Origin of the sequence: Kribbella koreensis (genome assembly GCF_039525325.1) — a bacterium.
GTDB lineage: Bacteria > Actinomycetota > Actinomycetes > Propionibacteriales > Kribbellaceae > Kribbella > Kribbella koreensis.
In genome coordinates this window covers 205,787-262,032 of sequence record NZ_BAAAHK010000009.1, presented here as the reverse complement: position 1 = coordinate 262,032, position 56,246 = coordinate 205,787, and the positions used below count along the sequence as shown (strand labels likewise).

Below are 56,246 nucleotides of genomic sequence, written 5' to 3'. Positions count from 1 at the left end.
AGGTCGGTCAGCCGGCGGTCCAGCGGGAACTGGTCCATCTTGAAGTCGCCGGTGTGCAGGACGATGCCGGCCTTGGTCCGGATCGCCACCGCCAGGCCGTCCGGGATCGAGTGGTTGACGGCGAAGAACTCGGTCTCGAAGGTGCCGACCTTGCGCCGGTCGCCCTCCTTGACCTCGATCGTCTTCGGGGTGATCCGGTGTTCCTTGAGCTTGGAGGTGATGAACGCCAGGGTCAGCTTGGAGCCGATCACCGGGATGTCGGCGCGCTCCTTGAGCAGGTACGGGACGCCGCCGATGTGGTCTTCGTGGCCGTGCGTGAGGACGATCGCGTCGATCTTGTCCAGCCGGTCCCGGATGTAGCCGAAGTCGGGCAGGATCACGTCGACGCCCGGCTGGTGCTCCTCGGGGAACAGCACGCCGCAGTCCACGATCAGCAACCGGCCGCGGTACTCGAACACGGTCATGTTGCGGCCGATCTCGCCGAGACCGCCCAGAGCGACCACGCGGAGCGCGGTGTCGGGGAGGCGGGGCGGCTGGCCGAGGTCGGGATGCGGATGACTCATAGTGCGGACCGTATCCCGACCGGGCGGTTGTCAATGGCATCGACCGGGTGTGAGCAGAAACTCAGCTCGGTGATACGGCAGCTTTTCATCCGTCGACTCCGACCAGATCGACGCCCGCGGACTCCTGCGCGACCTCCTCGACCGAGCGGTTCGGAAGCGGCGGCGGAGTGCCGCCCCAGGCGGGGCAGATGGCCTTGTGGTCGCACCAGTCGCACAGCGGACCCGGGCTCGGCCGCCAGTCGCCGGACTCCAGCGCCCGGGTGATCGCGGTCCAGAGCGCGCCGACCTTGCGTTCACAAGCGCGCAAGTCGGCCTCGTCGGGAACGTACCGGACGATCTCGCCGTTGCCGAGGTAGACCAGCTGCAGCATCGCCGGTACGACGCCGCGCAGCCGCCACAGCACCAGCGCGTAGAACTTCATCTGGAAGAGCGCCTTGGCCTCGAAGAACTCCGACGGCGACCGGCCGGTCTTGTAGTCGACCACCCGGATCTCGCCGGTCGGCGCGACGTCGAGGCGGTCGACGTATCCGCGCAGGGTCAGGCCCGACTCCAGCTCGGTCTCGACGTACAACTCGCGCTCGGCCGGCTCCAGCAGATTCGGGTCTTCGAGCTTGAAGTACTTGCCGAGCAGCCCGTGCGCCTCGGCCAGCCACTTGGCGAGCTCCTCGCCGTCGGCGTCCTCGGCGAACAGCTCCGCGACCTCCGGCTCGGCCTCGAGCAGCTTCTGCCATTGCGGCTCGAGCATCTCGGCGGCGTGCTCCAGCGTCCGCTGGCCGCTCGGCAGGTCGAAGAGCCGCTCCAGGACAGCGTGCACGACGGTGCCCCGGACCGCGGCCGGCGAAGGCTTCTCCGGCAGCCGGTCGATCACCCGGAACCGGTACTTGAGCGGGCAGCTCATGAAGTCCGCCGCCCGGGACGGAGACAGCGCTCCGTTCGGGTGGCCGTGCTTGTCGACTGCTGGTGCGACGCTCATGCCGCCAAGGCTAGGCGAGACCACGGACAGTCGGGGCCGTCGCCGCACTGGTTGTGGACAACGGGCTCCCAGCGAACTCCCAGCAGACTTTCGGCGAACCATCGGTCGGGGTCGGCACGCTGGAGGCACCAAGCAAGGGAGACCGACATGCACGACCACGACAGAGGCCTCGAATTCGACCTCGGCATGCTCCGCCGACGCAACGTCCTCAGGCTGTTCGCCGGAGCCGGCCTGGCGGTGGTCGCCGGCTGTGCGGCGGACACGAGCACGTCCGGCGGCTCGTCGCCGAGCGCGGCCGGTACGACGAGCAGCACGCCGTCGGGGACCGGTGTCGACGAGATCCCGGAGGAGACGGCGGGGCCGTTCCCGGGGGACGGGTCCAATGGGCCGAACGTGCTGACCGAGTCGGGCATCGTGCGCAGTGACCTCACCAAGAGCTTCGGCAGTGCGACCGGGGTGGCTGAGGGCGTCCCGCTGACGGTGCAACTCGTAGTACTGGATGCGGCGAAGGACACGCCTCTGGCCGGTGCTGCGGTCTACCTGTGGCATTGCGACGCCCAGGGCCGCTACTCGCTCTACGACGGCGAGATCACCAACGAGAACTACTGCCGCGGAGTACAGGCTGCGAATGCGGCCGGCGAGGTCACCTTCACCACGATCTTCCCAGCGGCGTACCAGGGGAGATGGCCGCACATCCACTTCGAGGTCTACTCGTCGTTGTCCGAGGCGACGGCCGCGGGGAAGATCAGCGCGACCTCACAGCTCGCGCTGCCCGAGGACGCCTGCAAAACGGTCTACGCGACCACCGGCTACGACGGCAGCGCCCAGAACCTCGCGAACACGTCGCTGCGGACCGACAACGTGTTCCGCGACGACGCGGCCGTGCACCAGCTGGCGACGATCAGCGGGGACGTGAAGAGCGGATTCACGGCTCGGCTTGCCGTGGGGGTGTAAGGCTTGTTAACAGGGGACCAGTAGCGTTGCACCGATGTCCGATTCGCGTGATCCCCAGAGTCCCGCCCAGCCTGCCGGCCCAACCCCCGGTACCTGGGTGATCGGTCGTGTCCGCGGGATCAAGCTGACCATGCGGTTCACCTGGCTGCCGGTGGCGATGCTGCTGGCGCTCGGTTTCGCCAGCGTGATCGGGCAGCAGTTCCCCGAGCTGGGCAGCTGGCGGTACGTCGCGTCGTTCGCCTTCGTGGTCGCGTTCACCGCCTCGATCCTGATCCACGAGCTGGCGCACGCGCTGGTCGCGCTGCGGTTCGGCATCTCGGTGACCGAGATCAACCTCGGCTTCTTCGCGGCCGGCACGCACATCGAGGGGGAGCGGAAGAGCCCCTTCGAGGAGTTCGCCGTCTCCGTGGTCGGCCCGCTGGCGTCGCTGCTGGTCGGCGGCCTCGCCTACCTCGGCTCGCGGGCTGTGGACGAGGGCGTCGGGTATGTCGCCTTGTTCGAGCTCGCCATCGCCAACCTGATCGTCGGCGTCACCAACCTGCTGCCCGGGCTGCCGCTCGACGGCGGCTGGGTGCTGCGCGCCTTCGTGTGGAAACTGACCGGCAACATGCACAAGGGCACGATCGCTGCCGCCTGGGCCGGTCGCCTGATCGCGATCGCGGTCCTGGCGGCGCCGGTGATCCTGGAGCGGGTTTTCGACCGGCAGCCCACGCTTGTCGACTTCATCATCGCGCTGGCGGTCGGGTTCTTCCTCTGGATGGGCTCCACCGCGTCCCTGATGCAGGCCCGGCTCCGCAGCAAGCTGCCCTCCCTGCAGGTCCGCACGCTGGCCCGCCGAGCGATCGCAGTACACGCCGGTACGCCGATCTCCGAGGCCGTACGACTCGCAGCAGGTGCTCAAGCCGGCGCGGTCGTGGTCATCGACGGCGACGACAAGCCGCACGCGCTCGTCTCGGAATCCGCCGTCAACTCGGTCGCTCAGAACCAGCGCCCGTGGACCACGGTCGGCGAGGTCGCCACCCGGATCGGCGCCGGCCACATCATCGGCGTCAACGACACCGGCGAGGAGATCCTCGCGACGCTCCGCGAGAACCCCGCCTCGGAGTACCTGGTCCTCGACGCCAACGGCGCCGTCTACGGCGTCCTGGCCACCACCGACGTCGAACAGGCCTTCCGCAACCGCTGACCGGGGTTTTGCGTGGTGAGGGTGCTGTGGATTCGGGGTTGGCGCTGGCAGGTTTTCGGGTCGCTGACGCCAAACTTGGCGCCGGCGGTACAAAACCCGTCAGCGAACGCCGGTTCTTCGGCGGCTGGCGTTCTGCAGGTTGCGAGCGGCCGAACAACCCGCCAGCCGACCCCGAAATCACCGTACTGAACCGGTTCGGGGAGGGAAATCGCCCGCCCCACCCCTGCACTCCATCCGAACATCACCCCGGGCCACGACCGGCCCTGACCAAAGGACCCTCTGGCTCAGACCCCGCAGCGGAGACCGCGAACCACAGCCCCTCACCGCACCAACCCCGCAACCACAGTCCCTCGCCGCAGCAACCGCAATCCAGACCCACCTTCCGGTTCAGCCCCCGTCCGGCCTCCTTTGCTCAATGCTGTGCGATTTCGAGGGTCGGGGTTGCGCCGGGGATGGGCATGGTCAGTGCCTCGGTTTCGATGGTGGCTCTGGTTGCCGCGGTCGGCCTGCCGAGGTGTTTGAGGTGGAGTCGGCCGCCGCGACGGCCCCACATGCCGACTAGTTGCCCGTCTACCAGGAGACCGTTCGGGTGGAAGGTGTCGTACAGCGGTAGGTGCTTGCTGCCACCTGGCCCGACGAAGAGGCCGTGGCGGTCCTGCCCGAGCAGGCGAAGGTCGGGGGTAGGCAGGAAGCGGGCACCGGTCGGCTCCGGAGGGTTGCGGACGGCCTGCTCGGCCTCCGGCAGGATCCACGCGCGGTGACCGTCCAGGGCGACCTCCAGTAGCTCCAATTGGCCCCAGACCTCGCGGGCGTCCTTGGGTGAGAGACCGGACCACCAAGCGAAGGCAGCTGGGGTCGTCGGGCCGAACGCCTCGACGTGGAGGCGACAGAGTGCGCGGTGGGCGGCCATGAAATCGATCTCGGGGCGAGGGACCTCACGGAAGTACAGGGCACTGGTTGTCCAGCGCAACGCTATGCGGCCGGTCGCGCAGGCGCCTCTGAGGTCCGGAGCCCCGCTACGGCCCTCTGTACCGGCCAGATCCCGGCAGATGGTGTCTGCGGCCGTCTCCCAATACTTGAGCGCCTCCGGATCAAGCGGGAGGCGACCGACGGTGAAAACGCCGAAGTCCGCGCGCGGCAGGACGTACACAGCCGCTCTGGGGCTGTAGGTCTGGGTCAGGTCGGGGTGCTCCCACGCAGACGGCTCGCAGGCCTCTACCCGGGCGTGGAGCGCGACCAGGGCGTCACGAGGGGCGGTGTCCTGGAGGCCGTAGCGGGCGGCTTCGGCGTACGAGCCGGCCGGTAGGCGGGTGCTGAGGTGGTTGACGGAGAGGTGGTGGGCTACTGCTTGCTGACGGGTCAGCTGGAGGGGCATCGGCGGCATTCTCGGCTTGTCGGGGTGGCGAAGTAGGGTGAGCGCCTTATGTCTGATCTTCGTGATTTTCCTGATGCTTCCTTCTCCGGGGTGCACCACGGGCCGCTGCAGGCCGGTGAGTGGATCACCCTGTCCGACTCCAAAGGGCGCCGGCACTCGGTGTTCCTCGAGCGCGGGAAGATCTTCCACACCACCAAGGGCGGGATCGAGCACGACGAGCTGATCGACGGCCCCGACGCGGTGACGATCCGGTCCAAGGGCGGGGTCGAGTACCTCGCGCTGCGGCCGTTGATGGCGGACTACTCGGTGTCGATGCCGCGTGGTGCCGCGGTGATCTACCCCAAGGACACGGCCCAGATCGTGACCATGGCCGACATCTTCCCGGGCGCGAAGGTGGTCGAGGCCGGCGCCGGGTCGGGCGCGCTGACCACGGCGCTGTTGCGGGCGGTCGGCATCCATGGCCAGGTGATCTCGTTCGAGCGCCGCGAGGACTTCGCCGAGGTGGCCCGCAAGAACGTCACCGGCTTCTTCGGCGCCGAGCACCCGGCTTGGACGCTGCACGTCGGCGACCTGGTGGAGTCGCTGGAGGAAGAGGACGTCGATCGGATCGTGCTCGACATGCTGGCCCCCTGGGAGTGCATCGACGCCGCTGCGGGTGCCCTGGTGCCGGGTGGGGTGTTCTGCGCGTACGTGGCCACCACGACCCAGCTGAGCCGGGTTGTGGAGACGCTGCGGGCCCATGGCGAGTTCACCGAGCCGCGGGCCTGGGAGTCGCTCGTGCGCGACTGGCACGTCGAAGGGCTGGCGGTCCGTCCTGGCCACCGAATGCAAGGCCACACGGCCTTCCTGGTCACGGCTCGACGGATGGCGCACGGCGTCCAGGCGCCGCGGAAGAAGCGCCGGCCGGCCCCGGGCGCGTACGGCGACGACTATTCCGGGCCGCGCAAGTCCGATACACCCACCGACACGCCGGGCACAACCGATTCATCCGCAACCGACACGTGATGGGATTCAGCTTGCTCGGCGTGCTTTTCTGGGTAAGGTCCATAGGGTCGAGCCCCACATGGTGAGGTGATGATCGTGGCTGGAGACGAGAGTCCTACCGCGGCAGAGCTGCGTAACCAGGTCCGTTACCTGGAGGCCGAGGTCGCAGCGTTGCGGCGGAGGTTGTTGGAGCACCCGGCGGACAGCCGGTCGCTCGAGAGCAGACTGTCCGAAACCCAGGCGTCCTTGTCGAGTGTGACCGCCCAGAACGAGCGGTTGGCGGAAACACTGCGCGAGGCCCGAGAGAAGATCATCGCCCTGAAGGAGGAGGTCGACCGGCTGGCGCAACCGCCGTCCGGTTTCGGTACCTTCCTGGGCCGCAACGACGACGACACGCTGGACGTGTTCACCGGGGGCCGCAAGCTCCGCGTCGCCGCGAGCCCATCAGTCGACCTGGACGGGCTCCGGCTCGGCCAGGAACTGATGCTGAACGAGGCGCTGAACGTGGTCGAGGCCTGCGACTTCGAGGTCGTCGGCGACGTGGTGATGCTGAAGGAGCTGCTGGCCGACGGCGAGCGGGCACTGGTGATCGCGCAGGCCGACGAGGAACGCGTCGTCCGGCTCGCCTCGCCGCTGCTCGACATCGCGCTGCGGACCGGCGACTCGCTGCTGCTGGAGCCCCGCTCCGGCTATGTCTACGAGAAGATCCCGAAGTCCGAGGTCGAGGAGCTGGTGCTCGAAGAGGTCCCGGACATCGACTACACCCAGATCGGTGGTCTGGCCGGCCAGATCGAGGCGATCCGGGACGCGGTCGAGCTGCCGTACCTGCACAAGGACCTGTTCCTTGAGCACGAGCTCAAGCCACCGAAGGGTGTGCTGCTCTACGGCCCGCCCGGCTGCGGCAAGACGCTGATCGCGAAGGCGGTGGCGAACTCGCTGGCCAAGAAGGTCGCCGAGCGGACCGGGGTGGCGGAGCAGAGGTCGTTCTTCCTCAACATCAAGGGCCCCGAGCTGCTGAACAAATACGTCGGCGAGACCGAGCGGCACATCCGCCTGGTCTTCCAGCGGGCCCGGGAGAAGGCCTCCGAGGGCATGCCGGTGATCGTGTTCTTCGACGAGATGGACTCGCTGTTCCGCACCCGCGGCTCCGGCGTCTCCTCCGATGTCGAGAACACCATCGTCCCGCAGTTGCTGAGCGAGATCGACGGTGTCGAGGGCCTCGAGAACGTCCTGGTGATCGGTGCCTCGAACCGTGAGGACATGATCGACCCGGCGATCCTGCGGCCGGGCCGGCTGGACGTGAAGATCAAGATCGAGCGGCCGGACGCCGAGGCGGCGCGCGACATCTTCTCGAAGTACCTGACGACGACCCTGCCGCTGCACGCCGAGGACCTGAGTGAATTCGGTGGCGACCGGGCCTCGTGCGTGAACGGGATGATCCAGCGCACGGTCGAGCGGATGTACACCGAGGCCGACGAGAACCGCTTCCTCGAGGTCACCTACGCCAACGGTGACAAGGAGGTCCTGTACTTCAAGGACTTCAACTCGGGCGCGATGATCCAGAACATCGTCGACCGGGCCAAGAAGATGGCGATCAAGGCCTTCCTGGACGACAAGCAGAAGGGCCTGCGGGTGCAGCACCTGCTGCAGGCGTGCGTCGACGAGTTCAAGGAGAACGAGGACCTGCCGAACACGACCAACCCGGACGACTGGGCCCGGATCTCCGGCAAGAAGGGCGAGCGGATCGTCTACATCCGGACGCTCATCTCCGGCAAGCAGGGCACCGAGCCGGGCCGGTCGATCGACACAGCCACCAACACGGGTCAGTACCTGTAACCAGCTCCAACCGCAGCCGCCCCGGTCCGCGATGTCGGACCGGGGCGGCTGTTGCGTTGGCCGCCCGGTCGTGCTTTCTTAGGCTCCAAGGGGAAGGGCCTGGGGGAGGGCTACAGGGGGTGGGCGAGCATGCCCAGGTTCAGCATGTCCGGGATCGTTCAGCAGGTGGCGCGGGCCGACTGGCTCAGGCCGTTCCTGACCGGGTTCTTCATCGACGGCGTCGAGGTCACGCAGGTGATCCAGTACCGGCACGCCGCCGAGCACCTGACCGACTCGGACGATCATGGGCCGGACAACTCGATTCAGCTGGTCGCCGACAAGACGGCGTACGTGCGGGTGTTCGTGCACGGCGTGTTCAACGATGTGCCCAATGTGCGGGCGAGCGTGACGGTGCAGAAGATGCGGTACGGGGTCTGGGTGGATGCCGGGTCGCTGGTCCAGCAGATGCCGGGGTCTGTGACAGCGCTTGCCGATCCGGACTACGCGACCGAACGCGGGTCGCTGGCGAACAGTCTCAACTTCGTCATCCCGGCTGCTCAGATGCGTGGGACGTTCCGGCTGAAGGTGTCCGCGGTCAGCGGCCGCCAGGTGGCGGAGTACATGCAGGTGGTGAACGCGAGCCTGCTCCAGACGCTCAGGGTGCGGATGATTCCGGTCCACTATTCGGGCGACGACATCGCGGGCAACCACGTCGACCTGCCGGCGCCGTCGCTGGCCGACCTGCAGTCGACGGTACGGCGGACGCTGGACTGGTACCCGGTCTCCAAGACGCCCGAGCTCTCGGTCGCCGGCCAGATGAACTGGTTCGTGCCGCTGACCGGCGGTATCGTCAAAGGCAAGTGCCCGGACGTCTGGAACAGCTTGCTGGCCTGGCTCTACCTGGTGAAGATGGCCGACGGCAACAAGCCCGGCTGGCTGTACTACGGGATGCTGCCGAGCACGATCCCGCGCGACGGTACCGGCGGTTGCGGCGGCGGTGGAGCCGGACTCGGCGCCGGGCCGGTCGGGTCCCAGGAAGCGATGGGCCACGAATTCGGCCACGTGCTCGACTTCAGGCATGCACCGTGCGGACTCACCAACGATCCCAAGGTCGACCTGAACTATCCGGCGTACGAGCCGTACGACTCGGAGACCAGCAAGATGGCGTCCATCGGCGAGTACGGCTTCGACCTGGCCGGGCCGACCATCATCTCGCCGGCGGTCGGGCGCGACTTCATGTCGTACTGCAATCCGCGGTGGCCGTCGCTCTATCAGTACCAACGGATGGTGCAGCATCCGGCGCTGAACCCGACCTGGATCCCAGGGCCGGGTGACATGCGGCCGCCGAATGTGGAGCTGGATCTGGACGGGCCGATTCCGCATTACATCCCGGATCCGCCGCCACCGTGGGTGGTCGATCTGCAGAGTCCGGTGCTGACGTTGATGGTGTTCGGGCGGCTGGTCGACGGCCAGATCGAGGTCGAGCACGTGCTGACGCTGGAGACGACTGTCGCGGCGTTGGGGAGCAGTCTTCCGGGGACGCGGCTCGATCTGATTGACGACGTGGGGCGGATCGTCGCTACGGCGCCGGTGCAGGTGGTCGAGACTGCCGCGTGTGGGGATGGGCAGGGCGGCTGCGGCGGATGCAGTGGAGGTTGCGGTGATCCAGCGAGTTCCGGGGTGATCTGTGCGGTGATACCGGAGCCGCCGCGAGGCTCTACGTTGCGGATCGTGCGGGACGAGGAGGAGACGTGGATCCGGGAGCCTGCTGGTGCTCCGCCGCGAGTAGAGGGCCTGCAGGGCGCCGTGGAGGGCGACTGGGTGCGTCTGACCTGGCAGGAGGAGGTGTACGCCGAGAAGGTGCTCCGGCTGCTGCGCTGGTCGGCCGACGAGGGGGAGACCTGGCAGGTACTCGCCGGTGCGCTCGATGCCGGCGAGGCGACCGTACCGGTGGCGCCATTGCAGGCTGGGTCGGCGCTGGTGCAGGTGATTATCTCGGACGGCTTCGACACGGCAGTGAGCGAGTGGACGCGGCTCGACGTACCCAGCCGACCACCGGAGGCCTCCATCCTCGCACCGGCGTCGGGGGCGACCGTGCGGGCCGGTTCGTTGGTACGGCTGTGGGCACTCGCCACGGACTGCTTCGGCCGGCCGCTGGCGGATGAGCAACTGCACTGGGAGTTGGACGGGCAGCGCGTTGGTACCGGCTCTGAGGTCTTCGCGGACCTGATGGACTTCGAGGGCGACCACCGGGCGGTGCTGGTCGCCGACGACGGCAACGGCCGGGTGGAGGTCGTGTCGGACTTCTGGGCCTCCGGTGACGGGCGGGTGCCGCATCGCCGCCGGTGATCGTCAGAGGGGCGGGTAGGGGGTTTCCCCGATAGGCAGCGACCTGATCGCGTCGTACCTTGACGGGTATGGCGACGGACGAGATTCGCAAGGACCTGCGGGCCGCGGTGGCGGCACGGCAGGAGCTGGGGCCGGAGTACGAGCTCGAGGTGATAGAGGGGTTCCTCTCGAAGCTCGATGCGCACACCGCCCAGCATCTCGCCACGCCGCCGGTGCAGGCACCGAAGCCGAGCCGCGAGGGCGACCCCGGTGGGCTCGCCCTCGCGATCGTCTCGGTCACTGCCGGCATCCCGATCACCGCCATCGCCGCGGCCCAGGAAGGCGCCTTCGCCATCGTCATCTGCTGGGGCGGCCTGGTGGGCATCAACCTCGCTCGCTCGATCTCCCGCTTCATCGGCCGCCAGCACTAGTACCGCAACGGCACCGGGTTTCCGCTGGAGTCGAAGGCCCGGAACTCCTCGCGCTGCTGGGCGCGGGGTGTTGCGCCGGTGTCCACGACGCTCTGGGTGAACCCGAACCCGTCGGCGACCGCGCCTTCGGTCCACGGACCCGCACCGCCGGTCCAGACGAACCGGGACTCGAGGCGGGCGATCCCAGGCCGGACCCGCATCAAGGATGTGCCCACCTCTGCTCCGGCGTTGCTGCTGCGCGGACCATCCGGGGGCAGCTTCCCGGACGGGCCGACCCGGCCGGGCGGGATGGACGGCGGCCTGACGGCCGTCGTGCGGTCGATGATCAGGATGCCCTGGGCGGCGGTCGGGATCTTGGCGATCTCACTCTCCTCGTGGCCCGTGGCCACGGGAACCGGCGCCAGGCAGAACGACAGCGGCGGGTGACCCGTCGGTCTCGGCGCAGGCTCGCGCACCAGCACGATGGTGCCTGGGGTGTCTGCGGGCCCGCCCTCTCCGAACACGCGGCGGCTCCACACGGTCTGCAGCGGCCGGCTGTGCGGGATCATGCAGTCCTTGATCGCCGCCTTGACCTGCTGGGGAGTGGCCGGGCCGAGGTCGCGGTTGACGATGCCGGGGTCGCCGGCCGGCGGTACGTCGGGCTTGCTCGAGCCGCTGTGCTGGTCGACGGCTACGAGCGTGCCGGCGACTACCGCGAATGTCGCGGCGACGGCGAGGGCAGGAACGGCCCAGCGGCGGATGCCCTTGGACGGTGGGCGGTTGGTATCCATCACGCGGTTGCGCAGGCGGCTGCGCTGGGCCGGGCTGAGCGGCGGTACGCGCGGCGGCTCCAGTCGGGTGTTCATGAGGTCTCCTCGGAGAGCGCGTCGCGGTCGAGCAGGTCGGGGAAGCGGCGGCGGGTGCGGTGGAGGCGGGCCTTGACGGTGCCTAGGGGGACGCCTAGGGCGTCGGCGGCTTCCGCTTGGGTGAGGCCGGCCCAGACGACCAGTTCCAGGGTTTCGCGTTCGTGGCGGGGGAGTTTGGCGACCGCCTGGCGGATGCGGGACATCTGGCGCTCGTCGTCGAGTCTGCGAGCTACGTCGGCGGCGTGGTCGGACCCTTGCGCGGGGTCGGGCAGGCGGTCGAGCAGGTTGCGGAAGCGGGCGGCTGTGCGGGCCAGGGTGCGGCACTCGTTACCTGCGACGACCAGCAGCCAGCCACGGGCGCTCGGAGCGGTCAGCGGGCCTGGTGGGTTGCGCTGGAAGCGGCGCCAGGTGTTGAGGAACGTGGTCTGGACGACGTCCTCCGCGGTGTTCCACGAGGCGGTACGCCGGAACGCGAAAGCGTGCACATCGTCCGCATAGCGATCGAACAGCTCGCCGAGGGCGTGTCGGTCGCCTTGCCGCAACCGGTCCCACAACTCACGGTCCGGTGGGCTCCCTGCGGATCCGGTCGCCATGACGGGCTCCGTCTCGTCGGTCAGGATGTTCTTCACACCGGGGAGTGACCGCTCGGTCCGCCGATGGTTGCATCACAACCGGGTCAGGATCTCCGCGAGTCCGCTCTCCACGTCGTCCGGCAGGTCGAGCAGGAGGCCCCGGTGGACGCCGTACCAGGGGGCTAGGCGATGCCAGTCGAGGGCGCGCTGGCGTAGTACCGGGGTTAGGTCGTAGGTCTCGGCCAGGCCGGTCGCTATGCCGTCCGGGGCGTCGTTGAGGAGCCAGGACAGGTCCAGGGCCGGGTCGCCGATCTCTGCGTCGGTCCAGTCGATCACGCCGCCGATCCGGCCGTCCTGGACGAGGATGTGCTCGTCGCCGAGATCCCCGTGGACCAGTGCAGTGCGGGTGGTCGCCACGCGGGCCAGGAGTTCGAGTGCGGTCTGTCGGGCGTGGTCGGGGAGCAGCGGGACGACCTGTGCGCGGCACTCGTCCAGGAAGACCGTCTTGGCTGCAGCGGCCGTCGCTGCGTCGACGGCACCTCGGGCTGCGGCCTCGGCCGGGTCTACGGAGTGGAGAGCGCTGAGGAATTCGCCTAGTTCGCGGCCGAGCGCAGTACTGCCTTCTTCGAGTGGCCTACCTAGCAGGACGCGGTGGCGTACGCCGTACTGCGTCTGCTCGGGCACTGGGACCGGTACTGGGAGTTGCGGGGCCAGCCAGGGCATCAGGGTGGTCTCGGCCAGCAGGCGCGGGCGGACCGCCTCGCGGCGCGGCTCACGGTTGAGCCACTCGCCGTCAAGCCACGCCCGGCTGTCCCAGCCGTTGTCATCGATCGTCAGCGCGTAGGTCCGGACCAGTGGGCCGAGCAGGGCGACGGTGTCCGGCATGAACGACCACTCGTCGAACTTGGCCACCAGGTCAGCCGGTGACATCCACGCGCCCCACTCGACCTCCTCCGGCTGGTGCTTCACCGGGCCGTCCCAGACGCAGGTGTACAGGTAGGCGCGGTAGCTGGTGTGGTCGTCCGCGTAGTCGCCCTCGGGCAGCCTGGTCAGCTCGACCCCGGTGATGCCCAGCTCCTCGTCCAGTTCCCGTACGACGGCGTCGTACGGATCCTCGCCCGCCGCGACGACACCCCCGGCCGCGAAGTCGTACCGATGCGGGTAGACGTCCTTGGTCGGCGTCCGGCGGTGCACGTAGATCTCACCGGCGCTGTTCCGGACCAGTACGCCGGTGGCCCCGTGGCGCAGGTTCTCGCGCCGCATCACGGAGCGTGGCGCCGACCCGCACACCCGGCCGTCGCTGTCCAGCAGAGCCACCAGTTCGTCCATTTCCGAAGTCTCACAGATAACCCTGTGGACACTTCAACGCAATTAGTCCGCCCAACCGCGTAGGCTCGATCGCATGAGTGTTCGGCGGATCATGGGGACCGAGACCGAGTTCGGCATCTCGGTTCCTGGCCAGCCCGGGGCCAACCCGATGCTGACCTCGAGCCAGGTGGTGAACGGCTACGCCCAGACGCAGCCCTTGGCGCGCAAGACGCGGTGGGACTTCGACGAGGAGCACCCGCTGCGGGACGCGCGCGGCTTCGACCTGAGCCGGGAGGTGGCCGACTCCAGCCAGCTCACCGACGAGGAGACCGGCCTGGCCAACGTCATCCTCACCAACGGCGCCAGGCTGTACGTCGACCACGCCCACCCGGAGTACTCGGCGCCCGAGTGCACCAACCCGCGTGACGTGGTGGTCTGGGACAAGGCCGGCGAACTGGTGATCATGGAGGGCGCCCGGCAGGCCCGCCAGATCCCCGGCGCGCCACAGCTGAACCTCTACAAGAACAACACCGACAACAAGGGCGCGTCGTACGGATCGCACGAGAACTACCTGATGCGCCGGTCCACGCCGTTCGCGTCGATCGTGCGGCACCTGACGCCGTTCTTCGTCAGCCGCCAGGTGGTCACCGGGGCCGGCCGGGTCGGGATCGGCCAGGACGGCAACACCAACGGCTTCCAGATCAGCCAGCGGGCCGACTACTTCGAGGTCGAGGTCGGCCTGGAGACGACGCTCAAGCGGCCGATCATCAACACCCGCGACGAGCCGCACGCCAACCCCGACCGGTACCGCCGGCTGCACGTGATCATCGGCGACGCGAACCTGGCCGAGATCTCGACGTACCTGAAGGTCGGCACCACCTCGCTGGTGCTGGCGATGATCGAGGACGGCTGGCTGACCGACGACCTGTCCGTCGACCGGCCGGTCAACGCGCTGCACGAGATCAGCCACGACCCCAGCTGCACGCACCTGATGACGCTCAAGGACGGCCGCAAGATCACCGCCGTCCAGCTCCAGGTGGAGTATCTGGAGCAGGCCCGCAAGTACGTCGAGGACAAGTACGGCGACGACGCGGACCGGCAGACCAAGGACGTGCTGCAACGCTGGGAGAGCGTGCTCGACCAGCTGGCGACCGACCCGATGAAGCTGTCCGACCAGCTCGACTGGGTCGCGAAGTACAAGCTGCTGCAGTCCTACCGCGACCGCGACGGGCTGGAGTGGGACGACCCCAAGCTGCACCTGGTCGACCTGCAGTACGCCGATCTGCGCCCGGACAAGGGCCTGTACTACAAACTCGTCAAGAGTGGCCGGATGCAACGGCTGGTCAGCGACGAGGAGATCCGGATGGCGGTATCCCACCCGCCGACGGACACCCGCGCCTACTTCCGCGGCCGCTGCATGCAGCAGTACGCCGGTCAGGTCGCCGCCGCGTCCTGGGACTCGGTGATCTTCGACCTGCCCGGCCGTGAATCGCTTCAACGGATCCCGACGCTGGACCCGCTGCGAGGCACGAAAGCGCATGTCGGAGCCTTGCTGGACCAGTGCGACACCGCGAGTGACCTGGTTCGCACCATTACTGGGGGCGCTGCCGGGTAGGGTCGCTATAGAGGACCGGTTGGGCGGTCCTCCACAGCGGTTCTAGGAGGTGTGTGCCATGGCGAAAGACGGCGGACAGCAGCACAAGCAGCCGAAGCGCTCGTCGACCGAGGAAGAGGTCGCCGAGACCAAGTCCAGTGAGGACGTGGCCGAGCGCAAGGAACGGCTCGACGACGACGTGGATTCGATCCTCGACGAGATCGACGAGGTGCTGGAGGAGAACGCGGAAGAGTTCGTCCGCGGCTTCGTGCAAAAGGGTGGGGAGTGAACCGCTAGATGACATTCGATGCCTCCGGCCGGTTGCCGGAAGCCTTCCTGACCCCAGGTGGCTCGTCCTTCATGGACTTCCTGGCCGGGCACGCGCCCGACCTGTTGCCCGGACGGCGCGACCTGGGGGCGGGTGATTTCGGCAAGGACGTACCGCACGGCACGACCATCGTCGCCGCCATCTTCCCCGGTGGCGTCGTGATGGCCGGTGACCGGCGGGCGACGATGGGCAACGTGATCGCCCAGCGCGACATCGAGAAGGTCTTCCCGGCCGACGAGTACTCTTGCGTCGCCTTCGCCGGCACGGCCGGGCTCGGGATCGAGATGGTGCGGCTGTTCCAGGTCGAGCTCGAGCACTACGAGAAGCTCGAGGGCACCACGCTCAGCCTGGACGGCAAGGCCAACCGGCTGACCGCGCTGATCCGCGGCAACCTGCCGATGGCGATGCAGGGCCTGGCCGTGGTGCCGCTGTTCGCGGGCTACGACCACGACCAGAAGGCCGGCCGGATCTACTCCTACGACCCGACCGGTGGGCGGTACGAGGAGCTCGGCGGCTACCACAGCGTCGGTTCCGGCTCACTGTTCGCCCGGGGCGCGCTGAAGAAGCTCTACCGTCCGGACCTGACCGAGTCCGAGGTGGCGACCGTGCTGGTCCAGTCCCTGGTCGACGCGGCCGACGACGACTCCGCGACCGGTGGTCCGGACATGTTGCGGCGGATCTTCCCGGTGGTCGGCGTGGTGACCGCGGACGGTTACCGGCGGCTGCCGGCCGAGGAGGTCGGCGCGATCGTGGACACCGTCATCGCCGCCCGGCACGAGCGTCCCGACGGCCCGTCCGCGCCGCTGACCTGACCACCATCGACTGATAGAGGACGACACCCCAGATGAGTACGCCGTTCTACGTCTCGCCCGAACAGTTGATGCGGGACCGGGCCGACTTCGCCCGCAAGGGCATCGCCAAGGGGCGCAGCGCGATCGCGCTGCAGTACGCCGACGGCATCCTGTTCGTCGCCGAGAACCGGTCCCCGGCGCTGCACAAGGTGGCCGAGATCTACGACCGGATGGCCTTCGCGGCCGTCGGGCGGTACAACGAGTTCGAGAACCTGCGGATCGCCGGCGTCCGGCTGGCCGACATGCGGGGCTACTCGTACGACCGCCGCGACGTGACCGGCCGCGCGCTGGCGAACGCGTACGCGCAGACGCTCGGCGCGATCTTCTCCTCCGGTGGCGAGAAGCCGCTCGAGGTGGAGATCCTGGTCGCCGAGATCGGCGCCAGCACGGCCGAGGACCAGATCTACCGGCTCACCTACGACGGCTCGATCGCGGACGTCCGCGGGTACGCCGTGATGGGCGGCCCGGCCGAGCAGGTCGCGGAGTACGTCGGTGAGCACTACTCCGAGGGCATCTCGCTGGCGGGGGCGCTGCGTCTCGCGGTGGATGCGCTCGGCCACGACGGTACCGAGGTGAGGCAGCTCGAGCCGGACCAGATCGAGGTCGCCATCCTCGACCGGACCCGCACCCAGGTCCGCAAGTTCAAGCGGATCTCGGACGACACGCTGGCCCGGATCCTGTCCGAGTCGCGCCCGGACACCTCACCGGCCGAACCGGTCACGCACGAGCCGGAGGAGACCGTCAACGGCGGCTCCTACGAGAGCGACGCGGCCACCCCGACGGACGACGCCCCCGTGGCGCCCCCCGCCGAGGACGACACTCCGATCGCGCCGCCGGAGAACCCGGACACCGACCGCCCGCTGTGACGGACAACCTGCCGTCCGCCCCTGGCTCCACGCCGGGGGCGGACGACGTACGTCCGGGCGATCCTCAGCCGTGGGTGCTGGTGGGGGAGACGCCCGGCTACAAGGGCTTCCTCACGGTGAATGTCCGCCGCTATCGGCTGCCCGATGGACGCGAAGCGGTCTGGGACGTCTCCGGCCCCGAGTCCGGAGCGGACATCAGGGCCGGTGTGACCGTGTTGCCGCTGACCCCGGACGGCCGGATCGTCACGGTACGGATGTTCCGCGCGGGCCCCGACAAGATCGTCACCAACCTGCCCGGTGGCCTGATCGACCCCGGCGAGGATCCGGCCGACGCGGGCCGGCGTGAACTCGAGGAAGAGACCGGCTACACCTGCGAGTCCATCGAGGTGAAGGGCTGGCTCTGGGCCGGTTCGTCGTCGACCTTCCGCAAGTACGTTGCCATCGCCCGCGGCTGCCGCCCGAACGGCAAGCAGTCCCTCGACGAGTTCGAGGACTGCGTCCCGGTGGAACTCACCCCGGCCGAGTTCCGCACTGACCTGCGCACCTCCGGCACGATGACCGGCACCGACGCCGCCTACCTCGCCCTCGACCACGCCGGCCTGCTCTAGCAACTCGCGCAGTAAACTCTGCGGTGGACCGCGACTGGCGCTGAGGTGGGGTACCACCGGGGAACGGTCTGATTGCTGAGCCGCGCGCCTGGGCATCCGAGTTGAGCTGTCGATGCCTGGAGGAGTGAGTCTTGAGCGCGAAGTTGATGGTTGGGACCGAGCTGGCCGCCGAGATGGTGGCGAGCGCGGGGGAGCGGGCGAAGAAGCTGGTCGAGGAGACCGGGGTGCAGCCGTGTCTGGCGACCGTGCTGGTTGGCGACGATCCGGCGTCGGCGACGTACGTGCGGATGAAGCAGAATCGCAGCAAGAAGGCCGGGATCGGGTCGCGGAGCGTGGTGTTGCCTGCGGCCACGACCACCGAGGAGCTGGTCGCCGAGATCGGGAAGCTGTCGGCTGACCCGGCCGTGCACGGGATCCTGCTGCAGCACCCGGTGCCGGCGCAGATCGACGAGCGGGCCGCGTTCGAAGCGATCGCGCCGGGCAAGGATGTCGACGGCGTGACGATGCACGGTTTCGCGGCGATGGCGTTCGGCGAACCGGGCTTCGTCTCCTGTACGCCGGGTGGCATCCTGCGGCTGCTGCAGGCGTACGACGTACCGCTCGAAGGCGCGCACGCCGTCGTCATCGGTCGCAGCCCGATCCTCGGCAAGCCGGCCGGGATGTTGCTGCTGGCATCGAACGCGACCGTCACCTACACGCACTCCAAGACGCGCGACCTGGCCGACATCGTCAGGACGGCGGACATCGTGGTCGCCGCCGTGGGCCGGGCCAACTTCGTCCGCGGCGACTGGCTGAAGCCGGGCGCTGTCGTGATCGATGCCGGATACAACGAAGGCAACGTCGGCGACGTCCACTTCGAGGAAGCCGCTGAGGTGGCCGGCCTGATCACCCCGGTCCCCGGTGGCGTCGGCCCGATGACGATCGCGCTCCTGCTGGAGCAGACCGTCGAGGCAGCCGAGGCGCAGACGAGGGCAGTATCCGAGACGGTTGCGCACCAGCTGGACCATCTGTCCTAGGGTTGAGACTGAACAAGCATTCGATCGAGGAGGCAGACGCTGTGGCGGTACGGGCGATCCGCGGTGCCACCCAGCTCGAGGTGGACGAGCGGGAGCATCTGCTCGCCCGGTCCGCCGAGCTGGTCAGGGCCGTGCTGGAGGCCAACGACCTCGAGTCGGCGGACCTGATCAGCATCCTGTTCACCGTCACGCCAGACCTGCACTCGGAGTTCCCGGCGGTGGCCGGCCGGCAGATCGGGCTGACCGACGTACCGCTGATGTGCATGCAGGAGATCGACGTCCCGCACGCGTTGCCGCGGGTGGTCCGGATGATGGTGCATGCCGACTCGCCGCGGTCGCGGGAGAAGATCCAGCACGTCTACCTGCACGGTGCCGTCAGTCTGCGCCCCGACCTGACCGGCGCCCAGTGACCGAGCTGCGCGGCCCGGTCCGCATCGTGGGCACCGGCCTGATCGGTACGTCGATCGGCCTCGCGCTGGGCCGGCTCGGTGTCGTCGTGGAGCTCGTCGACGCCGACCCGGACAACGCCCTGATGGCCGAGCGGATCGGGGCCGGCTCGCGCCTGGTCCAGATCGAGCCGCAACTGGTCGTCGTCGCCGTACCGCCGGACCACGTCGGCGAGGTCATCGTCGAGCAGCTCCAGCAGACCGACGCGATCGTCACCGACGCCGCGAGCGTGAAGTCGAAGCCACTCCACGATGCTCGTGCTCTGGTCGCGTCGCCCGAGGAGCTTTCCCGGTACGTCGGCAGCCACCCGATGGCCGGCTCCGAGCGCAGCGGCCCACTGGCCGGCCGGGCGGACCTCTTCGAGGGCGCGACCTGGGCGATCACCCCGCACGAGACCAGCGAGCCCGCCGCGGTAGAGCTGGTACGCCGCCTCGCCGAGGCCGCCGGAGCCCGCACGGTCGAGCTGTCCGTCGCGGACCACGACCTCGCCGTGGCCCGCGTCTCGCACCTGCCCCAGCTGATGTCGTCGCTGGCCGCAGGCACCCTGGTCGACGCGCCCGCCGCGCATCTCGAGCTGTCCGGCCAAGGCGTCCGCGACGTCACCCGGATCGCGGCCGGCGATCCCGGCCTGTGGACCCAGATCGTCTCGGCCAACTCGCCTGCCCTGAGCGGCTTGCTGGAAGGGATCCGCGACGAGCTCGACCGGCTGTTGATTGCCCTCGGCAAGGAAGAGGCGACCGACGAGGTGACCGCCGTACTGAACCGCGGCGTCTCCGGCGCGATCCGGGTGCCGGGCAAGCACGGCACCCCGCACATCGACCTGGTCCCCGTGCTCGTCACCATCCCCGACCGCCCCGGCCAGCTGGCCCGGTTGTTCGCGGATGCCGCCGAGTCCGGCGCCAACGTCGAGGACCTGCGGATCGACCACAGCCCCGGCCGCCCGGTCGGTGAGGTCGAGCTGTCGGTCAAGCCGGCGTCGGTCGATCAGCTGGTGGAGGTACTGACCGAGCGTGGCTGGTCCGTGCACCGGTAATCTTCGGCCCATGATCATCGCTGTTGACGGCCCGAGCGGGTCCGGTAAGTCGAGCACGGCCCGCGGAGTCGCGACCAGGCTCGGTCTGCAGTACCTGGACACGGGGGCGATGTACCGGGCGGTGACGTGGTCGGCGCTGGAGCACGGGCTCGACCTGGATGACCTCGCGGCGGTGGCGGAGCGAGCCCGCGCAGTACAGCTGTCGATCAGTACCGATCCACAGCGGGCGCAGTTCGCGGCGGACGGAGTCGACGTCACCGAGGCGATCCGGGATCCCCGGATCAGCGCCAGCGTCAGCAAGATCGCGACCAACCTCGACGTACGGGCCGAGTTGATCCGGCGTCAGCGGGAACTGATCGAGGCATCCCAGCCGACCGGTGGAGCGGTGGTCGAGGGGCGTGACATCGCCACTGTGGTGTGGCCGCACGCCGAGTTGAAGCTGCTGCTGACAGCCGACCAAGAGGCCCGAATGGCTCGGCGTAAGGCGGAGCTGGCCGAGGGTGCGGTCACCGCCGACCAGTTGCGGGACCAGATCGTCCGCCGGGACGCCGACGACTCGACCGTCTCGCAGTTCCAGGTGGCCTCCGACGGCGCGGTGGAAATCGATTCGACCCATCTGACGTTGGAAGAGGTCATCGACGTCATCTGCCGACTGGCGAAGGAGGCTGAGGCCGCGTCACGCGACCGGGACTCATGACTGCTGACGAGCTGACCGGGCACCGAGACCTGCCCCGGACCGACGATCTGCCGGCCATCCCGCATCGGCTGGGCAGTGTCCTGCGTCACGTCGTCCGGCCCTACATGCGGCGGCGCTACGACCTGACGATCCACCATGAGGAGCGCTTTCCCGCCGTCGGCCCGGTACTGATCGCGCCGAACCACCTCAGCCTGCTCGACGGTCCGTTGCTCGGCGCGGTCGCGCCGCGGATGCTGCACCAGCTCGGAAAGGTCGAGGCGTTCCAGGGCGTGCAGGGCTTCCTGCTGCACCGTGCCGGCCAGATCTCGATCGATCGCTCGCAGTACGACGTACTGGCGATCCGCCGGGCGATCCAGATCCTGCGCGAAGGCCGGGCGCTGAGCGTGTATCCCGAGGGGAACCGCGGCCCGGGCGATTTCCGCCGGATCCGCGGGGGAGTGGCCTACCTCGCGATGGTCACCGGAGCGCCGATCCTCCCCGTGGCACTGCTCGGGACGCGGCAGCCAGGGGGCAATATCGAGCACTTCCCGCCCCGCGGCAGCCGGGTCGACGTGGTATATGGCGAGAGCTTCACGGTTGACCGCGTATCCTTTCCCAGGAGGCAGGTCGACGTACGCGCGGTTGCCGACCAGATCGGCGACGTGTTGCGGGCCCATGTGCAGGCGGCCGTCGAAGCCACCGGCCACCCGCTCCCGGGCGCGCCAGACCAGAAGGATCCTGATGAGTGACCTGCCCACCGGCTACGAGTTCGACGCGGAGCCGACCCACGACCGCGAAGACACCGGCCCCTTGCCGGTGGTGGCGATCGTCGGCCGGCCGAACGTGGGCAAGTCGACGCTGGTGAACCGGATCATCGGCCGCCGCGAGGCCGTGGTCGAGGACACCCCGGGCGTCACTCGCGACCGGGTCTCGTACGACGCCAACTGGGCCGGCCGTGGCTTCACGCTGGTCGACACCGGCGGCTGGGACCCGGATGCGGTCGGCATGGCGGCTTTGGTGGCGGCGCAGGCCGAGGTCGCGATCAACGCTGCCGACGCGGTGCTGTTCGTGGTCGACGCGACGGTCGGGATCACCGACTCCGACGAGGCAGTGGTTCGCGTCCTGCGGAAGGCCGGCAAGCCCGTCGTACTGGCCGCCAACAAGGTCGACGACGCGCGCGTCGAGGCCGAGGCGATGAACCTGTGGAGCCTGGGCATCGGGGAGCCGTTCCCGATCTCGGCGATGCACGGACGTGGTACCGGCGACATGCTGGACGCCGTACTGGCCGCGTTGCCGGAGGCACCTGCCGAGCGGGACGCTCAACTGGGCGGGCCGCGGCGGGTCGCGATCGTCGGCAAGCCGAACGTGGGCAAGTCGTCGCTGCTGAACAAGGTCGCCAAGGAGGACCGCGTCGTCGTCAGCGAGGTCTCCGGTACGACGGTCGACCCGGTCGACGAGGAGATCGTCCTCGGCGGCAAGCAGTGGCGCTTCATCGACACCGCCGGTATCCGCCGCAAGGTGAAGAACGTGCAGGGGCACGAGTACTACGCCAGCCTGCGCACCAACAGCGCGATCGAGCGGGCCGAGGTCGTCGTCGTGGTGATCGACGCGTCCGAGCCGATGACCGAGCAGGACCTGCGGATCATGAACACCGTCGAGGAAGCCGGCAAGGCGCTCGTGATCGCCTACAACAAGTGGGACCTGGTCGACGAGGACCGCCGGTACTACCTGGAGCGCGAGATCGACCGCGACCTGGTGCAGTTCCGCTGGGCTCCCCGGGTGAACATCAGCGCGATGACCGGGCGCCACATGGAGAAGCTCGTCCCGGCCATCGAGGCGGCTCTCGAGGGTTGGCAGACCCGCGTTCCGACCGGTCAGCTCAACGCGTTCCTTGGCCGGCTGGTCGCTGCTCACCCGCACCCGGTGCGTAGTGGCAAGCAGCCGAAGATCCTGTTCGGCACCCAGGCGACGACGATGCCGCCGACCTTCGCCGTGTTCACGTCGGGCGCGTTCGAGCCGTCGTACCAGCGCTTCATCGAACGCCGCCTCCGCGAGGACTTCGGCTTCGTCGGCAGCCCCGTCCACGTCCAGATCCGCCCCCGCGTGAAGAAGCCGAAACGCTAGGACCCCTGGTCAAACCTGGTCTCCGAATGGGGTAAGGTTTACCCGCTTGCTCCTGTTGGGCAGGCGAATTCGGGCTGTAGCGCAGTTTGGTAGCGCATCTGGCTGGGGGCCAGAGGGTCGCAGGTTCAAATCCTGTCAGCCCGACCGAAAAGAGGGGCACCGATTCTGTCGGTGCCCCTCTTTACTGTCTCCCCATGAACACCATCGGGGACAAGCGCGGCTGGGGCGATGCCCAACTGCGGAAGGCGGTTGAGGACAACACCTCCTGGCGCGCGGTCGCCCGTGCCCTCGGACTGAAGGACACCTCGGCAGGCGTGATCCGCACGATCAAGCGGCATGCCGTCAGGCTCGAGCTGGAGACCGGACACTTCACCGGACAACGGCGGTGGACCGATGGTCAGCTTCGGCAAGCGTTGCTGGGATCGACCTGCTGGAGCGAGGTCTTCGTCAGCCTCGGGATCTCCGACAGCGGTCAGGACCGGGTGCGGATCAAGGGTCACGCCGTGCGGCTCGAGCTGGACTGCAGCCACCTGAAGACGCCGCATCGGGCGTCGATGGCGGGTGAGGTGTTCGATCTGCCGGTGCGGCCCGAACTGCTCAGTGCCGCGGCGCCCGGTATCGCGATGGCGTGGTTCGCGATGCGAGGGTGTGCGGTTGCGTTGCCGGTGGAGCCGCAGGTGTATGACCTCCTGGTGACCACGGCGGCGGGTGTGCAGCGGGTTCAGATCAAGACCTCCGTACGGCCGAACGGCAAGGGGCGGTGGAGCGTCGGGATCGGGCGGCGGCCGTACACGCTCGACAAATCAGCCTCGAAGATGCCTTACGATCCCGACTCTCTCGACCTGTTCTTCATCGTTCTGGGCGACGGCAGCATCTACGTGATCCCGAGCTCTGTGCTGGCCGGGCGAACCGGGATCTACGTCGATTCCTACCTGCCCTATCGGGTGGGCAATGCCGCCGGCTTGATTGCGGGGTAATGATGTAATCAGGAGGTGGCGAGATGATGGATGACGACGTGCTGGATGCGTACTCGCGGGTGGTGTCGGGGGTGGCGGAGTTGCTGATTCCGCGGGTGGCCAGTTTGCGGGTGAAGGGGCGGCGGGGGGAGTCGTCCGGGTCGGCGGTGGTGTTGACGGGGGACGGGCATCTGCTGACCAACGCGCATGTGGTGGGTGACGGGGACAGTGCGACGGCCGAGTTCGCGGACGGTACGGCGGCGCAGGCGCGGGTGATCGGGGTCGATCGGTTGTCGGATCTGGCCGTGCTGCGGGCAGATCGCGAGATCCCGGATCCGCCGGAGTACGGGGACGCCGACAAGGTGAAGGTCGGCAATCTGGTGGTTGCCGTGGGAAATCCGCTGGGGCTGGCGGGCAGCGTGACGGCTGGAGTGGTGAGTGCACTCGGGCGATCGCTGCCGGTCCGGTCGGGGACGGCGAGCCGGATCATCGAGGACGTGATCCAGACCGACGCGGCACTCAACCCGGGCAACTCCGGGGGAGCGCTTGCCGACGGCAACGGCCGGGTGATCGGGATCAACACGGCGGTCGCTGGCATCGGTCTCGGGCTGGCCGTGCCGATGAATCCGACGACCCGGCGGATCATCTACTCGCTGCTGCACGACGGCCGGGTTCGCCGGGCGTACCTCGGGCTGGTCACCACCCCGGCCCCGCTGCGCCCGCAGTTGGCCGAGCGCTTCGGTCAGCGGAACGCGTTGCGAGTGGTCGAGGTCATCTCCGGCAGCCCAGCTGCCGACGCGGGGTTGAGGCAAGGCGATCTGGTGCTCGCCGTCGACGGCACTCCGCTGCGGGACGCCCAATCCCTCCAGCGGCAACTCTTCGCCGACGCGATCGGCCGGCGTACCGAGATCACCGCGGTCCGCAACGGCGCCCTGGTCGACGTCGTCGCTGAGCCGGCCGAGCTCAGCGACTGAGCGAAGCCTTCAGCAGTACGCCGGCCCCGGGCGCCATCGGCGCCTTGGGAAAGGTGAAGTCACGGGTCACCTCGATGAACCCCAACCTCTCGTGGAGGTCGAGGGTTGCGCCGTTGCCGATATTCGCGAAGTAGTAGATCTCCCTGGCGCGCCCGGCCGTCCATCGCATCCGGTCGAGTGTGAGCAGCTCTCCGATCCCGTACCGCCGCCAGGCCGGCGCCACGATCAGGCCGACCAGGTAGTAGCCGGTCGGCGCCGCCGGATGCTCAGGCGTGAGGTCGTGGTGGAAGACGCCGCCGTAGGCGACCACCTCAGAGCCCGCGCAGGCGACCGCGACGTACCGGTCCTCTCGCTCGAGATCGTCGAGCAACATCAGCCGGCGCTTCTCCACCGGCCCGCCGGTCCGGCTGACGATCAGTTCGGCGCAGACGGCGAGATCCGCGGCGACGGCCGGCCGGACCGAGATCGCGCTCGCTGCCGCTCGGCGGGTCGAGTCGGGGTCGTAGGGCGCGAATCCGTTCATGAATGCAGAGCCTAGGTCGCAGGGCGATCGAGGGCCGTTGCGGAGATGGGCAACTACTTTCAGTGGGAGTAGTGTCGCGGGCAGTTAGCTACCCGGACCGCCCCCTGGAGGCTGCCATGCGTCGTCGTACCTTGCTGGGCTCGATCGTTGCCGCTCCGTTGGGGGCGGCGGTGCTCGGTCAGACAGCGCCGGCCGCCGCGGCCGCGAGCAGTATCGATCCGCGCGTCGACTGGGGAGCGTGGGAGGGCTGGGGGACATCGCTGTGCTGGTGGGGCAAGGCGCACGGCAACCGGGACGACCTGGCCGACGTCTTCTTCACCCGCGGCAACGTCCAGTACCAGGGCACGACCCTCCCCGGCCTCGGGCTCAACATCGCCCGCTACAACGCCGGCGCCTGCTCGACCAAGCCGATCAACGGCGAGTCGATGGTCCGCTCGCCCAACATCGGCGACCCCCGGCAGATCGACGGTTACTGGCTCGACTGGTTCAGCGCGGACCCGTCGTCGGCGAGCTGGAACTGGTACGTCGACAGCGCCCAGCGCAACCTGATGTGGAAGGCGCGCGACCGTGGCGTCAACCGGATCGAGCTGTTCTCCAACTCACCGATGTGGTGGATGTGCCAGAACCACAACCCCTCCGGTGCGGCCAACGGCGGCGACAACCTGCAGAGCTGGAACCACCAGCAGCACGCCGTGTACCTCGCCACTGTCGCCCGCTACGCCCACGACCACTGGGGTGTCGACTTCACCTCGGTAGAGCCCTTCAACGAGCCGGACGGCAACTGGTGGAAGGCTGACGGCTCCCAGGAGGGCTGCCACTTCGAACCGGCCACCCAGCGCCCAGTGATCAACTACCTGCGCGCAGAGCTGAACTCCCGCGACCTGGGCTGGATGCCGATCGCAGCGTCCGACTCCTGGGGCTATGACTCGGCCCTGTCCACTTGGAACAGCTTCGACAGCACCACGCGCGGCAACGTCGGCCGCATCAACGTGCACGGCTACCAGCAGGGCGGTGGCCGCCGGGACCTCCTGTACTCCGCTGCGAAGGCCGCCGGCCGCAAGGTGTGGAACTCGGAGTACGGCGAGAGCGACGCCACCGGGATGAGCCTGGCCAGCAACCTCAACCTCGACTTCCGCTGGCTGCACCCGTCCGCTTGGGTGTACTGGCAAGTGGTGGACGGAGGGGGCTGGGGGCTGATCGATGACCTCGGTGGGGGAGTCACCGGCGAGGCCAGCCCGAAGTACTACGTCCTGGCCCAGTACGCCCGCCACATCCGCCCCGGCATGCGCATCATCGACGGCGGCAACGGCAACACCATCGCGGCGTACGACCCCACCGCCCGCAAGCTCGTCATCGTCGCCACCAACTACGGCACCGCCCAATACCTCGACTTCGACCTGGCCAAGTTCACCAAGCCCTCCACCGACGGCGCCGCCATCCCACGCTGGTCCACCATCACGGGTGGCTCAGAGCGGTACCAGTTCCACCAGGACACCACCATGCACGGCACCCGCTTCTGGTCCTGGTTCGAACCCAACACCGTCCAGACCTTCGAGATCCCCGACGTCACCCTCTGAGGCAGACTCAGCCCCATGGACCTCACCGACGGCTGGACATTCGAGGCAATCGTCCAAGAAGGCGCCCCAGTCGACCTGGCAGGCGCCAACCCATGGAGCGCCGACTGGGTCCCGGTACCAGTCGGCAACATCACCGTCGAGCACCCGTCGTACCCGGGACAACTACACAACCTGTCCGTCTACAAGCTCGCCGGCCAGAATCCATCGATCTTCTTCGCAGCCGGCGAACTCTCGAACAGCGCCTGGGCCTTCTACCTGCCGACCAATCCGACACGCGAGTTTCTCGCCCGTCACCGCGGCTAGCGACGAATCACCAGCCGCGGGCGCGCCATTCGCCGAGGTGGGGGCGTTCGGTGCCGAGGGTGGTGTCGGCGCCGTGGCCGGGGTAGACCCAGGTTTCGTCGGGGAGGCGGGCGAAGAGTTTGGTCTCGACGTCGTGGAGGAGGGAGTCGAAGTTGGCTTTGACGCCTCTGGTGTTGCCTACGCCGCCGGGGAAGAGGGAGTCGCCGGTGAAGAGGTGCGGGGGACCGGTGGGGTCGTCGTAGAGGAGGGCGATCGAGCCGGGGGTGTGGCCGACCAGCGTGATCACCTCGAGGGTGAGTTCGCCGAAGTGGATGCGGTCGCCGTCGGTGACGGGCTCATCCGTGGGGACCGGGATGCCTTCGGCGTCGTCTCGGCCAGCGACGGTGGTGGCGTTCGTACGGGCCACCACCTCGGCCAGCGCCTGCCAGTGGTCGCCGTGCTGGTGGGTGGTGATGACACGGCTGATGCCGCCCTCGCCGATCACCTTGAGCAGGGTCTCGGCCTCGTCGGCGGCGTCGATCAGCACCTGCTCGTCGGTGAGCCGGCTGCGCAGCAGGTAGGCGTTGTTGTTGCCCGGACCCACGGCGACCTTGGTGATCATCAGCTTGGCCAGCTCGTGCGTCTGCGCCGGCCCACCGACGTGGACGTTGCCGTGATACTCCGTCATGCGCTCTCCTCGGTTCATCCCCAGGGCGGTGCCTGCGGCACGTCGCCACCCAGCTCACTACCGTCGCTCCGGCCGAGCACCCAGCTCAGCAGAGCGGCGCTGCCACCAGTGAGGATCCTTGCACCGGCCGGGGGCTCAGGCGACACCCAGGGTGAGTCCGTACTCCGCAACGCCACAGCGAACTCACTAGGCCACCTGCTGGTCGTGTAAGTGAGCAGCACGTCGCGGGACCCGACCGGTACGTCTTCGAACGTGTACCCCAGCCCCAGGTCGACGTGATGCACCTCCAGCTCGCACAGCCGTGCCGTCACTACCTGCGTCGCAGCACGGACCGCTCCACTCGGCCACGTCACCTCTGCCGTCCATGCCGCCGCCGGGAGATCCTCGAAGCGCTCCAGCAGCCGCGCCTGCGTGTCGGCGATGTCCTGGGCCTGCTCCCGCACCGGCCGGGCGGCCCCGTCAGCGATGTCCGACTCGCGCGCTTCCACCGACACGTACATTGGTTTACGGACGCCGGTACGGGCCCAGTCGCACAAGTTCACGAGCGCGTCGGCGTTGCGGGCCACATGGCTCAGTACGTGCCCGATGGTCCAGCCGGGCAGCAATGACGGCCGCAGTACTGCGTCGTCCGGTAGTTGGGTAACGGTGTCGAGCAGGCGCCGGCTCGCGGACGGTAACTCGGCGATCAGGCGGCTCGTTGGCTCCGGTGCGACCATGTGGGGACTCTATCGAATATGCTTTCGAAAGCGCCTGCGGAACCGGCGCGGAAGTTTTTGTCGGTGGGCCCGGTTAGCATCACGGACGCCCCTGGAAATCCCTCGAGAACGGCTGAGAGTAGAGCTTGTGTCTGACCGTCTGATCGTGCGTGGAGCGCGTGAGCACAACCTGAAGGACGTCTCGCTCGACCTGCCGCGCGACGCCATGATCGTCTTCACCGGGCTGTCCGGGTCCGGCAAGTCCAGCCTGGCCTTCGACACGATCTTCGCCGAGGGCCAGCGGCGCTACGTCGAGTCGCTGTCCGCGTATGCCCGGCAGTTCCTCGGCCAGATGGACAAACCCGACGTCGACTTCATCGAGGGCCTGTCGCCGGCCGTCTCGATCGACCAGAAGTCGACCTCGAAGAACCCGCGCTCGACCGTCGGCACGATCACCGAGGTGTACGACTACCTCCGGCTGCTGTTCGCCCGGGCCGGCCGCCCGCACTGCCCCGAGTGCGGCGAGCCGATCGCCAAGCAGACCCCGCAACAGATCGTCGACCGGGTGCTGGAGCTGGACGAGGGCACCCGGTTCCAGGTGCTCGCACCGGTGATCCGCGGCCGCAAGGGGGAGTACCTCGACCTCTTCCGCCAGCTCACCGGCCAGGGCTTCTCCCGGGCCCGGGTGGACGGCGAGACGATCCAGCTCACCGAGCCGCCGAAGCTGGACAAGCAGAAGAAGCACACGATCGACGTCGTGGTCGACCGGCTCGCGGTCAAGGGCAGCGCGAAGCAGCGGCTGACCGACTCGGTGGAGACCGCGCTCGGGCTGTCCGGCGGCATCGTCACGCTCGACTTCGTCGACCTGCCGGAGAAGGACCCGGGCCGCGAGCGCCGGTTCTCCGAGAAGCTCGCCTGCCCCAACGATCACCCCCTCGCGATCGACGAGCTGGAGCCCCGCTCCTTCTCCTTCAACTCCCCGTACGGCGCCTGCCCGGTCTGCTCCGGACTCGGCACCCGGATGGAGGTCGATCCCGAGCTGCTCGTCCCGGACCCGTCGAAGTCGCTCGACGAGGGCGCGATCCAGCCGTGGGCCGGCGCCAACGTCACGCAGTACTTCGAGCGCCTGCTGAGCGCCCTGGCCAAGGACCTCGGCATCAAGACCAGCACCCCGTTCGCCGAGCTGCCCGCCAAGGCGAAGAAGTCGCTGCTGACCGGCCACGAGACCCAGGTCCACGTCTCGTACAAGAACCGCTACGGCCGCGAGCGGTCGTACAACACGACCTTCGAGGGCGTGATCCCGTACGTCGAGCGCCGGCACGCGGAGGCGTCCAGCGACACCAGCCGGGACCGGTTCGAGGGCTACATGCGCGAGGTGCCCTGCCTGGCCTGCAACGGCGCCCGGCTGAAGCCGATCTCGCTCGCGGTGACGATGGGCGGCAAGAACATCGCCGAGATCGGCGCGATGTCGATCGACGAGGTGCACGACTTCCTGGCCGGCATGGTGCTGTCGCCGCGGGAGATGCAGATCGCCGAGCGGGTGGTGAAGGAGATCGGCGAGCGGCTGCAGTTCCTGCTCGACGTCGGCCTGGACTACCTGGCGCTGAACCGGCCGGCCGGCTCGCTGTCCGGTGGCGAGGCGCAGCGGATCCGGCTCGCGACCCAGATCGGCTCCGGCCTGGTCGGCGTGCTGTACGTGCTCGACGAGCCGTCGATCGGTCTGCACCAGCGCGACAACCGGCGGCTGATCGAGACCCTGGTCCGGCTGAAGAACCTGGGCAACACGCTGATCGTCGTCGAGCACGACGAGGACACCATCGACCACGCCGACTGGGTGGTCGACATCGGCCCGGGCGCCGGTGAGCACGGCGGCCAGGTCGTCGTGTCCGGCACTGTCGAGGACCTGCGCAACCACCCGGACTCGATCACCGGCGCGTACATCTCCGGCCGCCGGGAGATCCCGATCCCGGCTGTCCGGCGTCCGCTGACCGAGGGTCGCGAGCTGAAGGTGTTCGGCGCGCGCGAGCACAACCTCAAGGACATCGACGTGGCGATCCCGCTCGGGGTCTTCGTCGCGGTCACCGGGGTGTCCGGCTCGGGCAAGTCCACGCTGGTCAACGACATCCTCTACACGTCGCTGGCGCGGCAGATCTACGGCGCCAAGACGATCCCGGGCCGGCACACCAAGATCTCCGGGCTCGAGCTGGTCGACAAGGTGATCCACGTCGACCAGTCGCCGATCGGGCGGACGCCGCGGTCCAACCCGGCGACGTACACGGGCGTCTGGGACCACGTCCGCAAGCTGTTCGCGGAGACGCCGGAGGCGAAGGTCCGCGGATACCAGCAGGGCCGGTTCTCGTTCAACGTCAAGGGCGGCCGCTGTGAGGCCTGCTCGGGTGACGGCACGCTGAAGATCGAGATGAACTTCCTGCCGGACGTCTATGTGCCGTGCGAGGTCTGTCACGGCGCCCGGTACAACCGGGAGACGCTCGAGGTGCACTACAAGGGCAAGACGGTCGCGGACATCCTGGACATGCCGATCGAGGAGGCCGCGGACTTCTTCGCCGCGATCCCGGCGATCGCCCGGCACCTGACCACGCTGAACGAGGTCGGTCTGGGGTACGTCCGGCTCGGGCAGCCGGCGCCGACGCTGTCCGGTGGCGAGGCGCAACGGGTCAAGCTGGCGTCGGAGTTGCAGAAGCGTTCGACCGGGCGGACCGTCTATGTGCTGGACGAGCCGACGACGGGTCTGCACTTCGAGGACATCCGCAAGCTGCTCGGCGTGCTGGGCAGCTTGGTGGACAAGGGCAACTCGGTGCTCGTCATCGAGCACAACCTCGACGTCATCAAGACGGCTGACTGGATCGTCGACCTCGGCCCGGACGGCGGTCGTCGCGGCGGCACGCTGGTGGCGGAGGGTACGCCGGAAGAGGTCGCGGCCAACCCGGCGTCGTACACCGGGGAGTTCCTGGCCGAGATCCTGCACGGTCGCGCGGCCAAGCCGAGCGCGAAGAAGGCGGCGCCCGCTCCGGCCCCGAAGAGCACGGCGGTGAAGAAGACGGCCACGGCCAAGAAGTCCGTGGCGAAGAAGACTGCGGTGAAGTCGACGGCGAGGACCGCTGCGGCGAAGACGGCTCCGGTGAAGAGCACGGCAACGAAGAAGGCCGCGCCGGCCAAGAAGGTGGCGGCCCGCAAGCGCGCCTGAGAAGGTGCTGGCAGTTCAGCGCGTCGGCTGACGCGCTGGGGCCTGACTAGTACGTTCAGAACCCCCGCATCCGGGCTGCCCGGGCGGGGGTTCTGTGCGTTATTCGGTAAAGGCCGGGTGGGTGGTTGAACCATCTTGGCGACTGATCCGTGTAGCGAAGGTATCGACCACGGCCGGCGCCCGGATTTGGTGCGGTCGGCTACAACAGCAAGTAAGCAAGCGTTCAACTACTTTGCCAGCAGGCTCTTGGAGGTCCAGATTCATGAGCGACGACAGAACGGCAGAACTCGCCCGGGCGATCGACACGTTGCGTGACCGGCGGGCGGTGCTCCGCGGCGCTGCGGTGGCCGGTCTCGCCGGTGTCAGCGTGCCGTTGCTCGCCGCGTGCGGTGGCAGCGACGACGCGGGTACGCCGTCCGGCGGCGGCACCACGTCAGCGCCGACCAGCGCACCGACCTCGGCTCCTTCCTCCGGTACGCCGTCCAGCGGCGGCGGGGGATCGGTCCTCGGCCCGACCAGCGATGTGCCGGTGGGGGGAGGCAAGGTGTTCGACAAGATCGTGGTGACCCAGCCGAAGGCCGGTGAGTTCAAGGCGTTCACCGCGGTCTGCACGCACGCCGGCTGTCTGGTCCGCACCGTCGAGAACAACACCATCAACTGCCCCTGCCACGGCAGCAAGTACTCCGCCGAAGACGGCAGCGTCCAGGGCGGCCCGGCCCCGGCACCGCTCGCGGCGGTCCAGGTCACCGTCCAAGGCGGCAACATCCTCGGCCCCGCCTGACCATCCCGGCGAAAGAGACCCACACCCGCTGAGCTTGAACACCCAATGGCGACCTAGGACATGCCGTGCAATGTCCAAACCCCCCAGAAGGTGTTCAAGCCCACCGGAAGCTGGCCAAACCCGCCAGATGCGGGCTCGGACACCTGACGGTGACCTAGGACATGCTGTGCGATGTCCAAACCCGCCGGATGGTGTTCAAGCCCACCGGAAGCTGGCCAAACCCGCCAGATGCGGGCTCGGACACCTGACGGTGACCTGGGACATGCTGTGCGGTGTCCGGGCCCGCCGGATGGTGTTCAAGCCCGCCGGATGGTGTTCACGGTCGCGGGAAGGTGTTGACGGCGGCTGGTTGGTGGGTGGCTGGGTCGGGGGGACCGGCGTACAGGAGTTTGTTGGGGGAGCCGGTGCCGGGGTCGGGGAGTTTGTTGGGGGTGGTGGCGCTGAGGAGGGCGGTGGCGACGTCGGCGGGCTTGGCGTCGGGGTGCGCGCTCAGGTAGAGGGCGATGGCGCCGGTGACGTGGGGGGTCGCCATCGACGTGCCGCTCATCTTGGCGGTGGCGTCGGGCGAGGTGATGCCGACCGACTCGATGTCGACGCCGGGGGCGAAGAGGTCGACGCACTTGCCCCAGTTGGAGAAGTTCGCCTTCGCGTCCTTGTCGTCGGTGGCGCCGACCGTGATCGCCGCCGGCGCGTCGGCCGGCGAGTTGTTGCAGGCGTCCGAGGAGTCGTTGCCAGCAGCAACGGCATAGGTGACGCCGGAGTCGATCGACGCCTTGAGGGCCGCGTCCAGGGCGGCGTCGGCGTTGCCGCCGAGGCTCATGTTCGCGACCGCGGGCTTCTTCGCGTTCGCCGTCACCCACTCGATCCCGGCCACGACGGTCTCGGTGGTGCCGGAGCCGTTGCAGTCGAGCACGCGGACGCCGTAGACCTTCGCGCCCTTGGCCAGCCCGAAGTTCGTACCGGCGATGGTGCCGGACACGTGACTGCCGTGGCCCATGCAGTCGACGCCCTTCTGCCCGTCGCCGACGGTGTCGGTGCCGACCGCGGCGCGGCCGCCGAAGTCCTGGTGGGCGGCGTAGATGCCGGTGTCGATCACGTACACGCTGACGTTGTCGGCCGTTGCCGAGGGCTCGTACTTCTGGTCCAGCGGCAGGTCGCGCTGGTCGGTGCGGTCCAGACCCCACGGCGGGTTGTCCTGGTTCGCGCTGAACCGCTGGTTCTGCTGGACGAACGCGACCCGCGAGTCGCGGGCCATCTTCTGGGCCTGTTCCGGCGACATGCTCGCCGAGAAGCCCTTGATCGAGGCGCTGAACTGCCGGCGGACCTTCGCGTCGTACGAGGTCGCGAGGTTCTGCGTGGTCACCCGGGTCTCCGCGGCCGAGCGCGCCCCGGACAGCACGACGATGTAGCTGCCCGGAACGGCGGTCGTGCTGTCGGCCCCGCGGACGGCTGAGGTCGAGCGGGCCGCCGCAGTCGCCGAGGTCGACTGGTCCGCCGCGGTCGACTGGGGCGGTGGGGTGGGCGAGGAGTCGTCCAGGGGGATCACGCCGGCCTGACTGCTGGGCGCGGTGGCGAGCAGGCCGGCCACGGCGAGCGCGACGGCTGCCGTCGTACCGGCAGCGGCCCTGAGCCGAGGCCGAGGCCGGGTTCGACGCGAAGACCAGCGCGGTGTTGTCACTGGGGACATGGGCGGAACTCCCTCGAGTCAGCGCGGGCCCGGTTGCCTCACGCACGGATCCTGCACGTCAACCCTGAGTGACAAGCTACGGACCGCGCCCGCCCCAACCGCGGATCAAACGACCGCTATGAGACAACCCGCAACACGACCGTCGCCCGATCGCAAGGTGCGGCGTGATCTGTCGGCGCAGCGAACTAGGCTGGGTCGGTGGCTGATCCCTCCTCCTACCGTCCCGCCCCGGGGTCGATTCCCGACTCGCCCGGTGTGTACCGCTTCAGCGACGCCGGCGGGCGGGTGATCTACGTCGGCAAGGCGAAGAACCTGCGCTCCCGGCTGTCGTCGTACTTCCAGGACCTGGTCAACCTGCACCCGCGGACCCAGTCGATGGTGACGTCCGCGGCGAAGGTCGACTGGACCGTGGTGGCCAACGAGGTCGAGTCGCTGCAGCTGGAGTACTCCTGGATCAAGGAGTACGACCCGCGCTTCAACGTGAAGTACCGCGACGACAAGTCGTACCCGTGGCTCGCCATCACCCTCAACGAGGAGTACCCGCGGGTGATGGTCGGCCGCGGCCCGAAGAAGAAAGGCGTCCGGTACTTCGGTCCGTACAGCCACGCCTGGGCGATCCGCGAGACCGTCGACCTGCTGCTCCGGGTGTTCCCGATGCGCTCGTGCAGCAAGGGCGTCTTCAACCGGCACCGCCAGATGGGCCGGCCCTGCCTGCTCGGCTACATCGGTAAGTGCGCGGCACCCTGCACCGGCCAGGTCAGCCAGGAGGAGCACCGCAAGATCGTCGAGGACTTCTCGGCGTTCCTTTCCGGTCAGACCGCGACGTACGTGCGCCGGCTGGAGAAGGAGATGAAGGCGGCGGCGGCCGAGCTGGAGTACGAGCGGGCCGCGAAGATCCGCGACGACCTGAGCGCTCTCGACAAGGCGCTGGCCAAGAACGCGGTCGTCCTCGGCGACGGTACGGACACGGACGTGATCGCGCTGTCGGAGGACCCGCTGGAGGTCGCAGTGCAGATCTTCTATGTCCGTGGCGGCCGGATCCGCGGTCAGCGCGGCTGGATCGCGGACAAGGCCGACGGTGACGCGACGACCGCCGACCTGGTCGAGCGGTTCATCCAGCAGCTGTACGCCGGTGACAACGCCGACGCGATCCCGCGCGAGATCCTGGTGCCGACGGAGCCCGCGGGGGAGGAGGCCCTGGTCGAGTGGCTGTCGGAGTTCCGTGGCTCGCGGGTGGCGATCCGGGTGCCGCAACGCGGTGACAAGAAGGACCTGATGGCGACCGTCGAGCGCAACGCGCAGCAGACGCTCGCGATGCACAAGACCAAGCGGGCCAGCGATCTGACCACCCGCAACCTCGCGCTGGAGGAGATCCAGGCCGCGCTCGACCTGCCCGAGGTCCCGCTGCGGATGGAGTGTTACGACGTCTCCAACCTGCAGGGCACCGAGGTGGTCGCCTCGATGGTGGTCTTCGAGGACGGGCTGCCGCGCAAGAGCGAGTACCGCCGGTTCGTGATCAAGGGCGTCGACGGCCAGAACGACGTCGCCTCGATCGCCGAGGTGCTGACCCGGCGGTTCAAGCGGATGCTGGAGGACCGGGCCGGGATCCCCGAGGGGGAGGATCCGACGGCGTACCTGATCGACCCGGACACCGGCCGGGCGAAGAAGTTCGCCTACACGCCGAGCCTGGTCGTCGTCGACGGTGGTCCGCCGCAGGTCGCGGCCGCCCGGCAGGCGATGGACGAGCTCGGCCTCGGCGACATCCCGGTCTGCGGCCTGGCCAAGCGGCTCGAGGAGGTCTGGCTGCCAGACGACGAGGACCCGGTCATCTTCTCCCGTACGTCCGAAGGCCTGTACCTGTTGCAGCGGCTGCGCGACGAGGCGCACCGGTTCGCGATCACCCATCACCGCAATCGCCGGTCCAAGTCGATGGTCGAGAGCGTGCTCGACGAGGTCACCGGGCTGGGCGAAGTACGGCGCAAGACGTTGCTCAAGCATTTCGGGTCGCTGAAGAAGTTGCGCCAGGCCACCGTCGACGAGGTCGCCGAACTGCCGGGTTTCGGGCGCCGGACGGCCGAGTCGGTCGTACTGGCAGTGAACTCCGCGGCAACGAAGGCCGACACTTCCCGGGCACCGTCGGTCAACACCGCGACGGGCGAGATACTGGACGACGACGGGCCGGAGCTCACCGGCCTGCGCCACGGGGACCCGAACGGGGAGAACTGAGAACTGATGGACGAGTCGAGCGGCAACCTCATCATCGTGTCCGGAATGTCCGGCGCGGGACGGAGCTCGGTCGCGGACGTGCTGGAGGACCTCGGCTGGTTCGTGGTCGACAACCTGCCACCGATGTTCCTGACCACGATCGTCGAGCAGATCGTCGGCACCGGCGCCTCGCCGCGGCTGGCGATCGTGGTGGATGTGCGGACCGGGATGTTCTTCGACGAGCTGGGCTCGGCGATCCAGGACCTGCGGACCAAGGGCTACCGGCCGGTGACGCTGTTCCTGGAGGCCTCCGACGACGTGATCGTGCGCCGGCAGGAGAGCGTCCGGCGGCCGCACCCGCTGCAGGGTGAGGGCCGGCTGCTGACCGGGATCCAGCGCGAGCGCGAGCTGCTCGGCGACATCCGGGCCGGCGCCGACATGGTGATCGACACCTCGAACCTGAACATCCACCAGCTCGCCGCGAAGATCGTGAACGCCTTCGGCGACGAGGACAACGCCGAGCTGCGGGCCACCGTGGTGTCGTTCGGCTTCAAGTACGGGATCCCGGTCGACGCCGACGTGGTGGCCGACATGCGGTTCATCCCGAACCCGTACTGGCAGCCCGACCTGCGCCCGATGACGGGCCAGGACAAGCCTGTGTCAGACTTCGTGCTCGGTCATCCGCTGGCCCAGCAGTTCCTGCAGAACTATGTGGACGTGCTGGACACGCTGCGGACCGGTTATCTGAACGAGGGCAAGCGATTCGTCACGGTCGCGATCGGCTGCACCGGCGGCAAGCACCGGAGCGTCGCGATGGCCGAGGAGATCGGCAAACGGCTGCGCGAGAAGGGCTCACCGACGTTGGTAGTGCACCGGGATCTGGGGCGGGAGTGACGCGAGCTCCACGGGTAGTCGCATTGGGTGGCGGGCACGGGCTCGCCGCCTCGCTGTCCGCACTGCGTCAGGTCACCGACCAGCTCACCGCCGTCGTCACGGTCGCCGACAACGGCGGTTCGTCGGGCCGGCTGCGCAAGGAGCTCGGCGTACTGCCACCCGGCGACCTGCGGATGGCGCTGGCCGCGCTGTGCCGCGACGACGAGTGGGGCCGTACGTGGGCCGACGTCCTGCAGCATCGATTCCGTAGCGACGGCGAGCTGCACGACCACGCGGTCGGCAACCTGCTGATCGTCGCGTTGTGGGAGCTCCTCGGCGAGGCGGTCGACGGCCTGGACTGGGTGGCGAGACTGCTCGGCGCCCAGGGCCGGGTGCTGCCGATGTCCGCCGTACCGCTGGACATCACCGCCCGGGTGATCGGACTGGACCCCGCCCACCCCGAGGCAATCACTGAGATCCGTGGCCAGGCCGAGGTCGCCACCACCCCGGGCCATGTCGTCGACGTGGCGCTGGACCCGGCCGACCCGCCCGCTTGCCCAGAAGCCCTGGTTGCCATCGCCGAGGCCGACTGGGTCGTCGTCGGCCCCGGTTCCTGGTTCACCTCGGTCATCCCGAACTTGCTCGTCCCGGCTCTGTCGCGCGGTCTCCAGGACACGAGCGCCCGCCGGCTGCTGACCCTCAACCTCGGCGAGCAGAAGGGCGAGACCGACGGCTTCTCCCCGGAGACGCATCTCGAGGTACTGGCCGCCCATGCTCCGGACCTCCGGATCGACGTGGTGCTGGCCGACGAGGAGCACGTGCCCGACCCCGGATCCCTGGCCCGTACGGCGGAATCGCTCGGCGCTGAGCTGATCGTCGCCGACATCGCCGACGACGAGCGCCACCTGCACCACGCCCCGGACAAACTGGCCAAGGTCTACCGCGAGATCTTCGGTTAGCCCACCGGAACGGCGCCCCCGGTGTCCTCGAAGACGATCTTGCCGGCGGCGTCGTAACCCGTGACCTTGCCTGACACCGGTAGCCCGCCGGGTTGCTTCTCGATGCCCCAGGTGGCGAAGCCGGGGGTGACGAGGGCCTCCCTCGGGCTGCCGGTCACCGGCCTGCCCACCACCCGGACCACCGACTCGGGCACCCTGCTCCAGGTCATCGAGATCTTGCGGCTCTTGGTGTCGGCCTCCGGGGCCGGGGGCAGCGAAGGCTGGCTCGCCAGCGTCGTCCGCCGGTAGTTGTCGTCGCCTCCGCGGGGGGACTTGCCCTTCAGCTGGCACGTTACGGCGATCGTGCGATCGGGGGAGAGGATGACGGCCTGGAACCCGTCACCCATGCCGGTCTTGAGCGGAACGCTCCACTTGCTGTTGATCGGTCCGGCTTTGTCCCCGGAAGGTGGCATGTGCTCGCGCCATGTCTTGTCGCTTGGGCCGCACCGCGTGATGATCTCGGCGTCGGCCAGCGGACTGACCGACGGCGGTGGCTCGATCAGCTTGCCGCTGACGGGGTCGACGAGCTTGCCGGTCGTGACGTCCACCCGGAAGGTCTGCCCGCTGCTCCCCGCGGGCTGAGTGGCGTCGGGGCGGTCGGCCACCCAGGTACTGACTCCGGCGACCACGGCGGCCGTCGTGAGTGCGGCTGCGGTTGCGGTGGCGAGTCTCCGGGTGCGGGTGGTTCGACGGCCGCGGCGGACGATGTCGTCGACGGAGTGGCGGAGCGGGCGGCCGGTGTCGTCGGCGGCCTCGGTGAGAAGGTCTTCGATTCTCATGACGGGATCCTTTCGAGGCTGACGAGGAGTTCGCGCAGCTGCGTGAGGCCACGGGCGGTCTGGCTCTTGACTGTCCCGGGGCTGATGCCGAGGACCTGGGCCGACTCCTCGATGCTGAGGTCGGCGTAGTGCCGGAGTACGACGCACGCCCGCTGACCGGCCGGGATCTGGGCCAGGGCGGCGACCACCAGCTGGCGGGTGTCGATCGTGCCGACGGGGTCGGGCTGTGGCCGCCGCGGCTCACCCGGCTCTGCAGTCGCCTTTTCGCGCCGCCAGGGCCGTTTGGCCTGGTCGAGCACGGCCGAGACGACGACCTTGTGGGCATAGGTGTTGAGGCCGTGCTCACGGTTGAGCTCGGGCCAGCGGCGGTAGATCCGGACCAGGGCGTCCTGGGCGGCGTCCTCGGCCCGGTGCCAGTCACCGCACATCAGGTACGCCGTACGCCGCAGCCTGCCGATACTCGCCTCCGCGAACTCGGTGAACTCCGGCTCGTCGCGTCTTCGCATGCAGAGCTCCTCTCATTTCGGGAGGGGTAACGACAGGACCGGCACGAAAGGTTGCCGCAACGCGTAACACCAGCCACTTCTGACAGTTGGACCACAGGTGACCATCCACATCCATCCGAGCGGAGCGAGGATGGGGCGAGGGTCTTTGACAGGAGTGGGAGGATTCACTACATGGCGATGACAGCACAGGTGAAGTCCGAGCTGACCAGTATCCAGGTCACCAAACCCTGTTGCCGCAAGGCCGAGGTGTCGTCCGTGCTGCGGTTCGCGGGCGGTCTGCACATCGTGTCCGGCCGGATCGTGGTGGAGGCGGAGCTCGACAGCGGGGCGGCCGCGCGGCGGTTGCGCAAGGACATCGCGGAGATCTTCGGGCACCCGTCGGACGTGGTGGTGATCTCGCCGTCGGGAATCAGGAAGCAGACCAAGTACGTCGTCCGCGTGGTCCGCGACGGCGATGCGCTGGCGCGGCAGACAGGACTTGTGGACAACCGTGGCCGGCCGGTGCGGGGTCTGCCCCCGGCGGTGGTCTCCGGGGCGTCCTGCGACGCCGTGGCGGCTTGGCGGGGTGCGTTCCTGGCGCACGGGTCGCTGACCGAGCCTGGGCGGTCTTCGTCGCTCGAGGTGACGTGCCCTGGTCCGGAGGCTGCGCTGGCTCTCGTCGGGGCTGCACGACGGCTGGGGATCGGTTCGAAGGCGCGTGAGGTCCGCAACGTCGACCGCGTGGTGATCCGTGACGGTGACGCCATCGGCGCCCTGTTGACGCGGCTCGGCGCGCACGAGTCGGTACTGGCCTGGGAAGAGCGCCGGATGCGCCGCGAGGTGCGTGCGACCGCCAACCGGCTGGCCAACTTCGACGACGCGAACCTGCGTCGTTCCGCGCGGGCAGCCGTCGCGGCCGGTGCGCGGGTCGAGCGGGCGCTGGAGATCCTCGGCGACGACGTACCGGACCACCTGCAGGTGGCGGGCAGGCTACGGCTGGAGCACAAGCAGGCCAGCCTCGAAGAGCTCGGCCAGCTGCACGAGCCGGCGCTGACCAAGGACGCGGTCGCCGGTCGTATCCGTCGCCTGCTGGCGATGGCCGACAAGCGAGCCGCCGATCTCGGCATCCCGAACACCGAGGCCAATCTGACCCCGGACATGCTCGACCCGGCTTAGGACGCCCTAACCCTCCGCGGAGCGCGGAGGGCTGAAGGATTTCCCCTGGATTCCGCGCGTTTCCGGGCTTTTGTCCGCCCGATCGGTTCCGCTGAGCCATCGGCTCGGCGCATTGTGTGCGTGCCCATTCCACGGTAGGGGCCAGACCGGCTCCTCCCGTGGTTTCCGCCCCTGAGGGAGCACACACATGAAGCGCAGTTTCCGCGCGGGCCTGGCAGTTGCGGCGATCGCCGCCGTCGCCGGCCTGACAAACATCAGCGGTGTCCAAGCAGCGACGCCGACCGCCGACAAGGCCCCTTCGCCGCTCGGCGCGGCACAGGCCAACGCGGCCAAGCTCGGCCTCGGCAGCCCGGCCGATCTCAAGGCCCGCGATGTCGTCGTCGACGCCGACGGTTCGAGCCATGTCCGCTTCGACCGCAGCTACCAGGGACTGCCCGTGGTCGGTGGCGACTTCGTCGTCCACCAGACCAAGGCGGGTGCCGTCCGGTCCACCTCGGGTGGCGCCGGCGTGCTGAACCTGTCCGTCAAGCCGGCCGTGGCCGCCTCGACCGCGCTGGCCGCCGCCAAGCAGAAGGCCGGCAAGCAGCAGCTCGTCGTGTTCGTCACCGACGCCGGCCAGTCCCGGCTGGCGTACAAGGTGACCAGCACCGGTCGCAAGGCCGACGGACAGCCGACCGGGACCGAGACCTACGTGGACGCTCAGAACGGCAAGGTCCTCGACAGTTGGAGCACTGTTCAGGACGACCTGGGCAGCGGCGCCGGCCTGTACGTCGGTACGGTCGGCCTGGACACCACGCACGGGACCAGCAGCTACTCGATGGTGGACCCGGTCCGCGGTGGCAACGCGACGTACAACGCCGGTGTGCTGTTCACCGACGCCGACAACGTCTGGGGGACCGGTTCGAACAGCAACGCGCAGTCGGCCGGCGTCGACGCGCACTACGGCATCGCCAAGACGTGGGACTACTACAAGAACGTGCACGGCCGGAACGGCATCGCCAACGACGGGGTGGGCGCGAAGTCCTACGTCCACGACGGCGCCTACGTGAACGCGTCCTGGAGCGACTCCTGCTTCTGCATGAAGTACGGCGACGGCGACCCGAGCCAGGGGATCGGCCCGCTCGTCGAGCTGGACATCGCCGGTCACGAGATGAGCCACGGCGTCACCAGCCGGTCCGCGAACCTGCGCTACAGCGGTGAGTCCGGCGGCCTGAACGAGTCGACCTCCGACATCTTCGGTACCGCGGTCGAGTGGTACGCCGCGAACGCCTCCGACACTCCGGACTACGTCCTGGGTGAGGAGATCTTCACGGACTACAACCCGGCGACGAACTACATCCGGCGGCTCGACAAGCCGTCGCTGGACGGTGCCAGCGCCGACTTCTGGTCCAAGAGCGTCGGCCGGCTGAACGTGCACTACTCGTCGGGCGTCGGGAACCACTGGTTCTACCTGCTGTCCGAGGGCAGCGGCGCCAAGACGATCAACGGGGTCGCGTACAACAGCCCGACCGCGAACGGCGTCACGGTGACCGGCATCGGCATCAGCAAGGCCGACAAGATCTGGTACCGCGCGCTCACCACCTACCTGACCTCCCGGTCGGACTACAAGGCGGCCCGGGCCGCCAGCCTGTCCGCGGCCACCGACCTGTACGGCGCCGGGAGCGCCGAGGTGCTGGCCGTCGGCAAGGCCTGGAGCGCGGTGAACGTCGTCAGCTGACGCGGTCGACGAGCGGTGACGAACCGATGGCCCTCGGGAGAAGTCCCGGGGGCCATCGGATGTTCTCAGTGGTCTGCTCGGAAGGCTACCGGGGAGTCACGGTGGTTATATGTGGACGGTACCAGTGGATCAAGTGGGCTGTTGGGCTAGTGTTTCGGGTGTAGCGGCAGTGCTCGAAAGCTAGTTTGAGGAGACGTAGTCCCGTGACCGTACGCGTAGGTATCAACGGCTTCGGCCGGATCGGCCGTAACTTCTTCCGCGCCGTGCAGGCGTCCGGTGCCGACATCGAGGTCGTCGCCGTCAACGACTTGACCGACAACCAGACCCTGGCCCACCTGCTCAAGTACGACTCGATCCTGGGCCGTTTCCCCGGTGACGTGTCTGCCACCGACACCGACATCAGCGTCGGCGACCACAGCTTCAAGGCGTTCGCCGAGCGCGACCCCGCGAACCTGAAGTGGTCCGACGTGGGCGCCGACATCGTGATCGAGTCGACCGGCTTCTTCACCGACGCCACCAAGGCCAAGACGCACGCCGACAACGGCGCCAAGAAGGTCATCATCTCCGCCCCGGCGAAGAACGAGGACCTGACCATCGTGATGGGCGTCAACCACGAGCTCTACGACGCGGACCAGCACACCGTCATCTCCAACGCGTCCTGCACGACGAACTGCCTCGCGCCGATGGCCAAGGCCATCCACGACGAGTTCGTCATCCAGCAGGGCCTGATGACCACGGTCCACGCCTACACCCAGGACCAGAACCTGCAGGACGGCCCGCACTCCGACCTGCGTCGCGCCCGCGCCGCGGCGATCAACGTCGTGCCGACCTCGACCGGCGCCGCCAAGGCGATCGGCCTGGTCCTGCCGGAGCTCAAGGGCAAGCTGGACGGCTACGCGCTGCGCGTTCCGGTCCCGACCGGCTCGGCCACCGACCTGACCGTCAACGTCGGCCGGGAGACCTCGGTCGAAGAGGTCAACGCCGCCGTCAAGGCCGCTGCCGAGGGTGCGCTCAAGGGCTACCTGCGGTACACCGAGGACCCGATCGTGTCGAGCGACATCGTCACCGACCCGGCCTCCTGCATCTTCGACGCCGGCCTGACCAAGGTGCTCGGCAACCAGGTGAAGGTCGTCGGCTGGTACGACAACGAGTGGGGCTACTCCAACCGCCTCGTCGACCTGGTCACCTACGTCGGCGCCTCGCTCTGACGTTCCTTTCCACAGCTTGCGTCCGAAGGTGACCCTGGTGTCGCTTCGGGCGCAAGCCTGTTTCCAGACAGGACAGCAAGAACGATGAAGACCATCGAAGACCTCGGCGACCTGGCCGGGCGCCGGGTGCTGGTGCGCTCCGACCTGAACGTGCCGATCAAGGGTGACGAGATCGGCGACGACGGCCGCATCCGGGCCAGCGTGCCGACCCTGCTGAAGCTGGCCAAGGCCGGTGCCAAGGTGATCGTGACCGCCCACCTCGGCCGGCCCAAGGGCAAGCCGAACCCCGACTTCACGCTGGCGCCGGTCGCCAAGCGACTCGGCGAGCTGCTGCAGCCCGAAGGCGTCAAGGTGCGGTTCGCCACCGACGTCACCGGCGACAGCGCGCAGGAGGCCGTGCAGGAGCTCGACGAGGGCGAGGTACTGCTGCTCGAGAACGTCCGGTACGACCCCCGCGAGGAGAGCAAGGACGAGGCCGAGCGCGGCGCGCTGGCCGAGGAGCTCGCGGGCCTGGCCGACGTGTTCGTCAGCGACGGCTTCGGTGTCGTGCACCGCAAGCAGGCCAGCGTGTACGACGTGGCCGGCAAGCTCCCGCACGCCGCCGGCGGCCTGGTGCTCGCCGAGGTCGAGGTGCTGAAGAAGCTCACCGAGAGCCCGGCCCGCCCGTACGTCGTCGTCCTGGGTGGCGCGAAGGTGTCGGACAAGCTGGCCGTGATCGACAACCTGCTGGCCAAGGCCGACAAGCTGCTGATCGGCGGTGGCATGGTCTTCACGTTCCTGAAGGCGCAGGGCCACGAGGTCGGCAAGAGCCTGCTCGAGGAAGACCAGCTGGACACGGTCAAGGGCTACCTGGAGGCCGCGAAGGCCAAGGGCGTCGAGATCGTGCTGCCGACCGACATCGTGGTCGCGCCCGAGTTCAAGGCCGACTCGCCGGCCACCGTCGTCGCCGCGGACGCGATCCCGGCCGACCAGCTCGGCCTCGACATCGGCCCGGAGTCCGGCAAGGCGTTCGCCGCGGAGATCGCGTCGGCCAAGACGGTGTTCTGGAACGGCCCGATGGGTGTCTTCGAGATGGCGGCGTTCGCGGGTGGAACCAAGGCCGTGGCGCAGGCGTTGACCGAGGTGGATGGACTGAGTGTGGTGGGTGGTGGTGACTCCGCGGCCGCAGTACGGCAGCTGGGCTTCGCCGACGACCAGTTCGGCCACATCTCGACCGGTGGCGGCGCGTCACTGGAATACCTGGAGGGCAAAGAGCTCCCGGGTCTGGCTGTGCTGGAAGAGGACTGACTACCTATGGCTGACAACGCTGCCCGTACGCCGTTGATGGCGGGCAACTGGAAGATGAATGTCAACCACGTCGAGGCCGTGCACCTGCTGCAGAAGCTGAGCTGGACGCTGCAGGACAAGAAGCACGACTTCGAGCGGGTCGAGGTGGCCGTGCTGCCGCCGTTCACCGACATCCGCAGCGTGCAGACGCTGGTCGACGGCGACCGGATGAAGATCGTCTACGGCGCGCAGGACATCTCCGTGCACGACGAGGGCGCGTACACCGGCGAGATCTCGGCGGCGATGCTGTCGAAGCTCGGCGTCACCTACGTGCTGGCGGGTCACTCCGAGCGCCGGCAGTACCACGGCGAGGACGACGCGACCGTGAACGCCAAGGCCACCAAGGCGCTCGCGGCCGGGATCACCCCGATCGTCTGCGTCGGCGAGGGGCTCGAGGTCCGCAAGGCCGACGGCCACGTCGAGCACTGCCTCGGCCAGGTCGACGGCGCGATCGCCGGGCTGAAGCCGGACGACGTCCGCAAGATCGTGATCGCCTACGAACCGGTCTGGGCGATCGGTACCGGCGAGGTCGCCACCCCCGAGGACGCGCAGGAAGTCTGCGCCGCGATCCGGGGCCGGCTGGAGGAGATTTCACCGGCAGTGGCCGACTCGGTACGGATTCTTTATGGGGGGTCGGTGAAGATGGCCAGTGCAGGTGGCATCATGGCCCAGCCGGATGTCGACGGCTGCCTGGTGGGTGGAGCAAGCCTCAAGGTGGACGAGTTCGCCGGTATCTGCCGTTACCTGGACCTTCAGTTAGGCTACTCCTCGTGATTCTCGCTTTCTCGATCGTCGTCATCATCTGCAGCCTGATCCTCACGCTGCTCGTGCTGCTGCACAAAGGCCGCGGTGGTGGCCTTTCCGACCTGTTCGGCGGCGGCGTCTCGTCCAGCCTGGGCGGGTCGTCGGTGGCCGAGCGGAACCTCGACCGGATCACGATCGGCGTCGGCCTGATCTGGTTCGCCGCCATCGTCGGGCTCGGCCTGCTGTACAAGCTCGGCTGAGAGGGGAGACGCTCCCGTGGCTGGTGGTGGCAGTGCTATTCGTGGCAGCCGGGTAGGCGCCGGACCGATGGGTGAGGCGGAGCGCGGCGACACCGCGCCCCGCCAGCGGGTCGTCTTCTTCTGTGCCAACGGGCACGAGACCGCGACGGTGTTCGCGGTGGAGGCGGCCGTACCGGAGGCCTGGGATTGTCCGAGGTGCGGTCTGCCGACCAGCACCGACGTCAACAACCCACCGCCCCCCACCAAGATCGAGCCGTACAAGACCCACCTCGCGTACGTGAAGGAACGCCGCAGCGAGCAGGAGGCCGCCGAGATCCTCGACGAAGCCCTGCAGAAGCTCCGCGCCCGCCGCGCCCGCGGCGAGATCATCTTCTGATCTCTGTACCTCCGTCAGCGCCCGGATTGTCGTCAGACAGCCCGGGCGCTGACGCATTCGCCGGCTAGAGCGAGCCGAAGAGTTGGTTTAGTTCGGCTTGGGGGATTTGGTTGGTGGCGAAGGTGATCGTGCCGGTGGTTTGGAGTTCGGCGGCGGCTTCGCGGATGAAGGCCAGGGCGGCTCTGGCGATGCTGCCGCCCAGGCTGATTCGGGTGACGCCTGCGTCGAGTAGGGCGTGGGTGGTGAGGGTGCTGGTGCCCAGGCCGATCACGACGTTGAGGGGGCCGTCGATCTCCTTGACGAGGGTGGCGATGGAGTCGAGGTCGTTGACGCCGGGGACGTAGAGGCAGTCGGCGCCGGCCTCGCGGTAGAGGTTGGCCCGGTGGATCGAGTCGGCCAGCGACGTGGGGGAGGCCAGGAGTTGGCCGTCGGTGCGGGCGGTCAGGACGAAGTCGGGGCCGGCGGCCTCGCGGGCGGCGACGATGCGGTCGACGGAGAGCTGTTCGGCGTACAGGGTGTGGCCGTCGTAGTCCTCGATGTTGCCGCCGGCCAGGCCTGCTTGCCGGGCCAGGGTGATCGTGTCGGCGACTCGGTCGGGGCTTTCACCGTACCCGTCCTCCAGATCGCCGTTCACCGGTACGCCGGACGCCTGGGTGATCTGCTGGATGCGCTCGAACATCTGCTCCCGGGAGACCGCCTTCGCCCCGTCAGGGAGCGTGTGGTCGCCCTTGGCCAGTGAGAAGGCGATGCCTGCGCTGGTGGTCGCGATCGCTGGGAAGCCGGCCTCGGCCAGCAGCACGGCGCTGCCCGCATCCCACGCGTTGGGCATCACGAATCCGGTGGTCGCGTCGTGCAGCTCTCGGAACGTCGTCATACCGGCCATCGTGCCATCGGCACAGTTCGGCCCGCACCGAAGCGAAGACCCGCTGCCTCAAAGAGCAGCGGGCCTTCGGTAGTTCAGTTCTTGGCGAGCTTCGACGCGGCTGCGTCGTCGATCAGCCACAGGGTCCGGTCGATCCCTTGCGGGATCGCCGCCGGCAGATCGCTGCTGCCGGACAGAGCGTCGGCGACCGCGTCCGCCTTGTCCTCGCCGGAGACCACGAACCAGGTCTCCCGTGCGTTCGCCAGCGCCGGGAAGGTCAGCGAGACCCGGGTCGGCGGTGGCTTGGGGGAGTCGAACACCGCGACCGTCGAGCTGTCCACGACGACCCGTGCCGGGTTCTCGGGGAACAGCGACGCGACATGGCCGTCCGGCCCGACACCGAGCATCAGTACGTCGAACGCCGGTACGCCGTCCCCGAACGCCGGCCCATCGCTCTCACTGTCGACAGCGCCGTCACGCGGACCAGCCGCGGCCGCCAGCGTCTCGGCGTACGCCGCAGCGGCCGCCTCAGCGCCTTGACCGCTGTCAGCGGGCATCGGGTGCACCAGCGCCTTGTCGACCGGCACATGGGACAGCAGCGCGTCCCACGCCTGCGTCTCGTTGCGCTCCGGGTCGCCCTCGGGCAGGAAGCGCTCGTCGCCCCACCAGAACTCGACCCGGCCCCAGTCGATCGCAGTACGGGCTGGTGACTCCGCCACGGCCTTGTAGACCACCGCAGCGACGCGGCCGCCGGTCAGTACGACCTGCGCGACCCCGCCGTTGCTCTGGGCGTCGGCCAGCTTGGTGATCAGCCTGGCCGCGACGGCGTGGGCCAGGCCCTCGGCGTCGCGGTTGATCAGGATCGACGGCTCGGTCATGACCGTCCTGCCACCCTCTTGCTCGTGCTCTTCTTGGCCGTCGCCTTCTTGGCGGTGGTCTTCTTCGCGGTGGCCGCGGTCTTGGCCGGCGCCGCCTTCTTGGCTGCCACCGACTTCCGGGCCGACTTTGCCGCCGCGCTCGCCTTGCGGACCACTGCCTTGGTGGCGGCGGCCTTCTTCGCGCCAGGCTTCTTCGGCGCCGTCTTCCGGGTCCCGGCCGCGTGCGCCTCGAGTTCAGGCGATGCGGTCTTCGCCGGTGTCGCCGTACGACGGGCCGCCTTCTCGGCCGCCGTCTGCGCGGACCGGCGATCGGCCTCGCTGACGACCTTGGCCGACTCAGGCATGTTCTCCCGCTTGACCATGCACGCCAGCGTCTGCGCGTACACGTCGTCGGGGTCCAGCCGCCGCAGCTCCTCGCTCAGCAGCTCGGACGTGTTGCGTCGCTTCAGCGCCACCGGCCGGTCCGGCTGACCAGGGATGCTGAACGTCGCCACCGCACCGTCCGGCCGCGTCAGCGCGATCGGCCCGGCCGGCGTGAACATCCGTACTGCGGTAATGCCCGGCCCTCGCGAGTTCCGCTGCTCCACCGGTACGCCGAGACGGCACTGCAGCCAAGCCGCCATCAAATCCGCCGACGCGTTGCCCTTCGCCGACACTACCTCGGCACCGGACACATTCGTCGGGTACTGGTCGAGCGCAGCAGCCATCAGCGCCCGCCACGGGGTCAGCCGCGACCACGCGAAGTCCGTGTCGCCCGGCGCATAGCCCTCGGCGCGCGCCGGGAAGTCCACCGCGGCCCGGCGACCAGCAGCCGCGTCGGTCACCCGGCGACGGCCCAACGCACCCAGCGGGTCCTCGTGCGGCACCTTCGGCCCGCCACCCGGCCACCAGACGATGACGGGGGAGTCGGGCAGCAGCAGCGGGGTGATGACCGACTCTGGCACCTTGGCGAGCTCACCGTGCAGCCGCAGCAGCACCGCCTCGCCAGGAATGCCTTCGCCAACCCGTACCTCGGCGTCCAGTCCGCCCGCGCCCCGGCCCGGACGCAGTATCGCCACCAGCACCCGCGAAGGGTGCTCGCGGCCGGCCTCGTTCGCGGCCTTCATCGCGTCGTGGTGGGACGCCTCGTCGACCACCACCACGATCGTGCCGACCATGCCCATCGCCGGTGAACCGGCGTTGCGGCGGGCTCGCAGCAGCGCCGACGCGATCTCGCTGGACGTCGTGTTGGTGAGGTCGATGATCATGGCCGCCTCCAAGCGCGTCCGTCGCGGGCGAGCATCTCGTGGGCGGACGTCGGGCCCCAGGCGCCCGACTCGTACTGCTCGGGCTTGCCGTGCTCGGCCCAGTAGTTGATCACCGGGTCGAGGATCTTCCAGCCCAGCTCCACCTCGGTGTGCTGCGGGAACAACGGCGGGTCGCCGAGCAGCACGTCCAGGATCAGCCGCTCGTAGGCCTCCGGCGACGACTCGGTGAAGGAGCCGCCGTACGCGAAGTCCATGTTCACGTCCCGGATCTCCATCATCGTGCCGGGCACCTTGGCGCCGAACCGCATCGTGATGCCCTCGTCCGGCTGGATCCGCATCACCAGGGCGTTCTGGCCGAGCTCCTCGGTCTCCGTCTTGGTGAACGGCAGGTGCGGCGCGCGCTTGAACATCACGGCCACCTCGGTGACGCGACGGCCGAGCCGCTTGCCGGTCCGCAGGTAGAACGGGACGCCGGCCCACCGGCGGGTGTCGACGTCAACGCGCAGCGCGGCGAAGGTCTCGGTCGCCGAGTCCTTCGGGATGCCGTCTTCCTGCAGGTAGCCCTTGACCTTGACACCACCGGCCCAGCCGGCGGCGTACTGGCCGCGTGCGGTATGCAGGCTGAGGTCCTCGGGCAGCTTGACCGCCGCGAGCACCTTCTTCTTCTCCTGCCGCAGCGACCACGCGTCGAAGGAGACCGGCTCCTCCATCGCGATCAGCGCGAGCAACTGGAGCAGGTGGTTCTGGATCACGTCCCGGGCGGCGCCGATGCCGTCGTAGTACCCGGCGCGGCCGCCGATGCCGATGTCCTCGGCCATCGTGATCTGCACGTGGTCGACGTAGTGGCTGTTCCAGACCGGCTCGAACATGGCGTTGGCGAACCGCAGCGCCAGCATGTTCTGGACGGTCTCCTTGCCCAGGTAGTGGTCGATCCGGAAGACCGCCTCGGGCGGGAAGACCGACTCGACCACCTGGTTGAGCTCACGAGCGCTCTTCAGGTCGTGCCCGAACGGCTTCTCGATCACCACCCGGCGCCACGATCCCGGCGTCTCCTTGGTCAGGCCGTGCTCGTTCAGCTGCTGCACGACCTGCGGGAACAGGCCCGGCGGGATGGACAGGTAGAACGCGTGGTTGCCACCCGTACCGCGGTTGACGTCGAGCTCGTCGACCGTCTCCTTGAGCCGCTTGAACGCCTCGTCGTCGGTCAGGTCGCCGGGGACGAACCGGAAGCCCTCGGCAAGCTGCTGCCAGACCTCCTCCCGGAAGGGGGTCCGGGCGTGCTCCTTCACCGAGTCGTGCACGATCTGGGCGAAGTCCTGGTTGGTGAAGTCGCGGCGGGCGAAGCCGACCAGCGCGAAGCCGGGCGGCAACAGGCCCCGGTTCGCCAGGTCGTACACCGCCGGCATCAGCTTCTTGCGGGCCAGGTCACCGGTGACGCCGAAGATGACCAGGCTGCAAGGCCCGGCGATCCTCGGAAGCCGCCGGTCCTGGGGATCCCGCAGCGGGTTCACCGGTCCCGTCGATTCCTCAGCGAGCTCGGTCATGAGGCCTCCTGGACTGGACTGAGGAGCGAAGCGACGAGGGAAGGCCAGGAGTTCAGCCTCATGACCCGCCGAGCCGCAGGCGAGGCCAAAAGCAGAGTCATGCGCCGCCAGCCTCCGATTTGTCGGGTGCGTCGAGTAGGGAGATGAGCTGCGCTACACCGGTGGCGGGGTCGGTGAGGTGCAGCCGTAGTACGGGACGGCCACGGTCGGCCAGTACGCCGGCGTCGCCCGCGGCCTGGGCCGAGATGAGCGTGCCGAAGCTGAACGGACGGTCCGGGATCTCCACGTCGGACGACTCCGAGGTGGTGATCTGCAGGAAGACACCCTGCGGGTGGCCGCCCTTGTGGTACTGCCCGGTGGAGTGCAGGAAGCGCGGTCCCCAGCCGAAGGTGACCGGACGCTGCGTCTTGCTCGCCAGCGCGGGCCTGATCGCGTGCAGCTTCTCGTCCCGCTCGGAGTCGAGGTACGCCATGACAGCGACGTACCCATCCTCGCCGAGCTGACCCAGCAGCGAGTCGAGCGCACCCGAGACGGTGTCGACACCGTCGAGCAGGCCGTCGGTGCCCCGGACCTCGATCGCGCCGTCGGTGAAGGCGGCCGCCTCCGGCTCCGGCTGAGCGTCGAGCAGACCGCGAGCGGCCTTCTTGGCGCTCTCGACGTCCGGCTGGTCGAACGGGTTGATCCCGAGCAGGTAGCCGGCCACCGCGGTCGCCGTCTCCCACAGCAGGAACTGCCCACCGAGCGAACCCGACGTCAGAGCAGTCGGTACGCCGCTGTTCGCCTTGTCGGCCAGCAGCGCGTGGACGATGTCCGGCCAGTCGCTGTTGAGCTCAGGTGCGTGGACACCCTTCACCGCGACCGGCAGGACGCCCTTGCCGAGCTTGCCGGTGCTCTCCGCGATCAGCTGCTCGGCCCAGTCCGGGAACCCGACGATGTCGGAGCCTTCAGCGGCCACGATCGCCTTGTCCCGGCCACCGCTGGCAGCCAGTACTGCGCCCAGCACGAGCGCCGGGTTGTCGACGGAGTCGGCCTGGAGCGCAGGAGCCGCCTCAGCGGCCTGGTCCAGCAGCTCGGCCACGTCGGCCCCGGCCAGAGCCGAAGGAACGAGTCCGAAGGCGGTCAGCGCGCTGTACCGCCCGCCGACGTTCGGGTCGGCGAAGAAGGTCTTGCGGTAGCCCTCGTCGGCCGCCAGCTTCTCGAACGGCGAACCCGGGTCGGTCACGACGATGACCCGGGAGGCCGCGTCGATGCCCGCGTCGGTGAACGCCTTGACGAACACGCGCCGCTGGCTGTCGGTCTCGACGGTGCCGCCGGACTTGCTCGACACCACGATCACGGTGCGCTGCAGGTCACCGGCCAGCGCCCGGGCGATCACGCTCGGGTTGGTCGAGTCGAGGACCACGAGCTCCACACCCGCGGTACGGGTGATGACCTCGGGGGCCAGCGACGAGCCGCCCATGCCGGCCAGCACGATCCGGTCCAGGCCCTCGGCCCGCAGGTCGGCCTGCAGCGCCTCGATCTCGGCCAGCAGCGGCCGCGAGGTGTCGTGCAGGTCGACCCAGTTCAGCCGGATCGCGGACTCGGACTCGGCGTCCGGACCCCAGATGGTGGCGTCCTTCGCGGCGATCCGGGAGGCGATCTTCTCCGACACCAGCCGGTCGATCGTCTCGGCCCATTCGCCGTTCGCAGTGGAAACAGCCGGCTCGGTCACTTCGCGGCCGCCTTCAGCGCCGCGGTGACGGTGTTCTGCAGCTCGGTCCAGGACACGTCGAACTTGCTGACGCCCTCGTCCTCGAGCAGCTGCACGACCTCGTCGTAGGAGATGCCGAGCTTCTCCAGGTCGGCGATCACCTTGCGGTCACCGTCGTAGTCGCCGGTGACGGTGTCGCCACGGACCTCACCGTGGTCGGCGAAGGCGTCCATCGTTGCCTGCGGCATCGTGTTGACGACGTTGCCGACCACCAGCTCCTCGACGTACAGGGTGTCCTTGTACGCCGGGTCCTTCACGCCCGTGGAGGCCCACAGCGGCCGCTGGACCTTGGCGCCGGTGGTCTCGATCTCGCGCCAGCGGTCGGAGGCGAAGACCTCCTCGAAGACCTCGTAGGCCAGCCGCGCGTTGGCGATCGCGGCCTTGCCCTTCAGGGCCTTCGCCTCGTCGGTGCCGATGGCATCGAGGCGCTTGTCGATCTCGGTGTCGACCCGGCTGACGAAGAACGACGCGACGCTGGCCAGCTTGGTCACGTCGTGGCCGTTGTCGATCGCCTTCTCGACGCCGCTCAGGAACGCGTCCACGACCGCCTTGTAGCGCTCGAGGGAGAAGATCAGCGTCACGTTCACGCTGATCCCGTTCGCCAGCGTCTCGGTGATCGCCGGGATGCCTTCCTTGGTCGCCGGGATCTTGACGAAGACGTTCTCCCGGCCGACGGTCGCCCACAGCTCCTTGGCCTGGGCGATCGTCTTGGCGGTGTCGCGGGCCAGGCCCGGCTCGACCTCGATCGAGACCCGGCCGTCGACACCGTCGGTGTCGTCGTACACGGGCTTGAACAGGTCGGCCGCGTCCCGCACGTCGTCGGTGGTGATCACCCGGATCGCCTGGTCGGTCGAGACGCCCTCGGCGCCCAGGCGGTTGACCTGCTCGGCGTACGCGTCGGCGTCGGAGATCGCCTTGGCGAAGATGGTCGGGTTGGTGGTCACCCCGCTGACGTGCTGGTCGTGGATCAGGTTCGCCAGGCTGCCGCTGGTCAGCCGCTGCCGGGACAGGTCGTCGAGCCAGATGGAAACGCCGGCGTCGGCGAGGTCTTTCAAACGATCGGTCATGTCCGAAGCCTCCGAAATGTTCTGTTGTGGTTGCTTAGTTGGCGGCGTAGGTGTCTGCCGGACCCACTGGCCCGGCCGCGGCACGTCCTGCCGGTACACCGCTGCCACCGAGCTCGGCTGCCGCGGCGATGCTGTCCTTCGCTGCCTGTACGACGGCTTCGGCCGTGATGCCGAACTCCGTGTACAGCTTCTTGTAGTCGGCCGAAGCGCCGTAGTGCTCCAGGCTGACACTGCGCCCGGCGTCGCCCACCAGCTCGCGCCAGCCGAGCTTGATGCCCGCCTCGACCGAGACGCGGGCCCGGACGTCGACCGGGATGACCGAGTTGCGGTACTCGTCGTCCTGCTCGTCGAACCACTCACGCGACACCAGGGAGACGACCCGGGCCTTGATGCCCTCGGCCGCCAGCGTCTTGCTCGCCTCGACGGCCAGCTGGACCTCCGAGCCGGTGCCGATCAGGATCACGTCGGGGGTGCCGTCCGTGTCGAGCAGCGTGTAACCGCCCTTGTGCACGTTCTCCGTGGTCGCGTAGCCGTCGGTACCGCGCGGGTACGTCGGGACGTTCTGCCGGGTCAGCACCAGGCCGGCCGGGCGGTCGGTGTGCTCGAGGATGGTCGCCCACGCGGCGGCCGTCTCGTTCGCGTCGGCCGGGCGGACCACGTCCAGGCCGGGGATCGCGCGCAGAGCGGCCAGGTGCTCCACCGGCTGGTGGGTCGGGCCGTCCTCGCCGAGGCCGATCGAGTCGTGCGTCCACACGTAGGTGACCGGCAGCTTCATCAGCGCGGCCAGCCGGACCGATGGGCGCATGTAGTCACTGAAGACCAGGAAGGTACCGCCGTACGGACGGGTGCCGCCGTGCAGGGCGATCCCGTTCAGCACCGAGCCCATGCCGTGCTCGCGGATGCCGAAGTGCAGCACGCGGCCGTACTCGTTGCCCTGGAACTCCTTGGTGGCGTGCTCAGCCGGGATGAACGACGGCTGGCCCTTCGGAGTCGTGTTGTTGGAGCCGGCCAGGTCGGCCGACCCGCCCCACAGCTCGGGCAGCTCCGGCGCGATCTTGGTCAGCACCTCGCCGGATGCGGCGCGGGTGGCGACACCCTTGGCGTCGGCGTCCCAGCTCGGCAGCGCGTCCTTCCAGCCGGCCGGAAGCTCGCGCTTGCCCAGCCGGTCGAACAGGGCGGCCTGGTCGGGGGAGGCCTGGCGCCACGCGTCGTACTTCGTGGTCCACTCGGCCTGCTCCGCCTTGCCGCGCTCGACCGCCTTGCGAGTGTGCGCGATCACGTCGTCGGCCACCTCGAACGACTGCTCCGGGTCGAAGCCGAGGACGGTCTTGGTGGCGGCCACCTCGGCGGCACCCGCGGCCGAGCCGTGGATCTTGCCGGTGTTCTGCGCGTTCGGGGCCGGCCAGCCGATGATCGTGTGCAGCCGGATGAAGGTCGGCTTGTCGGTGACGGCGCGGCCGGCCTCGATCGCGTCGTACAGGGCCTGGACGTCTTCCTCGTAGCCGGTGCCGCCGTTGGTCCAGTCGACGTCGTGGACGTCCCAGCCGTACGCCGCGTAGCGGGCGGCGACGTCCTCGGAGAACGCGATGTTGGTGTCGTCCTCGATGGAGATCTTGTTCGCGTCGTAGATGACCGTCAGGTTGCCGAGCTTCTGGTGGCCGGCGAGCGAGGAGGCCTCGGACGAGACGCCCTCCTCCAGGTCGCCGTCGGAAGCGATCACGTACACCTGGTGGTCGAACAGGCTTTCGCCCTTGGCCGTGTCCGGGTCGAACAGGCCGCGCTCACGACGGGCGGCCATCGCCATGCCGACCGCGTTGCCGACGCCCTGGCCCAGCGGACCGGTGGTGGTCTCGACGCCGGGGGTGTGGCTGTACTCCGGGTGGCCAGGAGTCGCGCTGCCCCAGGTACGGAGCGACTTCAGGTCGTCGAGCTCCAGGCCGAAACCGGCCAGGTAGAGCTGGATGTAGAGGGTCAGGCTGGAGTGCCCGGCCGAGAGGACGAACCGGTCGCGGCCGGCCCAGTGCGGGTCGGCGGGGTTGTGCCGCATCACCTTCTGGAACAGCAGATACGCTGCCGGGGCGAGGCTCATCGCCGTACCGGGGTGGCCGTTGCCGACCTTCTCCACGGCGTCCAGCGCGAGGACCCGCACGGTGTCGACCGCGCGCTTGTCGAGCTCGGTCCAGTCAAGCTTGGGGCTGGTCTTCTCCGTCACGCCGGCGGCGCTCCTCTCGATAGCTGCTGACACTGCAGACACTGACGCTCGAGGATCCGGCCGGACGCTTGCGTCCCACGCCGTCGCGCCCCCTCGCGTCACCGTGAGCGAGCCTACTCGCCCAGTCGTCCCGAGCCCTTCATACCTCCGCAACCGGGACCGGGGCGTCGTTGTTCCCCGGTCGGCCGCGGCGTCTGGCAGATCACATCGGTACCCCTCTCGACGGTGTCCACGCTCCTTATTCCACAGCTTGATTACCGCTGTCCGACGGGCGCGTTACTTACCCGCCACGGT

General features: G+C 68.8%; 52 protein-coding genes, 1 tRNA gene and 1 riboswitch (1 of these 54 cut by a window edge). Of the genes, 34 read left to right on the top strand and 19 right to left on the bottom strand.

Translation table 11 applies throughout. From position 1 onward, the window contains the following. On the bottom strand, positions 1-563 hold the 5' portion of the coding sequence (locus ABD116_RS20835) for a ribonuclease J (protein ID WP_343972526.1). The gene continues 1,123 nt to the left of window position 1, outside the view; only the first 563 of its 1,686 coding nucleotides appear in the window; its start codon is at positions 561-563; its stop codon lies beyond the left edge, outside the window. Between the two features lie 85 nt (positions 564-648). Continuing rightward, complete coding sequence (locus ABD116_RS20830) at positions 649-1,536, bottom strand: RecB family exonuclease (RefSeq protein WP_343972523.1); 888 nt, start codon at positions 1,534-1,536, stop codon at positions 649-651. Positions 1,537-1,683: 147 nt separating this feature from the next. Between ABD116_RS20830 and ABD116_RS20825 the strand changes: the two genes are divergently transcribed. Next, positions 1,684-2,490: an intradiol ring-cleavage dioxygenase gene (locus ABD116_RS20825; protein ID WP_343972520.1), complete on the top strand. Its 807-nt coding sequence runs from the start codon at positions 1,684-1,686 to the stop codon at positions 2,488-2,490. A gap of 34 nt (positions 2,491-2,524) precedes the next feature. Further along, positions 2,525-3,676, top strand: a complete 1,152-nt coding sequence (locus tag ABD116_RS20820; RefSeq protein WP_343972517.1) for a M50 family metallopeptidase — start codon at positions 2,525-2,527, stop codon at positions 3,674-3,676. A gap of 412 nt (positions 3,677-4,088) precedes the next feature. Here ABD116_RS20820 and ABD116_RS20815 read toward each other — a convergent pair whose 3' ends face one another. Further along, positions 4,089-5,051: a DNA glycosylase AlkZ-like family protein gene (locus tag ABD116_RS20815; RefSeq protein WP_343972514.1), complete on the bottom strand. Its 963-nt coding sequence runs from the start codon at positions 5,049-5,051 to the stop codon at positions 4,089-4,091. Between the two features lie 48 nt (positions 5,052-5,099). Between ABD116_RS20815 and ABD116_RS20810 the strand changes: the two genes are divergently transcribed. The 4 genes from ABD116_RS20810 (at position 5,100) to ABD116_RS20795 (ending at position 10,609) form a co-directional block, all read left to right on the top strand. Further along, complete coding sequence (locus ABD116_RS20810; protein ID WP_343972510.1) at positions 5,100-6,056, top strand: tRNA (adenine-N1)-methyltransferase; 957 nt, start codon at positions 5,100-5,102, stop codon at positions 6,054-6,056. Between the two features lie 69 nt (positions 6,057-6,125). Further along, positions 6,126-7,871: a proteasome ATPase gene (gene arc, locus ABD116_RS20805; protein WP_343972507.1), complete on the top strand. Its 1,746-nt coding sequence runs from the start codon at positions 6,126-6,128 to the stop codon at positions 7,869-7,871. Positions 7,872-8,000: 129 nt separating this feature from the next. Beyond that, positions 8,001-10,199, top strand: a complete 2,199-nt coding sequence (locus ABD116_RS20800) for a hypothetical protein (protein ID WP_343972504.1) — start codon at positions 8,001-8,003, stop codon at positions 10,197-10,199. Positions 10,200-10,267: 68 nt separating this feature from the next. After that, on the top strand, positions 10,268-10,609 hold the full coding sequence (locus ABD116_RS20795) for a hypothetical protein (protein WP_343972501.1): 342 nt from the start codon (positions 10,268-10,270) through the stop codon (positions 10,607-10,609). Here the strand turns inward: ABD116_RS20795 and ABD116_RS20790 are convergent. Genes ABD116_RS20790 through ABD116_RS20780 form a run of 3 tightly spaced genes read right to left on the bottom strand, consistent with a single transcriptional unit; the run spans position 10,606 to position 13,355 of the window. Beyond that, positions 10,606-11,454, bottom strand: coding sequence for a hypothetical protein (locus ABD116_RS20790; RefSeq protein WP_343972498.1), 849 nt, complete (start codon positions 11,452-11,454; stop codon positions 10,606-10,608). The two genes, ABD116_RS20795 and ABD116_RS20790, sit on opposite strands and share 4 nt — an antisense overlap. Then, positions 11,451-12,083, bottom strand: a complete 633-nt coding sequence (locus ABD116_RS20785) for an RNA polymerase sigma factor (protein ID WP_343972496.1) — start codon at positions 12,081-12,083, stop codon at positions 11,451-11,453. Before ABD116_RS20785 ends, ABD116_RS20790 begins: the two co-directional genes overlap by 4 nt. Before the next feature lie 36 nt (positions 12,084-12,119). Continuing rightward, positions 12,120-13,355: a phosphotransferase gene (locus ABD116_RS20780; RefSeq protein WP_343972493.1), complete on the bottom strand. Its 1,236-nt coding sequence runs from the start codon at positions 13,353-13,355 to the stop codon at positions 12,120-12,122. A gap of 73 nt (positions 13,356-13,428) precedes the next feature. Between ABD116_RS20780 and dop the strand changes: the two genes are divergently transcribed. From dop to ABD116_RS20710, 14 genes are all read left to right on the top strand, one after another. Continuing rightward, a complete protein-coding gene (gene dop, locus ABD116_RS20775; RefSeq protein WP_343972490.1) occupies positions 13,429-14,949 on the top strand; it encodes a depupylase/deamidase Dop in 1,521 nt (506 codons plus the stop codon). A gap of 58 nt (positions 14,950-15,007) precedes the next feature. Then, positions 15,008-15,217, top strand: coding sequence for a ubiquitin-like protein Pup (locus ABD116_RS20770; RefSeq protein WP_328324267.1), 210 nt, complete (start codon positions 15,008-15,010; stop codon positions 15,215-15,217). Between the two features lie 8 nt (positions 15,218-15,225). Continuing rightward, on the top strand, positions 15,226-16,068 hold the full coding sequence (prcB, locus tag ABD116_RS20765; protein WP_343972487.1) for a proteasome subunit beta: 843 nt from the start codon (positions 15,226-15,228) through the stop codon (positions 16,066-16,068). Positions 16,069-16,100: 32 nt separating this feature from the next. Then, positions 16,101-16,973 carry a proteasome subunit alpha gene (gene prcA, locus ABD116_RS20760; RefSeq protein ID WP_343972484.1) on the top strand — a complete coding sequence of 291 codons (873 nt, stop codon included), beginning with the start codon at positions 16,101-16,103 and terminating at the stop codon, positions 16,971-16,973. After that, on the top strand, positions 16,970-17,581 hold the full coding sequence (locus ABD116_RS20755) for an NUDIX hydrolase (protein ID WP_343972481.1): 612 nt from the start codon (positions 16,970-16,972) through the stop codon (positions 17,579-17,581). The genes prcA and ABD116_RS20755 overlap by 4 nt, the downstream gene beginning before the upstream one ends. Positions 17,582-17,601: 20 nt before the next feature. Continuing rightward, positions 17,602-17,682: riboswitch (ZMP/ZTP riboswitch) on the top strand. Positions 17,683-17,712: 30 nt separating this feature from the next. Continuing rightward, positions 17,713-18,597: a bifunctional 5,10-methylenetetrahydrofolate dehydrogenase/5,10-methenyltetrahydrofolate cyclohydrolase gene (locus ABD116_RS20750; RefSeq protein WP_343972478.1), complete on the top strand. Its 885-nt coding sequence runs from the start codon at positions 17,713-17,715 to the stop codon at positions 18,595-18,597. Positions 18,598-18,638: 41 nt separating this feature from the next. Continuing rightward, positions 18,639-19,007 (top strand): chorismate mutase, encoded by a 369-nt coding sequence (aroH, locus tag ABD116_RS20745; protein ID WP_343972475.1) that lies wholly within the window; start codon positions 18,639-18,641, stop codon positions 19,005-19,007. Beyond that, positions 19,004-20,077, top strand: a complete 1,074-nt coding sequence (locus ABD116_RS20740) for a prephenate dehydrogenase (RefSeq protein ID WP_343972472.1) — start codon at positions 19,004-19,006, stop codon at positions 20,075-20,077. The genes aroH and ABD116_RS20740 overlap by 4 nt, the downstream gene beginning before the upstream one ends. 10 nt (positions 20,078-20,087) lie before the next feature. Beyond that, entirely contained in the window at positions 20,088-20,774 is a 687-nt protein-coding gene (gene cmk / locus ABD116_RS20735; protein WP_343972469.1) for a (d)CMP kinase, read from the top strand. Continuing rightward, complete coding sequence (locus ABD116_RS20730) at positions 20,771-21,502, top strand: lysophospholipid acyltransferase family protein (protein WP_343972466.1); 732 nt, start codon at positions 20,771-20,773, stop codon at positions 21,500-21,502. Before cmk ends, ABD116_RS20730 begins: the two co-directional genes overlap by 4 nt. Beyond that, entirely contained in the window at positions 21,495-22,877 is a 1,383-nt protein-coding gene (der, locus tag ABD116_RS20725; protein ID WP_343972463.1) for a ribosome biogenesis GTPase Der, read from the top strand. Before ABD116_RS20730 ends, der begins: the two co-directional genes overlap by 8 nt. A 70-nt stretch (positions 22,878-22,947) precedes the next feature. Beyond that, a tRNA-Pro gene (locus ABD116_RS20720) sits at positions 22,948-23,021 on the top strand. A gap of 50 nt (positions 23,022-23,071) precedes the next feature. Next, positions 23,072-23,854, top strand: coding sequence for a group I intron-associated PD-(D/E)XK endonuclease (locus ABD116_RS20715; RefSeq protein ID WP_343972460.1), 783 nt, complete (start codon positions 23,072-23,074; stop codon positions 23,852-23,854). A 23-nt stretch (positions 23,855-23,877) separates the two neighbouring features. Then, complete coding sequence (locus tag ABD116_RS20710; RefSeq protein ID WP_343972457.1) at positions 23,878-24,807, top strand: S1C family serine protease; 930 nt, start codon at positions 23,878-23,880, stop codon at positions 24,805-24,807. Here the strand turns inward: ABD116_RS20710 and ABD116_RS20705 are convergent. Then, positions 24,797-25,330 (bottom strand): GNAT family N-acetyltransferase, encoded by a 534-nt coding sequence (locus ABD116_RS20705; RefSeq protein ID WP_343972454.1) that lies wholly within the window; start codon positions 25,328-25,330, stop codon positions 24,797-24,799. The genes ABD116_RS20710 and ABD116_RS20705 overlap by 11 nt on opposite strands. 116 nt (positions 25,331-25,446) lie before the next feature. Between ABD116_RS20705 and ABD116_RS20700 the strand changes: the two genes are divergently transcribed. Together ABD116_RS20700 and ABD116_RS20695 are read left to right on the top strand one after the other, a co-directional pair. Then, positions 25,447-26,907, top strand: coding sequence for a glycoside hydrolase (locus tag ABD116_RS20700; protein ID WP_343972451.1), 1,461 nt, complete (start codon positions 25,447-25,449; stop codon positions 26,905-26,907). A gap of 15 nt (positions 26,908-26,922) precedes the next feature. After that, positions 26,923-27,210, top strand: coding sequence for a hypothetical protein (locus ABD116_RS20695; RefSeq protein WP_343972448.1), 288 nt, complete (start codon positions 26,923-26,925; stop codon positions 27,208-27,210). 7 nt (positions 27,211-27,217) lie between these two features. Here ABD116_RS20695 and ABD116_RS20690 read toward each other — a convergent pair whose 3' ends face one another. Further along, positions 27,218-27,877: an MBL fold metallo-hydrolase gene (locus tag ABD116_RS20690; RefSeq protein WP_343972445.1), complete on the bottom strand. Its 660-nt coding sequence runs from the start codon at positions 27,875-27,877 to the stop codon at positions 27,218-27,220. Between the two features lie 14 nt (positions 27,878-27,891). Then, positions 27,892-28,593 carry a maleylpyruvate isomerase family mycothiol-dependent enzyme gene (locus ABD116_RS20685; RefSeq protein ID WP_343972442.1) on the bottom strand — a complete coding sequence of 234 codons (702 nt, stop codon included), beginning with the start codon at positions 28,591-28,593 and terminating at the stop codon, positions 27,892-27,894. A gap of 127 nt (positions 28,594-28,720) precedes the next feature. On the opposite strand from ABD116_RS20685, the gene uvrA reads away from it, so the two are divergent. Continuing rightward, positions 28,721-31,777: an excinuclease ABC subunit UvrA gene (uvrA, locus tag ABD116_RS20680; RefSeq protein ID WP_343972439.1), complete on the top strand. Its 3,057-nt coding sequence runs from the start codon at positions 28,721-28,723 to the stop codon at positions 31,775-31,777. Between the two features lie 262 nt (positions 31,778-32,039). After that, positions 32,040-32,558 (top strand): Rieske (2Fe-2S) protein, encoded by a 519-nt coding sequence (locus tag ABD116_RS20675; protein WP_343972437.1) that lies wholly within the window; start codon positions 32,040-32,042, stop codon positions 32,556-32,558. Between the two features lie 316 nt (positions 32,559-32,874). Here ABD116_RS20675 and ABD116_RS20670 read toward each other — a convergent pair whose 3' ends face one another. After that, a complete protein-coding gene (locus ABD116_RS20670) occupies positions 32,875-34,245 on the bottom strand; it encodes a S8 family peptidase (protein WP_343972434.1) in 1,371 nt (456 codons plus the stop codon). 198 nt (positions 34,246-34,443) lie between these two features. Here ABD116_RS20670 and uvrC point away from each other — a divergent pair, with 198 nt between their 5' ends. From uvrC to ABD116_RS20655, 3 genes are read left to right on the top strand one after another with little or no spacing between them, the layout of a single operon-like run. Beyond that, on the top strand, positions 34,444-36,471 hold the full coding sequence (gene uvrC, locus ABD116_RS20665; protein WP_343972431.1) for an excinuclease ABC subunit UvrC: 2,028 nt from the start codon (positions 34,444-34,446) through the stop codon (positions 36,469-36,471). Between the two features lie 6 nt (positions 36,472-36,477). After that, complete coding sequence (rapZ, locus tag ABD116_RS20660; RefSeq protein ID WP_343972427.1) at positions 36,478-37,344, top strand: RNase adapter RapZ; 867 nt, start codon at positions 36,478-36,480, stop codon at positions 37,342-37,344. Continuing rightward, complete coding sequence (locus ABD116_RS20655; RefSeq protein ID WP_343972424.1) at positions 37,341-38,282, top strand: gluconeogenesis factor YvcK family protein; 942 nt, start codon at positions 37,341-37,343, stop codon at positions 38,280-38,282. Before rapZ ends, ABD116_RS20655 begins: the two co-directional genes overlap by 4 nt. Here the strand turns inward: ABD116_RS20655 and ABD116_RS20650 are convergent. Together ABD116_RS20650 and ABD116_RS20645 are read right to left on the bottom strand one after the other, a co-directional pair. After that, positions 38,279-39,100 carry a hypothetical protein gene (locus ABD116_RS20650; protein WP_343972421.1) on the bottom strand — a complete coding sequence of 274 codons (822 nt, stop codon included), beginning with the start codon at positions 39,098-39,100 and terminating at the stop codon, positions 38,279-38,281. The genes ABD116_RS20655 and ABD116_RS20650 overlap by 4 nt on opposite strands. Beyond that, entirely contained in the window at positions 39,097-39,606 is a 510-nt protein-coding gene (locus ABD116_RS20645) for a SigE family RNA polymerase sigma factor (protein WP_343972418.1), read from the bottom strand. Before ABD116_RS20645 ends, ABD116_RS20650 begins: the two co-directional genes overlap by 4 nt. Positions 39,607-39,777: 171 nt before the next feature. On the opposite strand from ABD116_RS20645, the gene whiA reads away from it, so the two are divergent. The 7 genes from whiA to ABD116_RS20610 all read left to right on the top strand — a co-directional run bounded on the left by whiA (position 39,778) and on the right by ABD116_RS20610 (position 46,392). Continuing rightward, positions 39,778-40,761, top strand: a complete 984-nt coding sequence (gene whiA, locus ABD116_RS20640) for a DNA-binding protein WhiA (RefSeq protein WP_343972415.1) — start codon at positions 39,778-39,780, stop codon at positions 40,759-40,761. 187 nt (positions 40,762-40,948) lie between these two features. Further along, positions 40,949-42,478, top strand: a complete 1,530-nt coding sequence (locus tag ABD116_RS20635) for a M4 family metallopeptidase (RefSeq protein WP_343972412.1) — start codon at positions 40,949-40,951, stop codon at positions 42,476-42,478. 203 nt (positions 42,479-42,681) lie between these two features. Further along, on the top strand, positions 42,682-43,686 hold the full coding sequence (gap, locus tag ABD116_RS20630; RefSeq protein WP_343972409.1) for a type I glyceraldehyde-3-phosphate dehydrogenase: 1,005 nt from the start codon (positions 42,682-42,684) through the stop codon (positions 43,684-43,686). Between the two features lie 84 nt (positions 43,687-43,770). Next, entirely contained in the window at positions 43,771-44,973 is a 1,203-nt protein-coding gene (locus tag ABD116_RS20625) for a phosphoglycerate kinase (protein WP_343972406.1), read from the top strand. A gap of 6 nt (positions 44,974-44,979) precedes the next feature. After that, positions 44,980-45,786 carry a triose-phosphate isomerase gene (gene tpiA, locus ABD116_RS20620; protein ID WP_343972403.1) on the top strand — a complete coding sequence of 269 codons (807 nt, stop codon included), beginning with the start codon at positions 44,980-44,982 and terminating at the stop codon, positions 45,784-45,786. Then, on the top strand, positions 45,783-46,016 hold the full coding sequence (gene secG / locus ABD116_RS20615; protein WP_343972400.1) for a preprotein translocase subunit SecG: 234 nt from the start codon (positions 45,783-45,785) through the stop codon (positions 46,014-46,016). Before tpiA ends, secG begins: the two co-directional genes overlap by 4 nt. A 16-nt stretch (positions 46,017-46,032) precedes the next feature. Continuing rightward, positions 46,033-46,392, top strand: coding sequence for an RNA polymerase-binding protein RbpA (locus tag ABD116_RS20610; RefSeq protein WP_026162441.1), 360 nt, complete (start codon positions 46,033-46,035; stop codon positions 46,390-46,392). 64 nt (positions 46,393-46,456) lie between these two features. Here ABD116_RS20610 and ABD116_RS20605 read toward each other — a convergent pair whose 3' ends face one another. The 7 genes from ABD116_RS20605 to tkt all read right to left on the bottom strand — a co-directional run bounded on the left by ABD116_RS20605 (position 46,457) and on the right by tkt (position 55,952). Then, positions 46,457-47,266, bottom strand: coding sequence for an isocitrate lyase/PEP mutase family protein (locus ABD116_RS20605; protein WP_343972392.1), 810 nt, complete (start codon positions 47,264-47,266; stop codon positions 46,457-46,459). Positions 47,267-47,349: 83 nt separating this feature from the next. Continuing rightward, entirely contained in the window at positions 47,350-48,132 is a 783-nt protein-coding gene (pgl, locus tag ABD116_RS20600; RefSeq protein ID WP_343972389.1) for a 6-phosphogluconolactonase, read from the bottom strand. Next, positions 48,129-49,379 (bottom strand): glucose-6-phosphate dehydrogenase assembly protein OpcA, encoded by a 1,251-nt coding sequence (locus ABD116_RS20595; RefSeq protein WP_343972386.1) that lies wholly within the window; start codon positions 49,377-49,379, stop codon positions 48,129-48,131. The genes pgl and ABD116_RS20595 overlap by 4 nt, the downstream gene beginning before the upstream one ends. Continuing rightward, positions 49,376-50,923 carry a glucose-6-phosphate dehydrogenase gene (zwf, locus tag ABD116_RS20590; protein WP_343972383.1) on the bottom strand — a complete coding sequence of 516 codons (1,548 nt, stop codon included), beginning with the start codon at positions 50,921-50,923 and terminating at the stop codon, positions 49,376-49,378. Before zwf ends, ABD116_RS20595 begins: the two co-directional genes overlap by 4 nt. A gap of 97 nt (positions 50,924-51,020) precedes the next feature. After that, positions 51,021-52,634, bottom strand: coding sequence for a glucose-6-phosphate isomerase (locus ABD116_RS20585; RefSeq protein ID WP_343972380.1), 1,614 nt, complete (start codon positions 52,632-52,634; stop codon positions 51,021-51,023). Continuing rightward, positions 52,631-53,740 carry a transaldolase gene (gene tal / locus ABD116_RS20580; RefSeq protein WP_343972377.1) on the bottom strand — a complete coding sequence of 370 codons (1,110 nt, stop codon included), beginning with the start codon at positions 53,738-53,740 and terminating at the stop codon, positions 52,631-52,633. The genes ABD116_RS20585 and tal overlap by 4 nt, the downstream gene beginning before the upstream one ends. A 34-nt stretch (positions 53,741-53,774) precedes the next feature. Then, complete coding sequence (tkt, locus tag ABD116_RS20575) at positions 53,775-55,952, bottom strand: transketolase (RefSeq protein WP_343972374.1); 2,178 nt, start codon at positions 55,950-55,952, stop codon at positions 53,775-53,777. Between the last annotated feature and the right edge of the window lie 294 nt (positions 55,953-56,246).

Excerpts from the sequence above, each read along its gene's own strand:
- dop (WP_343972490.1), top strand. The coding sequence starts at position 13,429 with ATGAGTGTTCGGCGGATCATGGGGACCGAGACCGAGTTCGGCATCTCG.
- zwf (WP_343972383.1), bottom strand. The coding sequence starts at position 50,923 with ATGACCGAGCTCGCTGAGGAATCGACGGGACCGGTGAACCCGCTGCGG.
- der (WP_343972463.1), top strand. The coding sequence starts at position 21,495 with ATGAGTGACCTGCCCACCGGCTACGAGTTCGACGCGGAGCCGACCCAC.
- ABD116_RS20710 (WP_343972457.1), top strand. The coding sequence starts at position 23,878 with ATGATGGATGACGACGTGCTGGATGCGTACTCGCGGGTGGTGTCGGGG.
- ABD116_RS20825 (WP_343972520.1), top strand. The coding sequence starts at position 1,684 with ATGCACGACCACGACAGAGGCCTCGAATTCGACCTCGGCATGCTCCGC.
- ABD116_RS20790 (WP_343972498.1), bottom strand. The coding sequence starts at position 11,454 with ATGAACACCCGACTGGAGCCGCCGCGCGTACCGCCGCTCAGCCCGGCC.
- ABD116_RS20605 (WP_343972392.1), bottom strand. The coding sequence starts at position 47,266 with ATGACGACGTTCCGAGAGCTGCACGACGCGACCACCGGATTCGTGATG.
- ABD116_RS20730 (WP_343972466.1), top strand. The coding sequence starts at position 20,771 with ATGACTGCTGACGAGCTGACCGGGCACCGAGACCTGCCCCGGACCGAC.
- ABD116_RS20625 (WP_343972406.1), top strand. The coding sequence starts at position 43,771 with ATGAAGACCATCGAAGACCTCGGCGACCTGGCCGGGCGCCGGGTGCTG.
- ABD116_RS20650 (WP_343972421.1), bottom strand. The coding sequence starts at position 39,100 with ATGAGAATCGAAGACCTTCTCACCGAGGCCGCCGACGACACCGGCCGC.
- ABD116_RS20700 (WP_343972451.1), top strand. The coding sequence starts at position 25,447 with ATGCGTCGTCGTACCTTGCTGGGCTCGATCGTTGCCGCTCCGTTGGGG.
- ABD116_RS20705 (WP_343972454.1), bottom strand. The coding sequence starts at position 25,330 with ATGAACGGATTCGCGCCCTACGACCCCGACTCGACCCGCCGAGCGGCA.
- ABD116_RS20715 (WP_343972460.1), top strand. The coding sequence starts at position 23,072 with ATGAACACCATCGGGGACAAGCGCGGCTGGGGCGATGCCCAACTGCGG.
- prcB (WP_343972487.1), top strand. The coding sequence starts at position 15,226 with ATGACATTCGATGCCTCCGGCCGGTTGCCGGAAGCCTTCCTGACCCCA.
- ABD116_RS20595 (WP_343972386.1), bottom strand. The coding sequence starts at position 49,379 with ATGATCATCGACCTCACCAACACGACGTCCAGCGAGATCGCGTCGGCG.
- pgl (WP_343972389.1), bottom strand. The coding sequence starts at position 48,132 with ATGACCGAGCCGTCGATCCTGATCAACCGCGACGCCGAGGGCCTGGCC.
- whiA (WP_343972415.1), top strand. The coding sequence starts at position 39,778 with ATGGCGATGACAGCACAGGTGAAGTCCGAGCTGACCAGTATCCAGGTC.
- ABD116_RS20685 (WP_343972442.1), bottom strand. The coding sequence starts at position 28,593 with ATGGTCGCACCGGAGCCAACGAGCCGCCTGATCGCCGAGTTACCGTCC.
- cmk (WP_343972469.1), top strand. The coding sequence starts at position 20,088 with ATGATCATCGCTGTTGACGGCCCGAGCGGGTCCGGTAAGTCGAGCACG.
- rapZ (WP_343972427.1), top strand. The coding sequence starts at position 36,478 with ATGGACGAGTCGAGCGGCAACCTCATCATCGTGTCCGGAATGTCCGGC.
- ABD116_RS20695 (WP_343972448.1), top strand. The coding sequence starts at position 26,923 with ATGGACCTCACCGACGGCTGGACATTCGAGGCAATCGTCCAAGAAGGC.
- arc (WP_343972507.1), top strand. The coding sequence starts at position 6,126 with ATGATCGTGGCTGGAGACGAGAGTCCTACCGCGGCAGAGCTGCGTAAC.
- ABD116_RS20690 (WP_343972445.1), bottom strand. The coding sequence starts at position 27,877 with ATGACGGAGTATCACGGCAACGTCCACGTCGGTGGGCCGGCGCAGACG.
- ABD116_RS20815 (WP_343972514.1), bottom strand. The coding sequence starts at position 5,051 with ATGCCCCTCCAGCTGACCCGTCAGCAAGCAGTAGCCCACCACCTCTCC.
- tpiA (WP_343972403.1), top strand. The coding sequence starts at position 44,980 with ATGGCTGACAACGCTGCCCGTACGCCGTTGATGGCGGGCAACTGGAAG.
- ABD116_RS20770 (WP_328324267.1), top strand. The coding sequence starts at position 15,008 with ATGGCGAAAGACGGCGGACAGCAGCACAAGCAGCCGAAGCGCTCGTCG.
- ABD116_RS20795 (WP_343972501.1), top strand. The coding sequence starts at position 10,268 with ATGGCGACGGACGAGATTCGCAAGGACCTGCGGGCCGCGGTGGCGGCA.
- ABD116_RS20780 (WP_343972493.1), bottom strand. The coding sequence starts at position 13,355 with ATGGACGAACTGGTGGCTCTGCTGGACAGCGACGGCCGGGTGTGCGGG.
- ABD116_RS20635 (WP_343972412.1), top strand. The coding sequence starts at position 40,949 with ATGAAGCGCAGTTTCCGCGCGGGCCTGGCAGTTGCGGCGATCGCCGCC.
- ABD116_RS20670 (WP_343972434.1), bottom strand. The coding sequence starts at position 34,245 with ATGTCCCCAGTGACAACACCGCGCTGGTCTTCGCGTCGAACCCGGCCT.
- ABD116_RS20675 (WP_343972437.1), top strand. The coding sequence starts at position 32,040 with ATGAGCGACGACAGAACGGCAGAACTCGCCCGGGCGATCGACACGTTG.
- tal (WP_343972377.1), bottom strand. The coding sequence starts at position 53,740 with ATGACCGATCGTTTGAAAGACCTCGCCGACGCCGGCGTTTCCATCTGG.
- ABD116_RS20820 (WP_343972517.1), top strand. The coding sequence starts at position 2,525 with ATGTCCGATTCGCGTGATCCCCAGAGTCCCGCCCAGCCTGCCGGCCCA.
- ABD116_RS20810 (WP_343972510.1), top strand. The coding sequence starts at position 5,100 with ATGTCTGATCTTCGTGATTTTCCTGATGCTTCCTTCTCCGGGGTGCAC.
- ABD116_RS20645 (WP_343972418.1), bottom strand. The coding sequence starts at position 39,606 with ATGCGAAGACGCGACGAGCCGGAGTTCACCGAGTTCGCGGAGGCGAGT.
- ABD116_RS20830 (WP_343972523.1), bottom strand. The coding sequence starts at position 1,536 with ATGAGCGTCGCACCAGCAGTCGACAAGCACGGCCACCCGAACGGAGCG.
- prcA (WP_343972484.1), top strand. The coding sequence starts at position 16,101 with ATGAGTACGCCGTTCTACGTCTCGCCCGAACAGTTGATGCGGGACCGG.
- ABD116_RS20800 (WP_343972504.1), top strand. The coding sequence starts at position 8,001 with ATGCCCAGGTTCAGCATGTCCGGGATCGTTCAGCAGGTGGCGCGGGCC.